Origin of the sequence: Providencia sp. PROV205, from assembly GCF_028479505.1 — a bacterium.
GTDB classification, from domain to species: Bacteria; Pseudomonadota; Gammaproteobacteria; order Enterobacterales; family Enterobacteriaceae; genus Providencia; species Providencia huaxiensis.
Window position 1 is genome coordinate 1 of the sequence record NZ_JAMPNU010000017.1, and the last position, 54,715, is coordinate 54,715.

The window sequence follows — 54,715 nt, forward strand, 5'->3', positions numbered from 1 at the left end:
AGTTAGAACCTAGGAGCATACACAAGTATGTGACTAGGGCTAACGCATGAAGCCAACACCGCGACAGTGCAAAATATGACGCGTATCCGTTATTTTTGGATAAGATAGCGAATAGTCGGCCCATCTTGCTGAATATCCAACACCGTATAACCGTAGTTTTTGGCATCTAGAGGAATATTATTAATCGATTGCGGGCAATCACTTACCACCTCTAAAATTTCGCCTTTTTTCAACGATGGCATTGCTTCTAGTGTCGCGACTGCAGGATATGGGCACGGTTCTCCAACCATATCTAAACGATAATCAGGGATAATGTCTTTCTTACTCATACTACCTCCACGGATACATTAGATGCTTTTTGAGAACGTTTACGGAAAAAGTGTTTTTCCCAGACCAACATCAACACGAATGCTACCGCTAGTAATCCATAAGTGACCAGTAACCCACCTTCTGGCCCAAAGGTTTCCAGTAGATTGACTTTGTCGAAATCAGTCGCTAGCCAAGGGCCTAAATCATCCCAATAATAAGCCAGCACCGTAGCGCCAATAATATTACCAAAACCGACCCACCAATAATGGACTTGGCCCTCTACCGCGCGGTACATCCAGCCCGTTTCACAACCACCGGCGAGCACAATACCAAAGCCAAACAGTAATCCACCAATGACCGCATTCGGCCCAGCCCATAAAATTTTTGGCGTTGCACCTAGCTGGACATAGCTAAAAATACCAATCGCACTGACTGCCATACCTATAATAATAGCTTTCGCCATATGTGTGCGTCCGGTGATCCACAAGTCACGAAATGCAGAGGTAAAACAAATTTGTGCTCTTTCAATTAATAGCCCGAAGCCAATACCACATAAAATGGCGAAGCCCATCACAGGGGAATCTAATAAAGTATAAAAGCCCCAAGCCAGCGCTAATGTGAAAATCACCATTCCCAGTTTAAAGCGTCTTTTTGCCGCATCATGATTTTGTGTTAATGGTGATGCAGTGCTAACTTTTTTCAATTTCACTGGAATGCGGAACATTGGCATTAGTGTGAATTTCGCACCAAAATATGACCCTGCCGCAGTAGCAACAGCAAAATACCACGCGTGTAATGAGAACTGAGGGATCCCAGTAAAGAATGCGGCTAAATTACACCCCATTGCTAAACGAGCACCAAATCCAGCGATAATACCGCCCAAAATAGCTTGAAAAATCCGGATCCTATGCTGAGGCATTCGTAATTTAATATTATTGGCCCATAATGCCGCGGCAAAACAGCCAGCAAACATGCCAATAATCATCACACCATCAATGCGATCTAGTGGTGTACCTTCGAAACCAATAACTTTGAAATAGCCCCATGTCTCTGGTTCAGCGCCAAATAATTGCATGATGTGCCCGCCCCAACGCGTAAACTCACCCGTAACTGCCCAAAACGTGCCAGTCAAACCAAAGTAATAGGTTGATAAGATACCTGCGGCAATAACTGCAGGTAATGGTTTCCAAAAACCGATGAGATAGCGAGATTTAAAATCAGACCAAGTCATTGTTACTTCCAATTCATTCACGCCAGACCTTGGCAGAGAAGCTCGCCGTTGTATAATTATCGTTATAAGTATTTATATCGATCCCCACAGCGAAGAGGCACATCATACTCCGATAAATTTTTTCGTGAAGTTATTTCATCATAAAACGAGAGACAGATTGACCTTGTGCTACTCAAGATCCAAAGAGGTAGATTAGAATAAAAAAAAAGCGTTATCTCAATGATAACGCTGGAAGTGTAGTCTTATTTTATCTATAAAAAAGTATAATATGAAATTGCCGTATTACGGCGACGCTTGCTATGCGTAGTCTGTAGTCAGCCCATTTGACTCCAGTAATAACACTTATATCACGGTATAAATACACTCACTGAGTTACCTGTTAAGTAATTATATCTATTTTTAATTCAAAGACCTAAATATTCACTAACTTTGTATTATTTCCAAATTAGTATTGGCCTTATTGATTCCCTAGCTAAGTAAATTATAAAAATAGATAACTCAATATAATAAAGTATTTAAAAGTGTTTCTAAATGTTATTGATTGCATTATAGCGAAACACCTTTGTTGCGCAAGTGTTTTTTTATTTTCACTTAACAATGCAGGGTTAAATACAAAGCCCATTAAAATCAACAACATAAGATTAAACCACAAAAAGACAGCAAAATATTTAACCTATCATTAAGTTATTACAAACAATTTACATTGTTCCTAAAAAATAATTCATTTTAATCTTGAAAATAAATTTAATATTAATTGAATATACTAAGTAATTTTACAAATATATTTTCTGAATATAATAAAACCACTTTAACATTAATAATGTTTACATATTATTTAATTATAATTATTAGTGGTATTTACTTAATTTAATTTTATTATTCTAAAAAATCAAAGCAAAAATAACCAGCTCTATGATAAACAATCACTTTTTGATTAATATTCCCACACAAAATAACCACAAAATAAATAATGGAATACACTAAATCGATTAAAAATGATATTTTTTATAAATCCTTATTAGAAACATGGTTTATTTTTCATTAAGTTTCCCATCTCATTGCATCGTTATTGATAAAATAATCAGTATTTATATGCTATTTAACTCGTATTTTAGAACGAAAAAACCAGAGAAATAAATTAATCTAACTAATATATACATAAATAAAAAGGTAATATCCATAGAAGAAACCATGGTGAAAAATGAAGAACACACAGCTATTGATTATAAAAATTAATATGATTCATCATTATTTATAGGAAATACAAACAAAAGTATCCAAAATAGTGTGAAAAAATGAATACAATAGCCAACTCATCTTATCAAATAACGAATAAAGAGCGTCAAATAAGAATAAAATTCTTTAAAAAAAATTTAATTAGGTAAATAAATGCGATGGAATATCCAAAAAGAGTGCCGAAAGAGAGTTTAAAAAACGACAGATATAACTTTGGGTACCATTAGATAATAAAAAACGCGTTTTACCCTTAATGATAAAACGCGTTTATAGGATTTAATTAGCTTATTTTGAGGATGTTGCTTCCATTCCGACTAAACCAATCTTCAAGTACCCTGATTGACGCAATGCATTCATTACATCCATCATCGTTTCATAATCAACACTCTTGTCCGCTTGGAAAAAGATTGTTGTTTCCTTATTAGAACTTGTTGCTTGGTCAAGTGTAGAAGCAAGCTGTTCTTTTGTCACAGCTTGGTCACCAATAAAAAGCTGGCTGTCCGATTTCACCGTTAAAAATACAGGTTTTTCTGGACGTGGTTGCGGCTTCGCTGTCGAGGCGGGTAAGTCGACTTTAATATCAACTGTTGCCAATGGTGCTGCAACCATAAAGATAATCAATAAAACCAACATAACATCAATAAAAGGTGTTACGTTAATTTCATGCATTTCACCGCTATCGTCTTGTTCGTCACCTAAACGCATTGCCATAATAATTACCTTGCTTTGCTATTTGCCAGATCAAGATCACGCCCCAGCAACAACGCAGACTGAGCAGCGACATCCCCTACTTGACCACGATAGTTGTTAATCATACGAGCAAAAATATTATAAATCACAACCGCAGGGATAGCGGCAATAAGACCAATTGCTGTCGCCAATAACGCTTCTGCAATACCTGGCGCAACAACCGCAAGGTTAGTCGTTTGTGAGTGAGCAATCCCGATAAAGCTGTTCATGATCCCCCAGACAGTTCCAAATAAACCGACGAATGGAGAAATCGCACCAATAGTAGCTAAATAACCATTTCCACGCCCCATATAACGACTAATAGCAGCAACTGCCCTTTCTAGACGGAATGATGTGCGCTCTTTTGTGCCTGATAAATCAGAGCTATTTGCTGATAACGCTCGCTCAGTAACGGCTTCGTTTAATAACATACGAGTAATGCTATTTGCTTTGAAACCTTCTGCGATACTGACAGCTTCATCAAGTGACTTCACCTCAGCAATTGCTTTCGCTTCTGCTTTTAAGCGGCGGCGAGCCACTAAAATCTCTAAACCTTTTGAGAAAAATATTGCCCAAGTAATAACAGAAGCAATAACAAGCCCTATCATGACTGTTTTAACAATGTTATCTGCGCCTTGGTACATTCCCCAAACAGATAAGTCTTGGTCAAAGCCACCCGTTGGTGCTTCTGTTGCAATTTCAATATTTTCATTAACAACAGTTGTGTTCACGGCTTCGCCTTGTGCAGGTTCAGCGGGTACTGATGAAACTTCAGCACTTGGTGTTGTTGTTGGTGCAGCCGGATTTGCTGCTGGTTGTGTTGATGGTGTATTTTGAGACGCAGCTGGTGTTGTTGCAGGTGTGGTTTCAGCGACTGCCGTACCCATCAAGCCGAACGCCAATAGAATAGAAGCTGTTAGTTTACGCATCAGTTGGCCTTTACTCTCTTTTTAGTGTTGTATAAAAAAATTCATATCGATGATTGTGCCATTCATCGACTAACCTTTAAAAGCGAAATTTGACTCGCGCTGTCCGTCTCTTTTCAAAAAGACGGTGCTGATGATATCAAACACAGCGCGAATTGATAGTAATTATCATTAGTATTCGCGATTTTTTTATATTTTTTTGCGTTTAGACAAACATGACCTTCTCTACTATGCGGTTATTTTCCTTAATAATTCGCGGTTCAATTAAATGTTCATTCCCAATCTTACAAATAAAATTTACCTACAGTTTGAAAGTTGAAGAATACTCAAGTTACATTTCTATCAGGATCATTTAACGTCTTAGTATAAATCACCTCTAAGTTTAACCAGTTCATATTCTGTGTAGGGAAAAATCATGGCAGACATAAAACCTGAAACACAATTAGTCCATATTGGGCGGAACCCGAAATACACACAAAAAGGGGTAAACCCTGTTATTCAGCGAGCCTCTTCGATTATTTTTGATTCGCTTGAAGAAAAACGTCATGCAACTCGCCATCGCGCAAATAACGTACTATTTTATGGGCGTCGCGGGACACAAACACATTTCGCTTTTCAAGAAGCAATGACTGAATTAGAAGCGGGTGCAGGGTGTGTCCTTTACCCATCAGGTGCTGCCGCAATTACCAATGCCATTTTGTCCTTTATTTCTGCTGGCGAACATATCCTTGTGACAGGGTCAGCTTATGATCCAACCCAAAATTTTTGCGACAATATCCTTACTAAGCTAAATATCCAAACCACGTATTTTGACCCACTCATCGGAATGAATATTGCTGATTTAATTCAGCCCAATACGCGTATTGTATTTTTAGAGTCTCCCGGGTCTATCACCATGGAAGTCCATGATTTACCTGCAATGGTGAAAGCTATACGCGCTAAATCACCTGAAATTGTGATTATGATTGATAACACTTGGGCAGCAGGTGTTTTACTTAAACCTTTATTATTTGATGTGGATGTGTCAATCCAATCAGCAACTAAATATATCAATGGCCATTCCGACGGAATGCTTGGCCTTGCGGTGGCAAACCAACGCTGTATTGAAACATTACGTGAAAATTCATATCTCTTAGGCCAAACGGCTGACCCAGACACTGTTTATATGGCTAATCGAGGGCTGCACACATTGCCGACTCGATTAAAACAGCATCAAATTAATAGCTTACAAGTTGCGAATTGGCTACAGCAGCGCCCTGAAGTTGAACAGGTTTTTCACCCGGCACTTGAAAATTCTCCAGGTCATGAATTCTTTATTCGTGATTTTACCGGGTCTAATGGCCTTTTCTCTTTCCAGCTAAAATCACGCTTAACCACGGAACAATTTACCGCTTTCCTTGATAATTTTAGCCATTTTAAAATGGGTTATTCATGGGGAGGTTTTGAGTCGCTGATTTTAGGGTACCAAAAAGAAGATTTACTCAATATGCGGCAATATGATTTTTCACCAAAAGAAGGTACCTTCTTCCGAGTGCATATAGGCTTAGAGCACACCGATGATTTAATTCACGACTTACAATTAGCTTTTGAAAGAATTTAAATTAAAAATCAATATATTAATTGCAGGAGCAGCGTTAAATGTTTCCTGCAATTTTTCCACTAAATGATTAATTCTTCAAACAAATCAAACTTGAGCTCTTTTTTTCCTGTAATATAGATGATAAAGAAATTCGCTTTTATGCAGATACAGGAATAATTATGGAAGTCCTACGCGAAATCGTACTGGCGCTTTGGCACCACGATTTCCTTAAACTCTCCAACCCTGAAGTACTTTGGGTTATTTATACCGTACTTTTTGTCGTCATTGTCTTAGAAAATGGCGTTTTGCCCGCTGCTTTCCTACCTGGTGATACCTTGCTGATCCTTTCAGGTGCATTGATTGCTAAGGGAGTCTTACACTTTATTCCGACTATATTGTTACTAACAGTCGCTGCAAGCTTAGGGTGTTGGATAGGTTTTCTACAAGGCCGATGGCTAAGTGAAACTCAGGTTGTGAAGCGCTGGCTTGCCCAAATTCCAGAGGAATATCACACCAAAGCAAACAATATGTTTAACAAGCAAGGCTTATACGCCTTACTTATAGGACGCTTCCTCGCATTTGTAAGAACAATATTGCCTTTACTCGCTGGGTTATCTGAGTTGAGTCATCGCCGTTTCCAGTTTTTTAACTGGCTAAGTGGTTTGCTATGGGTTGGTTTGATTGTCACCTTAGGCTATGCCCTAAACCAAATTCCTTTTGTGAAAGAACACGAGCAAATCGTGATTAGTGCGCTGATGATTATCCCAGTTATCCTACTGATTAGTGGCCTAATTGGTTCAATTGTAATGTATTGGAAACACCGCAAGGCGCTCTCGAGTAGCAAAGAGAAATCATAATATAACCGAGTAATGGCCGCTAGTTAGCGGCCATTTGGCTAAAATTCCATCTTATCCATTATATCACCAGATAATTACCCTCTCGTCAGGAGATGGCTTTATAGAATAGCAATAAAAAAGCCCCAGTAGATTGAATACTGAGGCTTATGTAGATGACTTTAAATAATTACTTAATTAATGCATGCATTTCTTGTACAGAGATCACCGTATCGGTTGGGTCTGCGCTGAGCGACATCGTAGTGGCAAACCCGCCATTCAACGTCGTGTCATAATGAACTTTATAACGCAATGCACTGCGGCGAATTAATTTTGAGTCCTCAATGGCTTGGCGGCCAGCAGTAGTATTCACAATGTAGTCATATTCACCATTCTTAATTCTATCTTGAATGTGTGGACGACCTTCATGAACCTTATTGACGAGGCGCGGGTTAATACCAGCCTCTCCTAGCACAATCGCAGTACCGTGAGTCGCATCTAGCTCAAAGCCATGTTTTAACAACTTAGCGGCTAAATCGACAACTTTTGTTTTATCACCTTCACGAACAGACAACAGCGCGCGACCAGATTTTTTCATGGTCGAGCTGCTACCTAACATCGCTTTAGCGAATGCTTCTGCAAATGTCCGGCCGACACCCATGACTTCGCCTGTTGAACGCATTTCAGGCCCAAGAATTGGGTCAACACCAGGGAATTTATTGAATGGCAGTACCACCTCTTTCACAGAGTAATATGGTGGAATAACTTCTTCCGTCACCCCTTGCTGTGTCAAGGTTTGCCCCACCATCACACGCGCGGCAACCTTCGCTAATGGCACACCTGTTGCTTTAGACACGAAAGGTACTGTCCTTGCGGCACGTGGATTGACTTCGATTAAATAAACTTCGTTATTTTTGACGGCAAACTGCACGTTCATCAAGCCACGCACACGTAACTCGAAGGCAAGGTTGCGAACTTGTTCGCGCATCACATCTTGGATTTCTTGGCTAAGTGTATATGCAGGGAGTGAACATGCAGAGTCACCAGAGTGTACGCCAGCTTGCTCAATGTGCTCCATGATACCGCCAATCAGCACCATCTCACCGTCACAAATCGCATCTACGTCAACTTCAATGGCATCGTCTAAAAAGCGGTCAAGTAGCACTGGCGCATCGTTAGAGACACTTACCGCGGTTTGGAAATAGCGACGTAAATCGATTTCGTCATATACAATTTCCATCGCACGACCACCTAACACATAGGATGGGCGAACCACCAGTGGGTAACCGATCCCTGCCGCTTTTTCAACAGCTTGCTCAATCGCTGTGACAGTTGCGTTCTCTGGTTGCTTCAAGTTCAAGCGATTAACGGCTTGCTGGAAACGTTCACGATCTTCTGCGCGGTCAATAGCATCTGGGCTCGTACCAATAACAGGAACACCTGCTGCTTCCAATGCTCTAGCTAATTTTAATGGTGTTTGGCCACCATATTGCACAATCACACCTTTTGGCTGCTCGATACGCACAATTTCCAGCACATCTTCAAGGGTGACAGGTTCAAAATAGAGACGGTCTGAGGTGTCATAGTCAGTTGAAACGGTTTCAGGATTACAGTTGACCATGATGGTTTCATAGCCGTCTTCGCGTAACGCTAAAGATGCATGCACGCAGCAATAGTCAAATTCAATCCCTTGCCCAATCCGGTTTGGCCCACCACCTAATACCATCACCTTCGGTTTAGCATTATTTGGGTTTGACTCACACTCATCTTCATAAGTGGAATACATATAAGCCGTATCTGTTGCAAATTCTGCCGCACAGGTATCAACACGTTTATATACAGGATGTAAATCATAACCTTGACGTAATTTACGCAGTTCTGCTTCAGAAACCCCTACTAGACTAGCTAAACGGGCATCTGCAAAACCTTTCCGTTTGAGTACACGTAAGAAGTCTTTAGTCAGGCCATTGATACCTAATTCAGCCACTTCTTCTTCTAAACGTACCAGTTCTTCGATTTGCACTAAGAACCAGCGGTCAATATTGGTTAAATTGAAAACACCATCAACAGAAAGACCCGCACGGAATGCATCCGCAACGAACCAAATACGCTCTCCACCTGCATCTTTTAGTTCACGACGGATACGAGTCAGTGCTTCAGGGTCTTCTTGAGCCACTTTCGGGTCGAAGCCTGTTGCCCCCACTTCTAACCCACGTAACGCTTTTTGCATTGATTCTTGGAATGTACGGCCAATAGCCATCACTTCGCCAACCGATTTCATTTGCGTTGTGAGCCGGTCATTCGTGCCCGCAAATTTTTCAAAGTTAAAGCGCGGAATTTTTGTCACAACGTAGTCAATGGAAGGTTCGAATGATGCAGGGGTACGGCCACCAGTGATGTCATTCATTAACTCATCAAGGGTATAACCGACAGCTAATTTCGCTGCAATTTTAGCGATTGGGAAGCCTGTCGCTTTAGAGGCAAGTGCCGATGAACGTGAAACCCGCGGGTTCATTTCAATAACAATTAAGCGCCCATCTTTAGGGTTAACCGCGAATTGAACGTTAGAGCCACCTGTTTCAACGCCGATTTCACGCAATACGGCCATCGATGCGTCACGCATGATTTGGTATTCTTTATCGGTCAATGTTTGAGCTGGCGCGACGGTGATAGAGTCACCCGTGTGGATCCCCATCGCATCGAAGTTTTCAATGGAACAGACGATAATACAGTTGTCTTTTTTATCGCGGACAACTTCCATTTCATATTCTTTCCAACCAATCAGCGACTCATCAATCAATAATTCGTTAGTCGGGGATAAATCTAAACCGCGAGTACAGATTTCTTCAAACTCTTCGCGGTTATAGGCGATACCGCCACCGGTCCCCCCCATCGTAAATGATGGGCGAATAATACAGGGAAAACCGACCGCATCTGCAACGGCATAAGCTTCTTCCATATTATGTGCGATACCTGAGCGTGCTGTGCCCAAGCCGATTTTTTTCATTGCTTTATCAAAACGTTGGCGATCTTCTGCTTTATCAATTGCATCAGCGGTCGCCCCAATCATGGTCACGCCAAACTCAGCCAAAACACCTTTACGTTCTAATTCAAGCGCACAGTTTAATGCCGTTTGGCCGCCCATAGTCGGTAGAACGGCATCAGGGCGCTCTTTTTCAATGATTTTACGCACAACTTCCCAGTGAATCGGCTCGATGTAAGTTGCATCTGCCATTTCTGGGTCAGTCATAATAGTCGCAGGGTTCGAGTTAACTAAGATTACGCGATAGCCTTCTTCACGCAATGCTTTACACGCTTGAGCACCTGAGTAGTCAAATTCACATGCCTGGCCAATCACAATTGGGCCGGCACCTAAAATCAGAATGCTTTTTATATCAGTACGTTTTGCCATTTCTCTTGCTCCCGATTATTGTGCGTTTTGACGAGGGGTGTTTTGACGGTATTCATTAATTAACTCAATAAAATGGTCGAATAAATTTGCCGCATCATGTGGCCCTGAACTTGCTTCTGGGTGGCCTTGAAAACTAAATGCAGGTTTATCCGTACGGTGAATACCTTGCAATGTTCCATCAAACAGTGACTTGTGAGTCACGCGCAGTGTATCGGGAAGTGTCGATTCATCAACCGCAAAACCATGGTTTTGCGCCGTGATCATCACCACATCTTTGTCTAAATCTTTAACAGGATGGTTAGCACCATGATGGCCAAACTTCATTTTCATGGTATTGGCTCCGCTAGCCAGAGCAAGTAATTGGTGACCTAAACAAATACCAAATACGGGGATTTCTGTGGTTAAAAAGGTTTCAATTGCTTTGATTGCATAATCACAAGGGGCCGGGTCACCAGGGCCATTCGATAAGAAAATACCATCGGGGTTCATCGCCAATACGGTTTCTGCGGATGTTGTTGCTGGCACCACCGTTAAACGACAGCCGCGGTCAACTAACATACGTAAGATATTACGCTTCGCACCGAAGTCATAAGCGACAACATGTAAAGGGAGTTCTTCCGCGGTTTTCGCGCCTTGCTGGCCATTTTCCAGCGTCCATGAACCTTGGGACCAGTTATAAATCTCTTTAGTGCAGACTTCTTTTGCCAAATCCAACCCATTCAAACCTGAAAAACTACGCGCTTTTTCCAATGCGAGTGCAACATCAGGGTTATCACCCGCAATGATACAACCGTTTTGTGCGCCTTTTTCTCTCAGTAAACGTGTCAATTTACGTGTATCGATATCCGCAATCGCCACGACGTTATGGCGTTTTAGATATTCGGATAACCCTTCTTGCCCGCGGAAGTTACTGTAAACCAATGGTAAGTCACGAATGATTAAGCCTTGCGCATGAACATTTGGAGATTCTTCGTCATCAGCATTAGTGCCGACATTACCAATATGGGGATAAGTGAGAGTAACAATTTGGCGGGAATAGGAAGGGTCTGTAATTATTTCTTGATATCCGGTCATCGACGTGTTGAAAACGACTTCTCCAACAGCAGCGCCTTCTGCACCGATAGCACGCCCGTGGAATTGGGTTCCGTCTTCCAGAACCAATATAGCTGACTTAATCAAAACACCCTCCGGAGAATAATAAATCACGTTTTATGCATATTAATTCAGATTTTGCGATCTAAATCAATGCCAAAATGAGTTTTTAAGCAAATTTTTGGCAAATTGCGCGCATTCTAATGATGAGATGGAGTCTTGTCTAGAAAAAAATGCATTTTTTTCACTTTTATCTTACTTTTTTACTTAACTACCTCATTTTTAGTTGGATGATCAGTATAAACCATAGTAAAAATGAATAAGTAAACGGTTGCAAAGCAAGATAACTAGTTTATTGATAATAACCCAGCTAGAAGAGGGAGAAAAGGATAATTAACGACCAAAAAAGAAGAGAAAAACACATAAAACATGAACTAATATCGATTTAAAGTAAAATAATTTAAATCGATATTAAAAATACAAAAAACAAATCACAAATAACTAATTTATAATTGAAAATAAAAATAAAAAAACTATAAATCATCCAGATTTAATACATCTTTCATATCATATAACCCACTATTTCTATCGCAAACCCAACCAGATGCCCTGATGGCGCCATTTGCAAAGGTCATACGGCTAGAGGCCTTATGGGTAATTTCTACTCGCTCACCAATATCTGCAAACATTGCGGTATGTTCACCGACAATATCCCCAGCACGAATAGTTGCAAAACCAATGGTTCCAGGTTCTCTCTCCCCTGTATAACCTTCACGGGTATATACCGCACACTCTTTTAAGTCTTTCCCAAGTGCAGTAGCAATAGACTCCCCCATAGCTAGAGCCGTACCTGATGGCGCATCCACTTTATGGCGGTGATGTGCTTCAACAATTTCAATATCAGTGTAATTTCCCATCACTTTTGCTGCTTTTTCCAGTAATTTCAGCACCACATTGACACCAACACTGAAATTTGCCGCAAAGACAATAGGAATGGATTTCGCCGCTTCGGCGATGGCTTGCTTACCTTGCTCATCAAAACCTGTCGTTCCAATTACCATCGCTTTTTGGTTGGCTTTACAAAATGCAAGGTAGTGTAAAGTCCCTTCTGGGCGAGTGAAATCAATGACAACATCAAAATCATTAACAACCTGATTTAGCGAATCAACAATGGAAATACCTAACTTACCGATACCAGCGAGCTCACCTGCATCTGTCCCGATAAGCGATGAGCCCTCACGCTCAATCGCTGCACCTAATTGAATGCCATCCTGTTGCTGCGCGGCTTGAATTAGCTGGCGTCCCATACGCCCACCTGCACCAACGACTGCAACACGTACCACTGAATTCGCCATGGTTTATCCTTTTTTAATTAATGCAAATAGATAAATTTGAACTGTTGCTTAGGATAAAAAGACTATTTTTACCCACAGTTTAGAAATGATTGTGATACAGATTAACTATCCTGACCATATTCTGCTAGCAAAAATGTATCGTTATTAACAAAAGCGTAGAGAGAGAAAGGATTATCAGTAAAAGTTTTAATTCAGAGGATATTCGAAAGGAACTATTTGAATGGAAAGGTTAAAACAGCCGCGAGATCGGGATCATAAAGCGGCTGTTTCCGTAATTAAAATCAAATGATTAATTAATCTCTTTGACTTCAACCCTTAATTCTTTAGGAACTTCGAAGACGATATTTTCTTCACGGCCTTGCAATTCAACAACAGAATCAGCTCCCAATTCTTTAAGTCTATCAATAACTTGTCGAACTAAAATGTCTGGCGCAGATGCCCCTGCTGTCAAGCCGATAATATTTTTATCCGCTAACCATTCCGTTTTAATATCTTCCGCACCATCAATTAAATAGGCAGGTTTTTGCATACGCGAAGCTAACTCCGCAAGACGGTTTGAGTTCGATGAGTTTTTAGAACCGACGACTAAAACAATGTCAGCACGTTCTGCAAGCTCTCTCGCCGCTTCTTGGCGGTTAGTCGTTGCATAACAAATATCGTCTTTACGAGGCCCAACGATACTTGGAAAGCGAGATGTCAGCGCATCAATGACATCAGAAGTATCATCAACAGAAAGCGTCGTTTGTGTCATGAAAGAGAGATTATTTTCATCTTTCACTTTCAGTTTCCAAACATCTTCTGGGCTTTCAACAAGATACATCCCACCTTCAGGGTTGCTATATTGCCCCATCGTACCTTCGACTTCTGGGTGCCCAGCGTGGCCAATTAAAATGGCTTCTTTGCCTTTGCGGCTCGCTCGTGCAACTTCCATATGAACTTTCGTCACTAAAGGACAAGTCGCATCAAATAACATTGTTAGATCGCGAGAGCGCGCTTCTTGACGAATAGCTTGGGAAACTCCGTGTGCAGAAAAAATCAAGATTGACCCATCAGGGACTTCGGAGATTTCCTCAATAAAGATAGCACCGCGTTGACGTAAATCATCAACAACATAACGGTTATGAACCACTTCGTGACGAACGTAAATTGGAGCGCCATAGATTTCTAATGCCCTTTCTACGATGCTAATTGCGCGGTCTACGCCTGCACAAAACCCACGAGGGTTAGCCATTAATATTTGCATTGTGATTCTCCAATTGCGGATCTACTTCAAGCACTTCGATATCAAAACTAATTTGCTGCTCAGCGAGCGGGTGATTAAAATCAATTGTAATCGACTCGCCTTCAATTGATTTTACTACACCTGGCATTTCACTGCCATTCATCGCTGTGAATAGCATTATCGTACCAATTTCAGGGATGCCCGTTTCTATAAAATCACGCAATGAAAAATATTGAACTAAGTCAGGATTATGTTTCCCAAAAACCGTGTCTCCGGGCAGTGAAAAACTTTTCTTTTCACCTTCACTAAGGCCAATCAATTGGGCTTCCAGTTCTGGCGATAAGGAGTCGTTCCCTAAAACAAATAACGCAGGCTTCCCTTGTGCGTGCGAAGAATCAGCCGTAGAGCCATCTTCCAATTTCAATGTGAAATGCAGTAAAACAGAGCTCTGCGTCTGTATTTGAGTAGACATAAAACAAACCTATTTATCATAAAATTCAGCCCAGAAAATCTGGGCTGTGAGTTATTACATTCTAACCTAGTGCGCGACTATGTTATTTGGCTTTTTCTTGCTTTGATTTATCGGGTAAGAAACCTTCAAAAATGACAAGAGCCGCACCAATACATATCGCCATATCTGCTAGGTTGAATGTTGGCCAATGCCAATTACCAACGTAAAAATCAAGATAATCAATAACAAAGCCATGAACTAAACGATCGCTTAAATTACCGATAGCACCACCAATAATCAATGCATAAGCAATATTTGATAGGCGTTTTTGTGCGCTTTGACGATACATCATGACCATTAGGATAATGGATATCCCAATTGCAATACCTGCAAAGAACCAACGTTGCCAGCCACCTTCATCAGCCAAGAAACTAAATGCCGCTCCAAAATTTTGTGCGTACATTATGTTGAAAAATGGCATTATCGGATGTGGCTCGTACAAATTTAGGTCACTAAGCACTAACTGCTTAATGCCTAAATCCGCAACGATGATCACAATGGTCAACCATAACCAACGCAAACCGGTAGAACAAACTGGCGTCTTCATTAAGCAAACTTACGCGTTTCGCCGTTACCGGCTACGTTAGTGACACAGCGACCACAAATTTCTGGTTGCTCGCTCGAAGAGCCAATATCACTTGCGTAGTGCCAGCAGCGAGGACATTTTTCACCCGCAGCTTTACTGAACGCAATTTTCAGGCCTTTTAATTCGCTTTCTTGCGCATCTGCAGGAGCTGTTGCGATATCAGCTACATGGGCTTGTGATGTCAGTAAAACAAAGCGTAGTTCATCACCAAGGCTTTGCAGTTTTTCGGCCAGAGCTTTATCGGCATACAATGTCACAGCAGCTTCTAATGAGCCCCCGATGAGTTTATCAGTACGCGCTTGTTCTAAGACCTTATTCACTTCACCACGAACAGCCAGTAGCTCAGTCCAGAAACTGTTGTTCATTTCATTTGATTCATCTAAACCAAATAAACCGTCATACCACTCTTCTGTAAGAACGAATTGAGCACGTTTTCCTGGTAATTCATTCCAAATTTCATCAGAAGTGAATGACAGAACTGGAGCCATCCAACGCACTAACGCTTCAACAATATGGAATAATGCAGTTTGGCAGCTACGACGCGCTAAGCTATCACTTTTCGCGGTATACTGACGGTCTTTGATGATATCCAGATAGAATGACCCCATTTCAATGGAGCAGAAATGCATTAGTCTCTGGATCACAGACAAGAAGTCGTATTCATCATAAGCTTTAGCAATCTCTTGCTGAGCTTCTAAAGCACGGCTCACCGCCCAGCGGTCTAAAACCACCATATCTTCTGGTTTCACCATGTCGGTTTCAGGATTGAAGCCACTCAGGTTAGCCAGTAAGAAACGCGCGGTATTACGAATACGGCGGTATGAGTCCGCAGCACGTTTTAAAATTTCATCTGAAACTGCGATTTCACCGGTGTAATCCGTTGATGCAACCCATAAACGTAAGATGTCAGCACCCAGTTTATTCATGACATCTTGAGGGCTCACTGTGTTGCCTAAAGATTTAGACATTTTGCGGCCTTGGCCATCAACAGTGAAGCCATGTGTCAATACTTGGCGATAAGGTGCTTTACCTTTCATTGCTGTTGATAACATCAATGATGACATAAACCAGCCGCGGTGTTGGTCCGACCCTTCGAGGTACATATCCGCTGAATTACCATGGAATTCAGGGCGTGCATCCACAACCGCAAAGTGCGTTGAGCCAGAGTCAAACCATACATCTAAGGTGTCAGGTACTTTACGATATGTTTCGGCTTCATCACCCAACAGCTCAGCAGGGTCAAGATCCCACCATGCTTGGATGCCATCCACTTCAACACGCTTAGCCACTTCTTCCATTAATTCTAATGTACGAGGGTGCAGTTCTTCAGTGTCTTTATGAACAAATAACGACATTGGGGTACCCCAAGTACGTTGACGAGAAATACACCAGTCTGGACGGTTTTCAACCATTGACTCAATTCGTGCGCGCCCCCAACCCGGGATCCATTGAACAATATCAATTTCTTTCAGAGATTGTTCACGTAAGCCGTTTTTATCCATACCGATAAACCACTGTGGCGTAGCACGGAAGATAACCGGAGTCTTATGGCGCCAGCAGCATGGGTAGCTGTGTTGAATCGCTTGTTTGTATAGTAACGCGCCTTTTTCGTTCAATAATTCAACGATAAGGTCATTCGCTTTGAAAATAAATACGCCATCTAATGTTGGATAAGTATTTGGTAAGAAGCAGCCATCAGGGCCCACAGGGTTCGCTGTTTCTAAACCATATTTTTGGCCAACAACATAGTCTTCAGGACCATGGCCCGGTGCAGTATGAACAGCCCCCGTACCGGCGTCTAATGTCACGTGGTCACCCAAAATTGCAGGCACATCAAAGCCCATAAATGGATGCTGGAAACGTAAAAGCTCAAGTGCAGAACCTTCACATTCACCTAAAACGGCCCATGCCTCAACCCCTACCGTTTTCATCACCACTTCGACAAGGTCGGCAGCTAAAATGAGTAACTCACCATTTACTTCGATTAAATCATATTTAAACTCAGGGTTTAAAGAAATCGCACGGTTAGCAGGCAAAGTCCAAGGCGTTGTTGTCCAGATGACTAACGAAGGTGTTTTTTCGCTAACAATGCCAAATTTTTCACACACAGCTTTACCATCTACGGCTGGGAAGCGAACATAGATAGATGGTGAAGTTTTATCATAATATTCAACTTCAGCTTCTGCTAATGAAGAACCACAGGCAGTACACCAGTGAACAGGTTTTGCCCCTTTCACTAAATGGCCGTTTGCAATAGTTTTCGCCAATGCTCGAATGATGTGAGCTTCGGTTTTAAAATCCATTGTTAGATAAGGTTTATCCCACTCACCTAATACACCTAGACGCATGAAATCAGCTTTTTGGCCTTCAATTTGCTCTTTAGCGTATTGACGGCATTGTGCACGAAATTCAGCAGCGGAAACTTTTTCCCCTGGCTTACCGACGATTTGTTCAACTTTGTGTTCAATCGGTAATCCATGGCAGTCCCAACCTGGGATGTATGGGGAGTCATAGCCCGCCAACCCTTTGGACTTAATAATAATGTCTTTGAGAATTTTGTTAACTGAGTGACCAATATGAATACTGCCGTTAGCATATGGAGGGCCATCGTGCAGAATAAAGGTTTTTTTGCCCGATTTTGCTTTACGGATTGCCTGATACAAACCTTCTTTGTACCAGCGCTCTAACATCTGTGGTTCGCGTTTAGCGAGATCGCCACGCATTGGGAACCCTGTTTCTGGTAGATTCAGGGTATTTTTATAGTCACTCATCGATTCTCAGTTCCAATTTTCCGCTAAATTATCTGATTCCTATTGCAGTAAGATACTCTCTCGCTGCAATTACATCATTAGCAATTTGCTCCTTAAGCGCTTCCAACGAAGCAAACCGCTGCTCATCACGTAATTTCTTACGTAACACTACATCGATATGACGCCCATATAAATCCATATTTGCATCAATCAGATGAACTTCTAACTGTGTTCCTTTTCCAGATACAGTCGGACGTGTGCCAATATTTGCCACACCCGGTAAAGGCTTATTACCTAAACCGTAAACTTCTACAGCATACACACCAGTAACGGGTGTGACTAAACGTTTTAACGGTAGGTTTGCTGTCGGAAAACCTATTGTTCTGCCAAGTTGATTACCATGAACCACTCGCCCGCTAATACGATAAGAGTGCCCTAATAGGCTTTCAGCTAATTCAAGATTATTTTCTTGAATTGCCTTACGTATCGCTGTACTGCTGATACGTAGCCCTGAATCACAGAAGCTTTCTGTATCTGCAACTTCAAAACCAAATTCATCACCCGCTTGTTGTAAAAAAGCAAAGTCCCCCATGCGATTTTTCCCAAAGCGGAAATCATCACCTATAGCGAGATACTTTACACCAAGCTTATTGACGAGTAAGTCAGAAACAAACTCAGCAGGTGTTAATGATGCAAAGTGCTGGTTAAATTCAACACATAAGAGGTAATCGATACCACTATCTGCGAGATATTTAACTTTGTCTCGCAGGCGTGTCAAACGCGCAGGCGCCTTGTCACCAATAAAAAATTCAAGGGGCTGTGGCTCAAATATCATCACAACAGTTGGTAGCCCTAACTGAGCCCCCTTAAGTTTCAAATTTTGAAGTAAAACCTGATGCCCACGATGGACACCATCAAAATTACCGATAGTCAGCACGCAACCATGATGGCACGCCCGGATATTCTGTATACCGCGAATTAGCTCCATAACAGGCTCAATACCGAGGAAATTGCAGGATTATACCTTGTACGACGCATAAGGTTAACCTTAGTTCGCAAAAGGTTTCATTAAACCCTATTTTTTTGATCTCTACACGACTTATTCCCCACTATTTTATGCAATTAGTGGGTTATTACGCTCCCCAACAGAGCTATTGCATTCGAACATCAAAAACTTTGGGGTAACCAATGGATTATCAATACAACAAATTTGTTCCAAGGTCTCTAAAAATATTATATTTTTATGTTTTATACTTCAATGGTTATAACCGAACGGTTAAAAAGAACAAAAAACAACCACATCATGATTAATTTTCATACTCGATATTGATTGATAAGCTAAAAATTATTTTTCGTCTTAGTTCTTTTTAAATTTCTGCCATCAATTACGCATTTTTTCACGCGAAGATCTGTATTCTTCTCATATTTGCTGATAGAATCTTGCACCATTCACAGCGCATGAACATCGAAGTACACGATGTTTATTTGCACAAATCCATTGACAAATGAAGGGCGAAAGGGCATATTCCTCGACCTTTGAATTGTCCTCAATAGAATACATTTGGGAGTTGGACCTTGGCTAATATCAAATCAGCTAAGAAACGTGCCGTTCAGTCAGAGAAACGTCGCCAGCATAACGCTAGCCGTCGCTCTATGGTACGTACTTTTATCAAGAAAGTTTACCTTGCTATCGCTGCAGGCGATAAAGAAGCTGCTCAGAAAGCATTCAATGACATGCAACCTATTGTTGATCGCCATGCTACTAAAGGCCTGATCCACAAAAATAAAGCAGCACGTCATAAAGCTAACTTAGTTGCTCAAATCAAAGCAATGTAATTTTGCTTCTTGATTAGCTTAAAAAAACCGGCTTATGCCGGTTTTTTTATTTATTATTGTTTTTTATCTAGGCTATCAAGCGGAACTGAAAATAAATCTGAAAAATCTTTATTACACACTCGCTGTACTGCTGGGTGCTGGATCATTCTCTCTGCAAAAATAACGTAATATTCTTCTTTAACGCTCTCTAAACGCCCTAACTCCACAATATCTTCTCCACCTAAAAGATCAGGTGTATATTGCGAAGGAGCAACAAAAATTGCGTTATAATGCATGCCGAATGCTTTCATAAGTGCGGCATCATCGAATTCACCTAATACTTCAACCTGCAAGTTTTTATTGCGGATCCAAGCGAGTATATGCCTACCTAACAAATATCGCCGACCAGGGATCAATAAGCGACGTTCCTCTAAACATTCAGGAAATGGCTTTTTAGGGATAGGCTGACGGCAAAAGAAACTCATATTACACTCGCCCAATTTCACCGAAAACAAGCCTTCCTGCTGCGATGAGTCAACTGGGCAGTCAGATAAAATCATATCTAATTTATGTTGGCTGAGCTGCTCTAATAGCAATTCATGGGTTGATTCAAAACAACGTAAATGAATCTGTTCATGCTCAACAACCGTAGTTTCTAATATTTTACTTACTAGCTGTTTTGATAGCGTATCCGCAACCCCGACATCAAACAGTAAGTTAGATTCGCGGCTGTAATTGACAATATCAAGCATTTCTTGGCTAAGCATAAACATTTTGTCTGCATAGCGGAAAATTAATTGTCCAAGCTCAGATGGCACTAAACCTCGCCCCTGCCTTTTAAACAATTTGCCACCTAAACGCTCTTCTAGCGCTTTTATTTGCCCTGTAATTGTCTGAGGAGTCAGGTAAAGCGCTTCTGCTGCTCCGACAACAGAGCCCTCTTTACATACATGCCAGAAGTAGTAAAGATGGTTAAAATTAAGATGTGAAACCCGCATATCGATTCCTTTTGTACCGTCGCTAGTCTAGTTATGGTAACTACTATTGACCATACACATTTACCTGTACCCTATATTTTCAGGGCCTTTAAAATGAATACCGTAGTGTATTAATAAACACACTACGGTATATCATAGATTATTAGTTCGGAAATTCTTACTAATAATTTGCAAAACTACACAATAAGCTTGTATTAGATTGGTTCTTTTTGTTTCGGTAACACTACTCTTAACATAAAATACCCTAAAAACGCGGCTAACGTCGAACCAATCAAAATACCTAGGCGTGAATAGGTACTATACACCTCATCAAGCCCATCAAATGCGAGGCCAGTGATAAAAATAGACATAGTAAAACCGATCCCACACAGTACAGAAACTGCAAATACTTGTTTTAAGTTAATCGACTCCGGTAATTTTGCAAACCCAAGTTTTACCGAAACCCAACTAAACAGAAAAATCCCAATAGGCTTACCTAAGATCAAGCCAGCGGCTACCCCTAATGGCAGTGGGCTTAATAAACCGTCAAAAGTCACACCTTGAAGTTGCACACCTGAATTAGCAAATGCAAAAATAGGTAGAATTAAGTAAACAACCCATGGATGTAAGACGTGCTCCAATTCTTCTGAAGGCTTAGTCTGGTTAGTACCACGTAAAGGGATCAAGAAGCCGACAATTACCCCAGCTAATGTGGCATGAACACCAGATTTCAAAATACACACCCACAATATTAACCCAATAACTAAGTAAGCGGCTGTATTCTCTACTCTACGCCAATTCATCATACAAAGGATCGCAATACACAGTGCTGATAACCCCAATGCAACCACGGAAACTGAGCTGGTATAGAAAAATGCAATAATTACGATAACGCCTAGATCATCAATGATAGCCAATGCCAATAAGAACACTTTTAGCTCTGTGGGTACTCGCTTACCTAGTAACGCCATCACACCTAACGCGAAAGCAATGTCTGTAGCGGCAGGTATTGCCCAACCTTGCTGGGTAACTGCATCTCCACCATTAAATAATAAATAGATTAATGCAGGAGCAATCATTCCACCTAGTGCCGCAATTGCTGGAAATATCGCTTTGTCACGTCCTGCGAGGGATCCTTCCAATAATTCACGTTTTACTTCAAGGCCAACCACCAAAAAGAAAATCGCCATTAAGAAGTCATTAACCCATAATATCAAAGGCTTATCTAAACCAAATTCTGATATTTTAATTGATATAGGGATATCTAAAAATTGCTGATAAGCCCCCTGCAATGGCGAATTTGCCATCACTAAAGCGACTATGGCAGCAATAATCAGAAGTAAGCCCCCTGCTGCTTCTAACCTTAAAAATTTACGAATAATTGCTGTCATATATTTAACCTCAATGTTTTTTTGAATGTTAATACTATGCTAATTATTAATTCGTAAAAAATCGTTTATTTATCGCTTAACACTCGAAATTACCGATCAATTTAGGTTAGAGATCACGGCAAATGAGAAAAAAACGTTAATTTTACTATAGACAATTTTTATAAAAACAAATAATAAATTTTGTGATAAACGGACTTTATAAATTCAATTTTTTTGGTATCAAAAATCTACACTTTTTATCTTCGCAGGCAAAAAACATATATTTCTTTCTTCGATACCTTTCGTAAAAATTTTAAATATGGAAGACTATCCACAAGATATCTGCCAAGCGCTTCGCAAAAAAATGTGTTTGGATTGCTAATAAAATACTAATGATTACAATTTAACAATGACAACTTACGTATTACTTTCTGTGCTGTTTGCAGCTTTCTGCCATGCAAGCTGGAACGCCATAGTTAAATTTGGCAATGACCGTTTTTTCGGCCTAGTCATGATTTCTGTTTTTTCTGGCGTCTTAGCGGTACCCGCAATATTTTGGTTTGGCCTACCGTCACCAGAAGCTATTCATTGGTTAGCCCTATCCGTACTTTTTCATATTGGATACACCTATTTTTTAAGTCAGGCTTATACACACGGTGACTTAAGCCAGATTTATCCAATATCACGCGGGTCCGCCCCATTAATAACGGCACTACTAGGTGTGTTGCTATTTAATGAATTAATTCCATTGATGGGTCTTATTGGTGTTTTATTTATTATTAGTGGTGTCGTGCTCATTGCCTTTGCTGGGAAAAAGTTCACATTAAATATCAATGGGAAAGCTCTAGCTTTTGCCATATCAACTGCCTTCTTTACTGCCTGTTATACCTTATCTGATGGTTATGGAGCCAGAGCAAGTGAAGATCCCGTGACATATACACTTTGGCTATTTTTATTGAACGGAATGGTGTTAGCTATACCCGGTTTTATCAAATACCGAGGTACCTTCATTGTTGGAATTCAACAATACTGGCGTTCAGGGTTACTAGGTGGGCTAATGCAGCTCATTAGCTATGGCATTGCTATATGGGCGATGAGCCAAGCGCCAATTGTCATGGTCGCAGCGATTAGAGAAACGAGTGTACTTTTCGCCATGTTCCTATCCATTGCCTTTCTCAAAGAAAAATTCAACGTAATGCGAGTCGTTGCCTGTGTCGTTATTGTTTTTGGTATTTTATTAGCAAAATTAAGTCATTAATAAAATTATTATTTGAATATTCAATCAGTAAGCAGCAAACTTAATTTTATCAGAAATAGTATTAATATTTTTTACTCATAATTTTTATATTTTCTCACCAGATATGAGGCCAAAATGTCGTTTTTAAAATCTTTACTGGCTGTTTCCATTATTAGTGCTTCTTTTTCTAGCTTTGCAGCTACATCTGCTGACATCATTATTGTCGATGGAACCATCTTAACAATGGATGCCCAGAAACAAATTATTGACCATGGTACTGTTGTCATCAAAGGCAATAAAATCATTGCCGTTGGTGGCCCTGAACTAGCTCAAAGTTATCAAGCACCTAATATCCTGAAGGTTGATGGCGACATTGTCATGCCTGGGTTAATTAACACTCACACACATGCATCTATGACCGTGTTCCGTTCTTTGGCCGATGATGTACCAGACCGTTTACACCGTTATATCTTCCCATTAGAAAACAAAATGGTCTCCCGTGAAATGGTACGAGTTGGAGCAAACCTTGCTAATATTGAAATGATTAAAGGTGGTGTCACAACTTACGTTGATATGTATTATTTTGAAGATGAAGTGGCTAAAACCGTTGATAAAATTGGATTGAGGGCTGTCCTTGGGGAATCTGTCATTCAATTTCCTGTCGCTGATGCAAAAAATGCAGATGAAGGTATCAATTATGCAGTGAATTTTATCAACCAATACAAAGATCACCCTCGTATCACACCCGCTTTTGCGCCTCATGCACCTTATACCAATACCACAGAGCATTTACAGAAAATCGCAAAATTGTCTCAAGAACTTAATGTGCCAGTGATGATCCACCTGGCTGAAACTGATCGTGAGCAAGAAGAAATAGCCAAACGTACGGGAGGGAAAAGCCCTGTACAATATATGGCTGATATTGGAGCACTGAATAATAAAGTTATTGCAGCTCACGCCATTATGGTTGATGAAAAAGATATGGATCTCCTCAAACAGTATGATGTTGGTGTCGCACATAATATCAGTGCAAACACGAAATCTGCTAAAGGGGTCGCCCCGGTCACAACCATGCTTGAAAAAGGTATTCGTGTTGGTTTAGGAACGGATGGCCCGATGTCGAGTAATACATTAACGACGTTAAATGAGCTAAACTTAGTGGGTAAAATTCACAAACTAGCCAATAAAGATAGAGCCGCAATGCCACCGATCACGGTTGTCGATATGGCAACCATGGGTTCTGCACGCGTGTTACACATGGAAGACAAATTAGGCTCTCTCGAAGCAGGGAAATTAGCTGACATCATTGTTATTGATACTAAATCACCAAACATGGTTCCTATGTATAGCCCCTATGCCGCATTAGTCTATGGTGCAAATGGAGCTAATGTTCGCCATACTATTGTTGATGGCAAGGTATTGATGCAAGACCGCCAGCTGCTGACCGCAGATGAAGGCACCATTATTAAAGAAGCTCAAGATTTTGCTAACAAAGTCCGCGAAACCGTAGTTGCGAGTGGTGAAGTCGTAAAATAAGATAAAAAAATGGCTGACTTGGCAATATGCTCAGTCAGCCATTCTAACATTACCAATTATTAACTAATTATTTATTAGTTAAATCATCAAAGAATTTTTTCACGCCATCTAAAAAGCTTTTAGAGCGCGGGCTATTCTTCTCACCACTCTTTCCACCTAGTGACTCACCAAATTCTTTGAGTAACTCTTTTTGTTTTTCATTCAGTTTTACAGGGGTTTCAACAACAATATGGCACATTAAGTCACCTTGCAAACCACCACGTACCGATTTCACACCTTTTCCTTTCATGCGGAAAATTTTACCGGTTTGAGTTTCTGCTGGGATTTTCAGTTTCACACGGCCATCAAGGGTTGGCACTTCAATTTCGCCCCCCAATGCTGCATCAGCAAAGTTAATCGGAACCTCACAATGCAGGTTATTACCATCACGCTCAAAAATATTATGAGGTAATACATGAACCTGAACGAATAAATCGCCTGCTGGTGCTCCGTTTTCTCCGGCCTCACCTTCTCCTGATAAACGAACACGGTCACCTGTATCTACCCCTGCAGGAATTTTGACTGACAGGGTTTTATATCTTTCAACACGGCCATGACCATGACATTTGTTGCATGGATCTTTGATAACTTTACCGCGACCATGACACGTTGGACAAGGTTGTTGTACAGAGAAAAAGCCTTGGCGCATATGGACTTGGCCCATACCGTGACAGGTAGAGCACGTATCTGCACTCGTCCCAGGCTTCGCACCATTACCATGACAGACGTCACAGGTTTCCAAGGTCGGAATACGGATTTCTTTGGTCACTCCACGGACAGCCTCTTCGAGAGTCAGTTCCATGTTGTACTGTAGGTCAGAACCACGGCTTGGGCGCTGCTGTCTACGGCCACCGCCAAAAATATCACCGAAGACGTCACCAAAGATATCACTGAAGTCAGCACCACCACCGAAGCCACCGCCCCCCATTCCGCCTTGCTCAAACGCAGCATGACCATATTGGTCATAAGCAGCACGTTTTTGCTCGTCAGAAAGTACTTCGTAAGCTTCTTTAATTTCTTTAAATTTATCTTCTGACTCTTTATCTCCCTGATTACGGTCAGGGTGGTGCTTCATCGCTAAACGCTTATAAGCACGCTTAATATCTTTCTCAGAAGCATTTCTCTCGAGGCCTAATACCTCATAAAAATCTCTTTTGGCCATTTAATTTACCCTTAACATGCGGAACGGGCGTAGAGTTCCCTCGACGCCCGTATCCGGTATCAGTAACCATTAACTATCATTTGCTACAGCTACTGCGCCCGCTAAGGGCATTATTTTTTATCTTTGTCGTTAACTTCTTCGAATTCAGCGTCAACAACGTCATCATCTTTCTTCGCTTCTGCGCCAGCTGCACCGCCCGCTTGAGCTTGTTGCTGTGCGATTTCCAACAGTTTTGCAGATGCAGTGACTAAGGCTTGGATTTTCGCTTCGATATCCGCTTTATCTTCACCTTTTGCTGCCACTTCTAATTCAGAAGTTGCTTTTTCGATATTCGCTTTATCTTCAGCTGGTAATTTATCACCGGCTTCTTCGATTTGTTTACGAGTACCGTGAACTAATTGGTCAGCTTGGTTACGAACCTGAACTAGCTCTTCAAATTTACGGTCAGCTTCAGCGTTTGCTTCTGCGTCACGTACCATTTTTTCGATTTCCTCATCATTCAGGCCTGAAGAAGCCTTAATGGTGATGTTTTGCTCACGTCCACTATTTTTATCTTTAGCAGACACATGCAAGATACCATCAGCATCGATATCAAAAGTCACTTCGATTTGTGGCATACCACGTGGAGCAGCTTGAATACCGTCTAAGTTAAACTGACCCAGTGATTTGTTATCACTTGCACGTTTACGCTCACCTTGCAGAACATGGATAGTTACCGCTGCTTGGTTATCTTCCGCTGTTGAGAACACTTGGCTATGTTTAGTTGGGATAGTGGTGTTCTTCGAGATTAACGAAGTCATCACGCCACCCATGGTTTCGATACCTAAAGACAGAGGAGTTACGTCAAGTAACAGAACGTCTTTAACATCACCGGCTAAAACACCACCTTGAACTGCTGCACCCATTGCAACTGCTTCATCTGGGTTCACGTCTTTACGTGGCTCTTTACCAAAGAAATCAGCAACAACTTTTTGAACCATTGGCATACGTGTTTGGCCACCAACTAAGATAACGTCGTTGATTTCGCTCACGCTTAAGCCTGCGTCTTGCAGAGCAACTTTAACTGGCTCCATAGAACGCTTAACTAAATCTTCTACCAGTGACTCTAATTTCGCACGAGTCACTTTGATATTCATGTGTTTAGGACCTGTTGCATCTGCTGTAATATACGGCAGGTTAACATCTGTTTGTTGTGCAGAAGACAGCTCAATTTTCGCTTTTTCTGCAGCTTCTTTCAGACGTTGCATTGCTAACGGGTCGTTACGCAGGTCAACACCTTGTTCTTTCTTAAATTCTTCAACTAAATAGTTAATTAAACGTGTATCAAAGTCTTCACCACCTAAGTGTGTGTCACCATTGGTAGCCAGAACTTCATAGGTTTTTTCACCATCAACTTCATCGATTTCGATGATTGATAAGTCAAAGGTACCACCACCTAAGTCATATACCGCGATAGTACGGTTACCAATTTCTCGGTCTAAACCATATGCTAATGCCGCAGCTGTTGGTTCGTTAATAATACGTTTTACTTCTAGACCCGCGATACGGCCAGCATCTTTAGTTGCTTGACGCTGAGCATCGTTAAAGTAAGCAGGAACAGTAATAACCGCTTCTGTTACTGGCTCACCTAAATAGTCTTCTGCTGTTTTCTTCATTTTTTTCAGAACTTCAGCTGAAACTTGTGGTGGAGCCATTTTTTGGCCTTTCACATCTAACCAAGCATCGCCGTTATCAGCCGCAATGATTTTATATGGCATGATAGAAACGTCGCGCTGAACTTCTTCGTCTTGGAAACGACGACCAATCAAACGTTTGATTGCAAATAAAGTATTTTCTGGGTTAGTCACAGCCTGACGTTTTGCTGGCTGACCAACTAAAATTTCACCATCTTGAGTGTACGCAATGATGGAAGGAGTCGTTCTATCACCTTCGCTGTTCTCCAGAACACGAGCTGTAGTACCATCCATAATTGCAACGCATGAGTTAGTTGTACCCAAGTCGATACCAATGATTTTACCCATCTAAAACGCCTCCAAAGGAATTCTTTTCACTATGATTTCGATATCAATCTATATGAGGCTCAATATTTCATTTTCAAGGGAGTTTTCACTCAGAGCCTAAATTATTTTTCAATACGCAATAATTTGGATTGATATCAGTTGATGCTTTTAAGATGGGGTCACAAATTCATTCATCAAGGGGGAGAATCAAAAAAATTTGCATTTATTGCAAAAAAACCTGTCTTGTGATCATTGTTTAAACAATTAAAACTGCGTATGATGCGCCGCCGCTGTCACTTTGGCAAAACTTTTTGTTTCTTATCTATTTGAATTATTTATATTTTACCAGAGGTTATATGCAGTCTAGCTCTCTTGCAAATCCAGGCCCACTTGGTTTACTAGGCTTTGGTATGACAACCATCCTGCTGAATATTCATAACGCAGGTTTTTTCCCTCTTTCATCCGTTATTTTAAGTATGGGCATTTTTTATGGTGGTATTGCTCAATTTATTGCGGGTCTGATTGAATACAAAAAAGGCAATACATTCGGTGCAACTGCATTTACCTCTTACGGTATGTTTTGGATTGCATTAGTGGGTTTATTATTTTTACCATCAATGGGATTAGCCGAAGCAACTTCACCTGAATTTTTAGGTGTTTTCCTCGCTATTTGGGGAATTTTTACCTTTTTCATGTTTTTAGGAACGTTCAAAGCTAATTTTGTTTTGCAATTTGTCTTCGGTAGCTTAACTATATTATTCGCTTTATTAGCAATCGGTAATATTACAGGAAATGCAGCATTACTAAAATTTGCAGGTTTTGAAGGAATTATCTGTGGTGCTAGCGCATTTTATTTAGCAGTTGCGGAAATATTAAATGAGCAATATGGCAAAACAGTATTACCGATTGGCCAGCGTGGTTAAATTTAACTAACGTATGTGATTTTATGCATTAAATATTATTAATCAGGTGAGTTAAGTCTCACCTGATTACATTAAAAGACTACTCAGAGCGAATAGCCGATTTAGGTCTGAACGCTTTCACAATTGTAGGGTCTGTTTCTACATAAGGGCCATCAAGTAATTGAATGCAATAAGGAACACTGGCAAAAATACCAGAAACTACCACATTCCCTTCTTTGTCTTTTAAACCTTCCAGAGTTTCCGCAATCGCTTTAGGCTGTCCAGGTAAATTTAAAATCAGAGCTTGGTTGCGTATTACCCCCACTTGACGTGATAGTATCGCAGTAGGGACGAATTTCAGGCTAATTTGGCGCATTTGCTCACCAAAACCCGGCATCTCGCGGTCAGCAATCGCAAGGGTTGCATCAGGCGTGACATCGCGACGAGCGGGCCCTGTGCCACCAGTAGTGAGGACTAAATGGCAAGCAAATTCATCCACCAGCTCACATAATGTTTGCTCTATCATGATTTGCTCATCAGGGATCAGGCGAGTTTCGATACGAAAAGGGGTTGTCAGCGTTTTTGCTAACCACTCTTCTAGTGCTGGAATACCTTTGTCTTCATAAATACCACTCGAAGCACGATCAGAAACAGAAACCAGACCTATGCGCAATTCATTCATACAAACCTCAAAAAATTGATCAATTCAGAAACTGTCTACTAATGGATAAACAGGAGCATTATCATAGCATGATGCGCTTTTGCATACAGCGACCTCAATTTTATATCTTGAAATTGAGAACTAACTCAATGAAAAATAGGCATAAAAAAACCCAACCAACTGGCTGGGTTTTAAGAAAAAACGAAATAAATTACAGTAAATCTGCAATCATTTTTTCCAGTTTTTCTTGGTCTACTGCAAACTTACGGATACCGTCAGACAGTTTATCAACCGCCATTGGATCTTGGTTGTGCTGCCAGTAGAACTCAGCTTCAGTTAACTTAGCGCCTGGCTCTTGAGTTTTACCTGTATCAGTCAGTTTACGGACTAATTCACCTTGTGACTCAGACAGTTCTTTCAATAAGCCTGGGGAGATAGTTAAGCGGTCACAACCTGCTAACTCAATGATTTCACCCACGTTACGGAAGCTTGCGCCCATAACCACAGTTTTATAACCGTGAGCTTTGTAGTAATTGTAGATTTCAGTAACAGAAACTACACCTGGATCTTCATGTGGTGCGAATTCTTTTTTATCTGTATTCGCTTTGTACCAGTCAAGGATACGGCCCACAAATGGAGAAATCAGGTATACACCTGCTTCCGCACAAGCGCGTGCTTGAGCAAAAGAGAATAATAAGGTCAGGTTACAGTTAATGCCTTCTTTTTCCAGTTTCTCTGCAGCACGGATACCCTGCCAAGTCGAAGCTAGTTTAATCAGAATACGGTCATTACTGATGCCTGCATCGTTATACATTTTAATTAAGTGACGCGCTTTAGTAATACAAGCTTCTTCATCATAAGAAAGGCGCGCATCAACTTCAGTAGAAATACGACCCGGAACTAATTTCAGAATTTCCAGACCGATATTAACAGCCAGTTTGTCACAAGCATCAACAATTTGTTGCTCACGATTACTGCTTTGCTTACGTGCCCATTCTACCGCTTCATCAATTAATTTACGGTACTCAGGAATTTGTGCAGCATTTAAGATCAGCGATGGATTTGTGGTCGCGTCTTGTGGTTTATAAAGCTTCATCGCTTCGATGTCGCCAGTATCAGCAACAACGGTTGTCAGACTACGTAGTGAGGTTAGTTTATCGGTCATTTCTTTAATCTCGTTGTTATAAAGGAATTGTGGCTATCGCCGCACCGTCTACAGATAATATCATGCATCCATATTGCTGCAAGCAAGTAAATCTAGTCAAAAGCAACTATTTGATTGGCAATCGGTTTCGCTAGCCAATTAGAAACTGAATCCTTTTAGCAAGTTATACTGTGCCCTTATTGTAATAAAGAATAATATTGGTTTGGCTTATCGTATCAATTACCCAATTAGGAAGAATTTTTGCTAAAGTAAGCAGTATCATTCTTTATAAAGGGTCAAGTCATGCTTATTACAATTTCACCTGCAAAAACATTAGACTACGAAAGCCCACTTGCGACGCAGCAATTTACTCAGCCTGAATTACTCACTGAGTCTCAAAAATTAATTAATGTCTGTCGTAAGTTAACCCCTTCGGATATCGCCAGTTTAATGAAAATTAGTGACAAACTTGCAGGGCTCAACGCTGCTCGTTTTGAAGAATGGCATGCGGACTTTACCCCAGAAAATGCACGCCAAGCGATCCTCGCTTTCAAGGGGGATGTTTATACTGGAATGCAAGCTGAAACCTTTTCGCAAGACGATTTTGCGTTTGCCCAATCCCATTTACGCATATTATCAGGTCTTTACGGTATTTTAAGACCGCTAGATTTAATGCAGCCTTATCGCTTAGAAATGGGAATTCGTTTAAAAAATACCCGCGGAAAAGATTTGTATGAGTTTTGGGGAGACATTATCACCAAACAGTTAAATCACACCTTAGCAGAACAGAAAGACCAAATATTGATCAACCTAGCTTCTGATGAGTACTTCAAATCCGTGAATACGAAGAAATTGGATGGTCAAATCATCAAACCTGTTTTCCTTGATGAAAAGAATGGTAAATATAAAGTTATCAGTTTTTATGCAAAAAAAGCGCGGGGTTTAATGAGCCGCTTTATTATCCAAAATAAATTGACGACAACAGACCAACTGACTGATTTTAATTTGGAAGGCTATCAATTTGATGAAAGCCAATCTAAAGGTAACGAGCTGGTATTTACTCGTTCAGAACAAGCTTAATTCTTAATACATAAAACGTGGGGACTGGCACACAGCCGATACCCACGTATTTCAAAATACTTCATTCTTTTTTCCAGCTCTATCACAGTTTATTTATAAACTTTCTAGCCAATAACAAATTAGCATTGATTCCTCAGCCTGCTTTTTAGCTTTATGACAGTATAAGTTGAGGTTTTACCCACTATTTTGGAGGTGAAGTATGCCTTATGTTGCATCATCAAAGCGCTATAACGAAATGGAATATCGTTTATGTGGCCGTAGCGGGTTACGATTACCACTCATTTCATTAGGGTTATGGCACAACTTTGGTAATAACAAACCCGTTGATAACTGCCAAGCCATGCTTCGTCATGCTTTTGACCTTGGGATCACCCATTTCGATCTGGCTAATAATTATGGGCCACCTCCTGGATCTGCCGAGAGTACATTTGGCCAAATCATGCAACAAGATTTTCTGCCTTATCGTGATGAAATGATCATTTCATCAAAAGCGGGTTTCACTATGTGGGATGGCCCTTATGGTGACTGGGGAAGTAAAAAATATTTGGTTGCAAGCCTTAACCAAAGCTTGAAGCGAATGGGCTTGGATTATGTGGATATCTTTTATCATCATCGACCTGACCCCAATACCCCATTAGAAGAAACCATGGGAGCGCTAGATCTCATTGTTCGCCAAGGAAAGGCCCTGTATGTAGGAATTTCTAATTACCCAACCAATTTAGCCAAAGAAGCAATTGGTATTCTCAATGAATTGGGGACCCCTTGCCTGATCCACCAACCTAAATACTCCATGCTAGAACGCACTCCCGAAGAAGATTTACTCGATTTACTGGAAGAAGAAGGGGTAGGCTCTATTGCGTATTCTCCGCTAGCCGGTGGAATTTTAACTGATCGCTACCTTAATGGCATTCCTGCTGATTCACGCGCGGCAGGCAACCCTTCTTTACCCCCTGAAAGGCTCACCTCAACCATTTTATCAAAAGTTAAACAATTGAATGAATTGGCGGTAAAAAGAGGGCAGAAGTTAAACCAAATGGCCTTAGCCTGGTTACTTAGACATGATAGGATCACTTCCGTTCTCATCGGTGCAAGCCGTATTAGCCAAATTGATGATGCAATGGGGATCCTAAAAAATCGTAATTTTACGCAAGAAGAACTCAAAGCCATCGAATTAATATTAGAAAGCGAATAAAACCAATAAGTTGCAGATAACCCTGCAACTTAATAAATTTTATCTTAATTAACGATATTCCCCATTTGCTTTAAACTGCACCACAGAATAAGGCTGAGTACGGCCATCCGGCTGCTCCATCCCTAGGCTACCAATTGGCATACCCGGAACAGAAATTCCTACCACATCCGCCGGTAAGGTATCAATCGCATCAAGACTGCTGACAGGAACATGACCAACAATCACCTTACCTTTGTATTTAGCGATATGGCAACTGCGTAAGTTGTATGGCACATTCAGCTCATCATTCAGTTTGTTCAAGTCATCATAACTGATTTCATTGACCACAACGTCATACCCTGCTTTTTTAACCCCTTCTCCCCATAATTGGCAGCAGCCACAATTTGCATCTTTATACAATTGCACGCTCTGGTTTTGAGAAAATGCAGAAAATGAGAGTAAAAACATTCCACCTAAAATTATCTTTTTCATTGCTATTTACCTTATCAATAATAATGACGAGTACTTAAAAAGTGTCTATTTTTTATGGCGTAACTGGCAGATTAATTTATAAGCTGCAGGAATAATAAATAGGGACAATAATGGCGCGGTGATCATGCCGCCAATCATCGGTGCTGCTATACGGCTCATGACTTCCGAACCGACTCCTGTCCCAAGTAATATTGGCAATAAACCCGCTAAAATTACGGCAACTGTCATGGCTTTAGGACGGACACGTAAAACAGCACCTTCATATAATGCATGGTCTAAATCTTGGTTTGATAACTTGCTTATTCCTTGCTGTTTTTCTTTATCTTCGATTGCATGGCGTAAATAAATCAACATAACTACGCCAAATTCAGCGGCTACACCTGCCAATGCAATAAACCCTGTCCCTGTTGCAACCGATAAATTAAAGTTCATCCAATAAAGGAACCAAATAGCGCCCACTAAAGCAAAAGGTAAGCTTAATAAAATCAGTAATGCTTCACTAAATCGTCTGAATGCTAAATAAAGCAGGACAAAAATAATCAGTATGGTAGCAGGAACCATTAACATTAATTTTTGGTTGGCTCTTTCGAGCAATTCAAATTGTCCCGTAAAGGAATAACTCAAGCCCGGCTTCATTTGGATGTTATCTTTTATTGCGGCATCAATATCTTTAATAACAGAGACCATATCGCGATCACGCGCATCAATATAAATCCAGCTAGTCGGTCTTGCGTTCTCTGTTTTCAACATTGGAGCGCCCATATTCACGGATACATCCGCAACATCACTAAGCACAATTTGCTGTTTGCTCGGCGTTAAAATTGGTAATAACTTCATCGCAGATACGCTATTTCGGTAATCTTGAGGATATCTTATGCTAATTGGGTAACGCTCAATCCCTTCAACCGTTTCCCCGATCATTTCCCCACCAGTCGCCATTGAAATATAAACTTGTACATCACTGATACTCATGCCAAAACGCGCCGCTTTTTCTCTGTCAATTTTGACATCAATATAACGCCCACCAACCAATCGCTCAGCCAAAACAGAAACAACCCCGGGAACCGATTTTGTCACTTTTTCAATTTCTTGGGCTAATGCATCGATCTCATCAAGATCTCTTCCTGACACTTTGATGCCTATAGGGCTTTTGACTCCCGTAGATAACATGTCAATACGATTGCGAATAGGCGGAACCCATAAGTTTGCAACCCCGGGCAAACGCACGGTTTCATCAAGCTCATCAATAATTTTTTCAAGTGTCATCCCTTCTCGCCACTCTGCTTGCGGCTTCAAACGTATCGTTGTTTCAATCATCTCCATAGGGGCTGAGTCCGTTGCCGTTTCAGCTTTACCGACTTTACCAAATACCGTATCGACCTCAGGAATAGTTTTGATTAGCTTATCTGTATTTTGTAGTAAAAATGCTGCTTGGGCAGGCGAAACTCCCGGCAGTGTTGAAGGCATATAAAGTAAGTCACCTTCATTAATCGCAGGAAGAAATTCCCCCCCTAAATGTTTTAATGGCCATATCACGGTAAATAAAGATAAGAAACCAATTAATAAGGTGGTCTTCGGCCATGCTAATACCTTAATTAGAATAGGACTGTAGAGAGCAATCAACCAACGATTCAGTGGATTTTTATTTTCATTTGGAATATTACCGCGGATCCAATACCCCATTAGGATTGGAATCACAATTAACGCTAACGCTGCAGCCCCCGCCATGGCATAGGTTTTTGTAAATGCGAGTGGGCCAAATAAACGGCCTTCTTGTCCTTCCAACGTAAAGATAGGAATAAAAGACAATGTGATAATTAATAAACTGATAAATAATGCCGGCCCAACTTCAACAGCAGAGTCAGTAATAACTTTCCAACGCTGGGTATTATCAATGGCTTTACCTTCATTTTCATGTTGCCATTTTTCTAATTTTTTATGCGCATTTTCGATCATCACAATGGCGGCATCTACCATTGCCCCGATAGCAATTGCAATCCCCCCCAATGACATAATATTTGCATTTATTCCTTGATAACGCATGACAATAAAGGCAATAAATAATCCGAGAGGCAAGGAAATAATTGCGACTAATGCAGAACGGAAATGCCATAGGAAGATAGCGCACACCAATGCGACAACAATAAATTCTTCTAGCAACTTATAGCTTAAATTATCAATCGCGTTATCAATAAGAATACTTCTATCATAAGTTGTAATAATTTCGATGCCTTCCGGTAAACTGGCACTTAAATCTTCAAGTTTCTGTTTTACATCATGGATCACATTACGTGCATTTTCACCTGAGCGAAGCAAGATAATACCACCAACTACCTCGCCTTCCCCATTTAGCTCAGCAACCCCACGACGCATTTCGGGGCCTTCCTGTATTCGAGCAACATCTTGTAGGTAAATTGGCACGCCATTTTCGGGAGTTTTTAGGTAGATTTTATTGAAATCATCAATAGATTGAAGATAGCCACTCGCTCTAACCATATATTCAGCTTCAGCAATTTCAATCGATGAGCCACCCGCTTCTTGGTTAGCCATTTCAACTGCCTGTTTTATTTCAGGTAATGTCACGGAAAATTGGCTGAGCTTGAGTGGGTCAACTAAGATTTGATAAGATTTAACCACACCTCCGACGGTTGCAACTTCGGAAACATTTGGCAAAGCCTTCAATTCATATTTCAAAAACCAATCTTGTAATGAGCGCAGTTCAGCTAGATTATGCTTTCCTGTTTTGTCCACTAAAGCATATTCAAAAACCCAGCCAACCCCTGTCGCATCAGGGCCAATAGAGGCTACCGCACCTTTTGGCAATTGGTTTTGGACTTGATTTAAATATTCTAAAACGCGTGAACGAGCCCAGTATAAATCTGTATTATCTTCAAAAATAACATAAACATATGAGTCACCAAATGCAGAAAAACCCCGTACCGTTTTTGCTCCCGGCACAGATAACATCGTCGTCGTTATTGGGTATGTGACTTGGTTTTCGACCAGTTGGGGCGCTTGCCCTGGATAAGTGGTTTTGATGATCACTTGTACATCAGATAAGTCAGGTAATGCATCAACAGGTGTACTGCGGATACTCCAAATACCCGCAATAACTAAAAACATGACTCCCATTAGGACTAAAAAGCGATTAGCGACTGAGCGTCTTATAATCCATTCCAACATACTCTACTCCTGAGATTTATGTGATGAATGATTAGATGACGCTGAAGGCTCAGGAAGTGCTTCCATCTTGGCTAATGCTCCCGCAATATTCGCTTCGGAATCAATCAGGAAAATCCCCTGAGTCACAATATGCTCACCCACTTGTAGCCCTTCAGATATTGCCGTCATTTGTTGAGATTCACTGAGCACTCGTACTCTTTTCGGAATAAATTCACCATTCTCACCAACAGCAATAACATGTTGTTCTTTCCCTGAATCCACAATGGCTTGTGAAGGGATCAATAAACTTTCATTACCTTCTGCAACTAAATTCAAATATGCAGTCATACCCGGTTTTAATAAATGGCTAGGGTCCGCAATTTCTGTACGAATATTAATTGTACGACTTGCTTGGTCTGCGCTAGGTAATATCAGCCAGTTTTTTACAGTAAATAACTGTGAAGGATAAGCGGGAATAGAAACTGTAAATTCTGTTTGTTTATTCAGTAATTCAGCAACTGACTGAGGAACAGAGGCATTAATCCATAATGGATCTGTTCCTTGTATTTGTGCAATAACAACTTCTTTAGATACGTTCATCCCTAAACGTAGATTAAGTGCAGTAATTACCCCTGAAATAGGTGCTTGGATCGTAAAACGTGATTGGACTTTTCCTGTTTTAATAAACTGAGAAAGTGCTCCCTCTGGCATGCCATTTAAACGTAAACGCTCAATGACGCTATTAAGATCTTGCTGGCTCGCATTCATCTGCTTGAGTGCAAGGTATTCACTTTGCGCTTCAACCCATGCAGGGATCGTTAGATCAGCAATAGGAACCCCTTTTTGGATCCTCTCACCAACGGTGAATGGGTAAACTTTTTCAACGAAACCATTTTCTCGCGCTTGCACGATAGCGAATTGATGATCATTAAATGCAATTTCGCCTGGAAATGTTAAGTCATAGCTTAATTTCCCCCACTTTACATCCACCGTTTTAAGTCCTAAATTTTGTGTCTGTGTTGGGTTAATTGTTATCCCTTTGCTATTCGCTGAAGCCAAGTTTTCATCCGCATATTTAGGAACAAGATCCATGTCCATAAACGGGGATTTCCCTGGTTGATCAAACTTGGTATTGGGATACATCGGGTCATACCAATACAATACGGTGCGTTCTTGTTTTTCAACTGGTTGGCTATTATTTTCTACAACGAAAAAATATCGGTAAAATAAAATTGAAATAACGCTCGATAAAATAATTACCAATAGCAATTTGGTCAGGTTAACTAATGACATAACATCTCTCTACCTATTTAGTTTATCTTTTCGACGGATTTCAACATTGAAAGATTGCCTTGTTGTACAAATGAAAATTTTAATTCATCATTTTCTTGTAAGCCGTTGATCATATTTTCATCTTCATAGGTAAAACGCATCGTCATTGGTGGCCAGCCAATACTTTGAATTTCTTTATGATTTATTGTTAACTTTTTATTATCTTTATCAATCGAGATTAGCGTTCCTTCGGTATTGATTGTCGGCTCTGCGACTTTTTCTGGATAAATAGAGTGGTTATGTTCAGCAGCATTTGCATAACTAGTTGCTGTTAACATCGCCATTGAAATTGCAAAAAATACTGTATTTAATTTTTTCATTGTTACCCTCATGATTTTATTAATCCGCCACCTAATGCAGAGAATAAATTTATTTCATTCTTCTGCTGTTCAATTTTCAACATCAATAAATTTTGTTGTTCGGTAAATAAGCTACGCTGTGCTTCAAGAACATCGAAATAGCTCAAACTGCCATATCGATAACTCGCTTGTTTCTGTGTTAAGACGTTTTGCAGCGTGTTGACATATTGCACTTGGGAGATGAGTTGTTTTTCTAAACTCGATTTGATCACTAAAGCATCTTTCACTTCTCGAAATGCTACTTGAATACTTTTTTCGTAATTAGCTATTGCTTTATTTTTTCTGATATTTGCTAATTCTAAATTTCGGCTATTTGTGCCACCAGTAAAAATAGGTAGCGTAATTTTAGGAATAAAATTCCAAATACCATTTGAAGAATCAAATAACCCTGTTAAAGAATCATTACTGTTTTCAATTCCTGTATTAAAGGAAATAGAAGGAAAGAAAGCGGCTCTTGCTACACCTATACTGGCATTCTCAGAAATAATATTTTGCTCCGCAGCCATAATATCTGGGCGTTTTAATAATATTTCAGAGGGAATATCTGAAGGAGTTGTAATTAAAGGATAGTTTGGCTCGTAGCGTCCTAGATCTAAATTTATTTTTGTTACATAGTCATTTGTCAAAAAATTCAGTAAATTTTCATTTTTTGCAATTTCACTTTCAATTTTTTCGATATTAATAGAAATAGACTGTACTTGCCCTTTAGCTTGTTCTAGGTCTGATAGCGCGGCTTTTCCTGCCGCCACTTTTTGCATTACAATCGATTGACTATTGAGGTAGCTTTGCTTCGTCTCTTGCGCAATTAATAATAATTTCTGGTTATACACCACATCTAAATACGCCTCTGCTACCGTTTTGATTGTGATAATTTGTGTCGCACGCTTCATCTCTTGAGAAGCAATAAACTTTGCTTTATCGGCATCAGATAAGTTTTTAATACGCCCAAAAAAATCCAGTTCATAACTGATATCAACGCCTGCACTGTATTTCTTATTAAAGGATGACCCAGACGCTAATGATTGGCCATAATCGCCGCTCATCGATGAACTAATTTGAGGATATTTTTCTGCTCCTGCTAGCCCAAAACGCACACGAGCTTCTTCTACATCTAAGGCCGCAAGATATAAATCACTGTTTTTCTCAAGCGCAATTTCTATCACGCTTTTCATTTGTGGGTCTTGAATAAATTGAGACCAACTTGGTATTGCTAATTCTGTTTTATCCCGCGCTGTTTTATCCCGCGTTACTACATCAGAAAGATTGCCACTGAATTGATGAGGCAAATTAAAATTAGGGCGTTGATATTCAGGGGCAAGCGAAACACAACCAGTCAAAATTAGGGCATAAGCTATTATTAATATTTTAGGGGAATACATGGTATAGCCATGCCTCTAGTGATTAAAATTGTCACTATAGTAAAAAAGGCCTCCTGTTAGATTCATGACATGAAAATGACAAATTTGTCATTTTACATTTCGTTGCCATAGTGCTTAGAATGATTACATTGTTTTCCTGACTGCAGGGCCTGAGATGAAACTACTTATTGTTGAAGATGAACATAAAACGAGAGAATACTTATCTAAAGGCTTAAGTGAGTCCGGGTTTATTGTTGATGCAATCGAAAATGGCATTACAGGCCTGCATATGGCGACAACTGAAGACTATGATTTAATTATTCTTGATGTGATGTTGCCAGATATTAATGGCTGGGAGATTGCTAAAAACTTACGCAATACAGGAAAAAATACGCCAATCCTCATGCTTACTGCTTTAGGTAATGTTGAACATCGAGTCAAAGGGTTAGAGATAGGTGCTGACGATTATCTTGTTAAGCCATTTGATTTTTCTGAGCTACTTGCTCGAGTAAGAACTTTATTACGCAGAGGCAATAACAGCATCCAAAAAACACAATTTACCATTGCTAATTTGCATGTTGACCTGATCAAACGACGCGTTACACGTGAAAATGATAAAATTATACTCACCAGTAAAGAATTTTCATTATTGGAATTTTTTATTCTTCACCAAGGCGAAGTTCTTTCTCGTTCTCTTATCGCCTCAAAAGTTTGGGATATGAATTTTGATAGTGATACCAATGTCATTGATGTTGCAGTTAAAAGGCTGAGGGCTAAAATAGATCAAGGCTATGAACCTAAATTGATTCATACCATTAGAGGGATGGGCTATTTACTCGAGATCCCTGAAAATGATTAAGCTGTTTCGATCTCCTGTCTCTATTTCAATTCGTCTTATTGTTTTGATCAGTATTACTCTCTCCCTCGCCTTACTATTATTTAGCTCGATCATGATCAACTCAGTTATGTTACATTTTAAGCAGCAAGATGAATACACACTTAACCAGTTGAATTTAACGATCCGAAGCTTATTAAATGGCAATTCAGATCCACAAAGTGAGCAATACGCACGAATTAAAACCATTATTAATGAGCATCAAGATGCTACCATTTATCTCATTGATAATAAAGGAAATACATTAGTATCTCCCAATGCAACAGATAAACTTATTACGCACTTAAAAAATTATGATCCTGATAAAAATAACCAAGACGTAGAGCTCAAAGATTATCGTCTATCAGAAAGTCTTATTCAGGTGGGCCCTCCTTCAGAGCCTAAACAATATCGATTAGTTACTGCGCTATCATTAAATTTTCATCATGATTATCTGAGCTCATTAATAAACAGTTTGATTATCAGTGCAATTATACTGTGCTTATTTACTATTCTTGTCGTTTATTTCCTTGTGATAAAGGGATTAAAACCCCTTAAAGATGTAAGCGATGAAATAAAAAATGTCACATCCGAAAACTTAAGCGTCCGTTTAGATCCTGATTCTGTACCTAATGAATTGAAGCAATTAACAAAATCATTTAATCAGATGTTAGTAAAAATTGAAGATGTTTTCGTAAGGCAAACAAATTTTTCGGCAGATATTGCTCATGAAATGCGTACACCAATCACTAATTTAATGACTGAAACTCAAATATCTTTGAGTAAAAACCGCAGTAAAGAAGAGCTAGCTGAAGTGTTATATTCTAATTTGGAAGAATATAACCGACTATCACGAATGATCTCTGATATGCTTTTTCTTGCTCAAGCAGATGATAATAGGCTTATCCCAGAGAAAAAAATCATTAATATTAAAACTGAAATAGAGCTCATATTTGATTATTTTGAATATCTCGCTGAAGAGAATGAAATAAAACTTAAGCTAATTGGGGACACTAGTCCTATTATGGCCGATAAAGACATGTTAAGAAGAGCGATTACTAATTTATTATCAAATGCTATCCGCTACACCCCAAGGGGTGACTCTGTCAGCATTAACATTTCAAATGTAAAAGAGGGTATTGAATTAATCATCAGCAATCCCGGTATAAAAATACCCGAAGAACACTTAGAAAAACTCTTTGATAGATTTTATCGAGTAGATAAATCAAGGCAAAGAAAAAATGAAGGAAGTGGAATTGGGTTGGCAATCGTCAAATCAATTATATTAGCGCATAAAGGCAGGATCTCTGTAAAATCAGATGATTTTTCAACACGCTTTACTGTATTTTTACCTATGAAACCAAATTGAATGTCTACCATAAATGGCAATTTTGTCATTTTGTTGTCAGTATTCAGACAGAAATAAAGCCTTATTATAGTTATAAGATAAACTATTTAACTTAATAAGGGTTCACAATGAAAAAATTTATTTTTGCTTTAACACTTGTAGCTGTAACAGGACATGTATCTGCCGCTCAAACTGAAAAAGAAATACATTATAATGCTGCAAATGCATTAAATTTCACTGAAAACAATACTTCTTATTCTAATTTAAAATCGATTAATAGCCATTTAAGTAAAGCGGGTATTTCGACCAATAATGATATCAATTCAACTCAGTCATTCCTTGAGTTAGATGAACACGCCCAAGCTGCTGCTGCATTGAGTTTTACGCAAAACAATACATCACCAATAATGCAAAGTATGATCAGTCGCCACCAAAGCCTATCACCTAACTATAAACAACCGGCAGTAAAAGTTGCGAAATCATTTTCCGAAATGAATGAAAATGAAAAAGCAGTCACTATGTTAAGCTTTCATAAAAACAGCTCATCAGAATCGATTCAAAGTAAAATAATAGAAAATTTAAAAAATAATTAATTGAAATTTTAAAACCATATTATCAAATAACTAATTAATATGGTTTTAAATCAATCAAAATAAGCCTAACCCCCTCGCCTTCAATTTTATTAAACCCATTTCATTTTTTATTAAAAATAAATGAAGCTATTTATTGAACATCAAAAAAAATAGTTTATTATTTCTAGGTAGTTCATTTTAATATTAACTTTAAAAGGCGATTATATGTTTAAAAAATCAATCATACTTGCATCTTTATTATTTCCAGCACTCTCTTTGGCTACCCCTATTCTTCCCTTCCCGCCAGAGCCACCTATCCTAAGTATAGACTTAAAAATAGCCTATAACGGAGATGATGATGATGTTTGGCTGAACATAGAATAAAAGCAATAAGATACCAAATAAAATTTAAAGAATATTTCCCTCATAATGTATAGCCCTATATCCATTTAATATACTCTCTTCGGAAATACTGGTCTATATGCGGTTAAATCAAAAGTAAAGTGGGACCAAATTTAAAAATCCCCACTTTACCCTTTTTTCAAAAAATACCCCACACACAACTATAAAATTAATTATAAAATAAAATATTACATCATCAATTGCTAATCAATTACTTTAATTACTAAGGGTTTATTAGTTATATAACTAATTAAATATTTGTTATTAATATAAAACAAAAAAAAGCCATAATACTTTATATTTATCGTAAAACAAATTTAATTACACACATAGATAAATAACTAATTGCTTATTCAAAACCATGAATTACAATTTCATTGCAGTTCATTTTAATTTAAACTTTTAAACGAGGATCTTATATGTATAAAGCATCTATTGTCATAGTATCTTTATTATTCCCAATTCTATCATCTGCAACTTCTTTCCAAGAAAAACATTCTGACAATATTTCTACTTATTCTACTGTTTACGAACAAAGCCATGGAGGAAATGGTGGGAATGGCGGTCATGGTGGTAATGGTGGCAATGGTGGTAATGGCGGCAACGGCGGTAATGGCGGTAATGGCGGCAACGGTAGATAATTTAACTAGTCACTAAATATTTCCCTCCTCACTCGATGAGGGGGGAACGGAGGAATTTATAATGTATAAAAATTACATCTCACTTGGTGTCTTATTAATGAGTTCTATTTCATTTTCAGCATACTCTCACTCCTTATTTAATACTGCATCTAATTGTTTATTAAAAAATGAACTTAATATTAATGAAATTAATAATAAGGTATGTTCGAAACTCCATGGCCAATATTACTATTCTAAATTTTTTAGCTTTGTAAGCTATGGACAAAATGGGAATTCGGGCCAAGCTGGAAATGATAGTCAAGGTGGTCATGGTGGCCATGGGGGTCACGGTGGCCATGGGGGTGATGGTCAAAATGGTGGAAATGGCGGAACGGGATCAAATAACGGTAATGGTAGCAATGGCGGTAACGCAGAAGAAGGCAGTAATGGCAATGGAGGAAATGGCGGCAATGGCAGTATAACTGGAGGTGATGGTGGAAATGGCGGTGATGGCGATGGTGGTGGTAGTGGTGGGAATGGCGGTAATGGAACGGTAAATGGCAATGGGGGAAATGGAGGGCATGGTGGAACTAATGGCGGTAACGGGGGTAATGGGGGCAACGGCTCTGGTAGTGGTAATGGCGGCAATGGGGGTAATGGTAGCCAAGGAGGAAAAGGAGGACGCGGTGGACCTGATGGCGGTAGAGACGGGCACGATGGCATTAGCTCAATGTGACAAACCAATCCGTTAGAAGTGTATAAGTGATGTGGCAATATGAAACCCTATAATTATCTTAATAAAATATGGTATTACCAATAAAAACGGAAGCTTTCGCTTCCGTTTTTTGTACTCTAGCAATATTTATTGCTTAGGTGCTAACTTCATTAAAAATGTGCGTAATTGTGTAAAATCAGAGGGTAAAAAGTGTGAGAGTAGTGGTAGTTCCGCACGCTCTGCTAACTCTTTAGGTAAAGGTATTGCCTTATTAAGAATTTCTTCAACACTCTCTTTAAATTTAGCCGGGTGTGCCGTACCTAAAAACAGCCCGAACTCGCCTTCTTGCAATTGGTCACGAAGCACACGATAAGCAACTGCAGCATGTGGCTCAGATAAATACCCTTTTTTATCTAATTCACGTACTGTTTCTTTAGTCACTTCGTCACTCACAGCCCCATGCCCTAATTCATCAAGAGACCAACCTTTACGACGGAATAGCTCTTCTATACGAGGCCAGTTGTTTGGCTGACTAACATCCATCGCGTTCGATAGGGTTGCTACCGTTTGTTTTGGCTTCCATTGCCCATCAACGAGGTAACGTGGCACAGTATCATTGACGTTAGTAGCTGCAATGAAGCGCTTAACAGGTAAGCCCATTGATTTAGCTAATAAACCCGCTGTAAGATCGCCAAAATTACCACTCGGAACCGAGATCACTAATTGATCCCGTTTTTCTGCTGGGATCTGTGCGACAGCTTCAAAGTAATAACAAATTTGCGCTAATAAACGGCTGATATTGATCGAGTTAGCCGAATTTAAATACAGCGCTTTTTTTAGTTCTTCATCATCAAACGATTGTTTTACTAATGCTTGGCATGCATCGAAGTCATCTTTAATCGCAACCGTATGAATATTTTCACCCAGCGTGCAGAAGAGTTTTTCTTGCAGCGGGCTAATTTTTCCTTCTGGGTAGAGAATGACAACTTGGACGTTCTTAAGACGATAGAATGCGTGTGCAACAGCTGCTCCTGTATCCCCAGAAGTGGCAGTCAAAATGGTCACTGGCTGCTCACCAGCGACTTGCCCCAGTGCCTGAGCCATAAAGCGACCACCGAAGTCTTTAAATGCGAGTGTTGGCCCATGATATAGCTCCAGTGTCGCGATATCATCTTCAACCTTAGAAACTGGCGCAGGAAAAGCAAACGCGGCTTCGACCCTTGCAGCGAGCTCCTCATGAGGGATCTCATCACCAATAAAAGCACTTAAAATACGGCTGCTACGAGTGACAAAATCTAATTTTAATAATTCGTCGATTTCAGTCGCAGTGAATTCAGGTAAGTCTTGAGGAAAAAATAAACCTTGTTGCTTGCCTAAACCTTGCTTAACCGCTTGCGCAAAACTTACTTGTTCGTTGTTATCTTTTAAATTATACAGTTTCATTATTTACCCTATTGTCCTTGCCCCGGCCAGATCCAAACGGCAGATATGCACAAAGCCTTCATCATTCTGAATATAATGTTGTTGCAAGTAGCTCGCCATTTTTTCAGCAATATGCTTCTCATCGCAAATAGCGAACAGTGTTGGCCCAGAGCCAGAAATGCCACAAGCTAATGCACCGATTTCTTTTGCATTCTGGCGTGCTGCCGCAAAACCGGGTAATAGTTGTGTACGATAAGGTTCAGCCACAACATCTTGGATCATCGTTGCTGCAAGTAACGATTGGTTTGTATGACAAGCATGAATGAACCCTGATAGGTATCGACCATGATTTACAATATCATGGCGGGGATAGCTATTAGGAAGGATCGCACGCGCTTCCGCTGTCGATACTTTAATGCCAGGATAGGCCATGACCCAATACCAGTTTTCGAATGCAGGCACAGGCTGAGAAATAATGCCATTTTGTTCGATAATCAGCTGTAAACCACCTAAAAAGCACGGTGCGACGTTATCATAGTGCACACTTCCTGAAATACGCCCCTCTAACTCCCCCATCATGCCAAGCAATTGGGTATCATCGAAGGGGTTCTCTGCAAATTCGTTTAGCGCCATCAGTGCTGCAACAACAGAACACGCACTAGAACCGAGCCCTGAACCAATTGGCATATTTTTTTCGAGCGTCATAGCGACATTTAATGGTCGACCAAAGCGCTCACAAAACAATTGCCAGCACTGGTAAACAATATTGTGCTCATTTTTTTTCGGAAGTTTAGCAACGAATTTGCCTTTATTCGTCAACGAAAAAGTGTCCGCCGCTTCAACTGTTACACAATCACCTAACAATGAGCCATCCGCTGGAGAAACTGCAGCGCCAAGAACATCAAACCCGACGCTCACATTACCAATTGAAGCCGGTGCATAAACTTTAATCACTTATTAAACTCCCAGTTTCCATGAAAGGGTACGCAGCACATCCGCAAATACACCAGCTGCAGTAACATCATTACCTGCACCATAACCTCTTAATACTAAAGGAATTGGCTGGTAGTAACGTGTATAGAAGGCCAGTGCATTTTCACCATTTTTAACCTTGAAGAGAGGGTCATTACCATCCACAGCAACGATTTTCACCCGACAGCGCCCTTCTTCAATTAACCCAACATAGCGTAACACTTTTTCTTCCGCTTCTGCGGCTTTTATACGCTGTGCAAATTGTGCATCCAGTTGTGGTAAACGAGCCATAAACTCAGGAACAGAACCACTGCTATCAAAATCAGCAGGTAAAACAGGTTCAATTTCAATATCTTGTAGTTCTAAATTGTAACCCGCTTCACGGGCTAAAATTAATAATTTACGCGCCACATCCATACCTGATAAATCATCACGAGGGTCTGGCTCTGTGAAACCTTTTTCTTTAGCCAGTGTTGTGGCTTCCGATAAAGACATGCCCTCGTCTAATTTCCCAAAGATGAATGATAAAGAACCCGATAAAATTCCGCTAAAGTGAACTAGTTCATCCCCTGCATTCAGTAAGTTTTGTAGGTTCTCGATAACGGGTAAACCTGCACCTACGTTGGTGTCATAGAGGAATTTACGTTTCGATGTTTCACTTGCCGCACGTAACTGATGGTAGTAATCCATCGACAAAGTGTTGGCTTTTTTATTCGGTGTGACCACATTAAAGCCATCTTTCAAGAAATTGACATACTGCTCTGCAATTTCCTGATTTGATGTGCAATCGATAATGACAGGGTTCAAGAAATGGTATTCACGCTCTAAACGAATTAAACGGCTTAAGCTAAATGGCTCTTTCGCTTCCGCCAGTTCCGCTTTCCAGTTACCTAAATCGATCCCTTGCATATCCGTGAGCATTGCACGTGAATTCGCAATACCACAGACACGTAAGTCAATATGCTTTTGTTTTAGCCATTGTTGCTGGCGATGAATTTGTTCAATTAACGCATTACCAACCCCACCAACACCGATGACAAAGGCTTCAATAACTTGTTCTGCATTAAATAGCATTTGGTGGCATAAGCGTACCGCAGTTGTGGCTGCGTCATTGGCAATAACGGCAGAAATAGAACGCTCAGAAGACCCCTGCGCAATAGCGACAATGTTAATGTTGCCACGAGTTAACGCAGAGAAGAAACGAGCCGAAATGCCTTTCAAAGTACGCATGCCATCGCCCACCACAGAAATGATCGCTAACTGCTCCATCACATCCAGTGGCTCAAGTACGCCATCTTTCAACTCTAAGTAAAACTCTTCTTCCAATGCTGCACGGGCTCTGACTAACTCATTTTGTGGGACACAAAAACTAATACTGTATTCTGATGAAGATTGCGTGATCAGAACAACCGAGATCCCTCGACGAGACATGACGGAGAAAATACGTGCAGCCATACCGACCATCCCCTTCATACCGGGGCCAGATACGTTGATCATCGCCATATTATTCAGGTTGGTGATCCCTTTCACTGGCGTGCTGTCGTCAGTTTGGCCATCACCAATTAAAGTGCCTGGTGCGCTTAAATTAGTGGTGTTTTTTATCAGGCAAGGGATTTGGAATTGAGCAATTGGGGCGATGGTACGAGGATGGAGAACTTTGGCACCAAAATAGGATAACTCCATGGCCTCTTGGTATGACATACCTTTCAATAAACGAGCGTCAGGCACTAAACGCGGGTCACATGTATAGACGCCATCAACATCAGTCCAAATTTCACAACAGTCGGCACGTAAGCAAGCCGCTAGCACTGCGGCTGAATAATCAGACCCATTACGGCCTAATACCACTAATTCACCCTTCTCATTACCTGCGGTGAAGCCTGCCATTAGGACAAAATGATCTTTCGGTATATTTAAATCAGAAATGCGTTTTGTTGACTCATTTATATCAACTGTAGATTCAAGGTAGTGGCCTTTCGCGAGTAAGCTCTCAACAGGGTTAATGACGGTCACATTATGACCGCGTGCTTTTAGCACAGACTCCATAATTGCGATAGAGAGTTTCTCACCACGGCAGATAATTGATGCGTTAATGCTGTCTGGACACTGTCCGAGAAGAGTAATACCATGCAGTACTTGTTTGATTTGCGCGAATTCGTGCTCTGTCAGTTTTTTTAACCGGTCATATTCAAAACCAGGTTGTTTTTCTTTTAATCCTTTTAAAAGGTTAGCAAAAATCATTTCAGCATCATTAACATGCGTGATGACATCTTGTCCTGCAACCGTTTTTTCAATCATAGCAACCAAATGGTTAGTGATTTTTGCTGGCGCGGATAACACCAAAGCCACTTGTCCATCTGCTAATTTGCCTTCAGCGATGTCAGCAACATTCAGTACTCGTTCGTCATTTGCAACCGAAGTACCGCCAAATTTAAGCACACGCATGGTATTTCTCTCCTGAATTAACACCAAAAAAAAGCCCGCATCGGTTAAGTATGCGGGCTTTTTCATTTTTATTTTTTGGATGCGTCAGCCCGCCCCGTTTCCTGTGGTTACGGTGGTGGTGGTAATAATAATAGTCAGGCTGATATTACGCATAGATTCTGTCTGTCTCTTAGATTCTTTAAGTTTCTCCCTATACGGTTAAAGCAATTGGTATATTTTGTCAAATTTATTTGTAAAACATCCCTTTTAAAACCCTTTTTTTACTTGATAAATTATCTACCAGCATGAAAAACACCTCCCCAAAAAGATATCCATCACACCAATATTGGTTTTAAAAACTAAAATAATTAAAATTTCAAGATGAATAATTTTTTAACCAACAAAAAACGAAATTGCCTATAAAACAGACAACACAGATGACCTTTAGCCATTTCTTGTGAAGAGGACCAAGGTGAAAAAATGCGTAAAAATGACCCACTCACCCCACATATTTAGCTCATATATTTCTTACCACTTACCATTCATAGTCATCAGCCTACAACCACTAATGCAATAAATTGCAAAGTAAGTACTTACACTTAAAACCCATACTTCTTCATCTGGTTAAATTACAAACAAATGCTAGGTGATTGTTAAAAACCACCCGCGACAAAATAAAATAAGTATCTTTCCTAATTAAATAACATAAAAGCTCACAAACTGAATATTTGCATCCCGTTATCGCTAACAAGATAAATTTTTCACCTTTTTTTGTATTAAAATAACATTTCGAAATCGGAGGTAAGTCACAAATTAAACATTATTTATAATGGTATATTTAACTCATTGAAGACTATATTCATTAATACCAATCCGAAGCATCCCCTATGCATCAACTGCTCCCTTTTTTTAGACGCTATCTGATTCCTAAACACCGCATTAATTTATATAATTATCTACCTAACAATTTTTGTTAACGTGCTACAATTGATTTTGATATGTATCAACAAAAGTTAGTTTTTTAGGTGGTAAATGCAGTATTAGCTGTTATATTGCTGTTAACAGTACAATATTGGGAAAGTGCTTATATTTTGACTTGTTGTTAAAGTCTTTTGCCTGAAATGGCAACATAATGTCACTGTTGAATTTCAAAACAAATTTATACTCATAAACGTGTTTTTCCAGAGAACAATATTAATAACCACCTAACTGGAAACGGATTGTGAGTTCAGTATTCTTATTTTAATACTTTAGGTAGCAACTATGCAGACCCCACACATTTTGATTGTTGAAGATGAAATTGTCACACGCAATACGCTGAAAAGCATCTTTGAAGCGGAAGGCTATGTGGTTCATGAGGCAACTGATGGCGAAGAGATGAATAATGTTCTCTCTGAACATGACATCAATTTAGTCATCATGGATATTAACTTACCAGGTAAAAACGGTTTATTACTTGCTCGTGAACTTCGTGAGCAAGAAAGCATTGCGTTAATGTTCCTAACAGGACGCGATAACGAAGTGGATAAAATCCTTGGCCTTGAAATTGGTGCTGACGACTATATCACTAAACCATTTAACCCACGCGAACTGACTATTCGTGCGCGCAACTTACTGTCCCGTACAATGAATTTAGCGGGCGGTACTGAAGAGCGTCGTTTAGTAGAAAGCTATAAATTTAATGGTTGGGAATTAGACATCAATAGCCGTTCATTAGTCAGCCCTGCGGGTGAGCACTACAAATTACCCCGTAGTGAATTCCGTGCGATGCTGCATTTCTGTGAAAACCCAGGAAAAATTCAGACTCGTGCAGACCTGCTGAAGAAAATGACTGGCCGTGAATTAAAACCACACGACAGAACTGTTGACGTCACGATCCGTCGTATTCGTAAACATTTTGAATCGACACCTGACACACCAGAAATCATTGCAACCATCCACGGTGAAGGCTATCGCTTCTGCGGTGATTTAGACGAATAATTAGCAAGCTAATTATTTACTGATTATCAAAATCCGTTGTCTTTTAGGCAACGGATTTTTTATTGGCGAGCCATTTTTATTGCGAGTACATCGACTCAACCGTTTTTTGTTATCACCAAGGCATAATCGGCACTGCACTTAGCGCATTCTTTGGTGAACCGTCGATCATCTTGTCTGAATAAGTCAAATAAATTAATGCATTACGTTTTGGATCGTAAAAACGTACAACTTGTAATTTTTTGAAGACTAAAGACGTTCGTTTTTGAAAGACAACTTGCCCTTTCGTCGGTTTGCGTTTGACACGGTCGCTTAACTCAATCGGTCCAACTTGCTGGCATGAAATTGCAGCATCAGAGGTGTCTTCCGCTAACCCTAAACCCCCTTTGATCCCCCCTGTTTTTGAACGACTTAAATAGCAAGTGACATTCTCAACATCAGGGTCATCAAATGCTTCAACGACAATTTTATGGTCAGGGCCGAAAATTTTAAAAACAGTATCGACTGAACCGATTTCTTCAGCAAATGTCATGCTCGGCAACGCTAATAATAATGCTGTAAGTGCGATATTTTTTAATCTGGAACAACGCATACTGAATTTCCTATTCAACTAAAAATCGGTAAAACCTCGTAGTAAAACAAGACTTATTATTCACTTTCTTAACTAATTATCAAATACAACTCATTTACTATAAACGAAAAAGATAACTTGATATAGAATAGCCATTCATTGATAGATTATATCTGTTCTATAAGTCGCATTGGCTGGGGATATACATGGATCAAACTAATATTATTCGCGACTTGCTTCGCTGGATAGATGACAACCTAGATAAACCACTCTCGCTAGATAATGTTGCCGCAAAAGCGGGCTACTCAAAGTGGCATTTACAACGAATGTTCAAAGAGGTGACTGACCAAGCGATTGGTGCTTATATTCGAGCCAGAAGGCTTTCTCGAGCTGCTGTGGCATTGCGGCTAACAAGCCGACCAATTCTTGATATTGCGTTGCAGTATCGCTTTGATTCGCAACAAACTTTTACTCGAGCCTTTAAAAAGCAATTTAACCTAACCCCTGCTTTTTACCGCCGGAGTGAAGAGTGGTGTGCGGCAGGTATTTGCCCACCGATTATTTTAGATAATCACACCAATATTGAACATGAATTCCTACAAATGCCAGAGCAAGAACTGGTTGGCTTGGAACAAAGTTGTTCTTATGCGTTAGAAGAGTGGTCGACCGCTTGTTCGCAAATGCGCCAAACATTTTGGCACTACTATTTGGATAATACGACGACGATTGCGTCTGAAGTTTTTGGCTTGCACCATGCCATTCATAATCCAGAAAAAGAAGATGAACAAACGGTGTTCTATACCACGGCGGTAAAACCTGAAGATGCGAGTTTTAACACAGACCAATATTCAAGCTTAACGTTACCAAGTGGCCATTATGTTAAATTTTCATTCAATGGGACGCCAACTCGAGATGCATTACAAGAGTTTTTATACCAAATTTATGGTGTATATCTGCCTAAGCTGAATTTAACACGCCGACCAGGTTATGACATCGAACATTATCGATTAAAAAACATCGATTTACGTCATGTCACCCCTGAAGATGATGACCCCAAAACACATATCGATACCTTTGATTATTATGTTCCTATCAAAACAGGTTCGGCCGCGACCCCTTAAAGCAGAGGAGTTTCAGTTTGTTGAAACTCCTTTTTCTAAATCGTTAGCCTTGCTGTTCGTCAAGAGCCGGTTGCGATAAATGTGTGACCTCACCTGCCGTTTCAACTATCCAACCATTCGCCAACCATGGACTGTTTTGGTAATCAACACGAGATAACGAACAGTTACGTAAACGAAGGCGACGTTCTGAATAAGCCGGAACCCCCATAATACGACTAATTAACGTACTTAACGCAATCCCATGGCTAACAATCAACGGGCGGCTACCTTCAGGCAAATCTAAACAACTATTTAGTGCTGCAAACATGCGTGTATACAGCTCCTCCATTGATTCACCCTCTGGAATTCGTCCTCCACGTGTGCCATCAATTAAGCTTTTACGCCACTGTTCTTCCTCTGGCGTTAACGACTCTATTGCTCTTTGCTCAAGAACGCCCATATTTAGTTCACGTAGACGCGGTTCTGTGGTAATTTCACACCCGCACACACTTGCAATTATTTGTGCAGTTTCCAGTGTGCGTCCCATATCACTAGTGATAATATGGGTAATGCCTTCTGACTTTATCCTCTCAGCCACCTGCCTTGCTTGCAGTCGTCCAGTGGCGGTCAGAGGGCTATCGGATTGTCCCTGGATGCGACGAGCTAAATTCCATTCAGTTTCGCCATGGCGAACAAGATAAACCTGTAACATAGATGTGTTCCGTTATTACTTTTCGAAGTATGTGTTCAAAGGAAAATAATTAATGTACCAAGTTATAGCTGCAACGACTAATCCTGCCAAAATTAAAGCGATCCATCTTGCTTTCGATGCTGTTTTTGGGGCTGGCAGTTATCAAATTGAAGATATTAATGTCGATAGCAGTGTTCCACAGCAACCTATCGGTAATAATGAAACCCGTACTGGGGCTAGACAACGCGTGATGGCCTCTAGGCAAGTTCGCCCTGAAGCGGATTTTTGGGTTGGTATTGAAGCGGGTATCGAAGACGATATGACATTTGCTTGGATAGTAATTGAACATAAGCAAATACGTGGTGAATCCCGCTCTGCCAGTATTATGATCCCAGAAAAAATTCTGGCGGGTATTCGTGAAGGCCGTGAACTCGGCGATGAAATGGCCTTTTTAACAGGCATCGATAATATCAAACAACAAGGTGGTGCCATTGGTTTTTTCACTGACGGGGTATTAACTCGCACCAGTGTTTACCAACAAGCCTTGATATTGGCCTTGGTTCCCATTAAGCATGAAATTTATAAAGAGCTAAACCAAGTAGAAGATTAATTATACTTAAAATAATTAAAATTGCATGTGCGATTAAACACCACTCTTTTCACACTAAAGTATGGGAAACCATACTTTTTTTGTGACTATTAATTTGAAATACGATAAATACCAATACGATAAATAGTTCGGATTATAAGTAGCTGGCAAGTGGTGCTAAGCCCTAGGGGCATACACTAGTATGTGACTAGGGCGAATGAGCGAAGCCTGAACACCCCTACAATTTGAAATACGATAAATACCAATACGCTAAATAGTTTGGATTGTGGCTAGGCGGCAAGTGAGGTTATCCCGATGAGCATACACAAGTATGTGATTCGGGTAACCAAATGCAGCCAACAACGCCACAGAGCAAAATATGACGCGTATTTTAGAGAAGTTGTTGCTCCAACCACTCCTTCACAGGAATAGGCGCTGACTTTAAGCTATTCGAACCCCGAGTAATAGTTGCTATCCCCACTCCTAGCTCATTTTTCAGTTCTCTTTGGCTCATTTCACCGCGCATCAACTCTTGCACAATTTTAACGCGAGTCGCTAACGCTGTGCGCTCATCTGGCGTGAGTAATAACTGAAGAACTGGCAGATGAATATCTTGTTCAAATGCCAATTGTAATAAATTCACAAAGCGCAGCCAGTCAGCGTTTTCATCAGCAGTCAGTGCCGGGTCATGTTGTTGATTTGCTGTCATCGTTTATCCACCCATACTATTTAACTAGTACAAATAATAACACACTATTATTAGAAATCATCAACCAAACACCATTTTCATTTAGTTACTGCGTTAATATGCTAAATAGTTTGAGTTGTGACTAGGCGACCAGCTAGGATAGCTCGGGGAGCATACACAAA

Annotated in this window: 47 protein-coding genes and 1 other annotated feature; of the genes, 17 read left to right on the forward strand and 30 right to left on the reverse strand. The window is 40.2% G+C overall.

What is annotated here, in order from left to right:
* Positions 1 to 89: 89 nt before the first annotated feature.
* The 4 genes from yedF to exbB form a co-directional block, all read right to left on the reverse strand.
* A complete protein-coding gene (yedF, locus tag PR800_RS10645) occupies positions 90 to 329 on the reverse strand; it encodes a sulfurtransferase-like selenium metabolism protein YedF (RefSeq protein WP_004914660.1) in 240 nt (79 codons plus the stop codon).
* A complete protein-coding gene (yedE, locus tag PR800_RS10650) occupies positions 326 to 1,540 on the reverse strand; it encodes a selenium metabolism membrane protein YedE/FdhT (protein WP_102138995.1) in 1,215 nt (404 codons plus the stop codon). Before yedE ends, yedF begins: the two co-directional genes overlap by 4 nt.
* A 1,521-nt stretch (positions 1,541 to 3,061) precedes the next feature.
* Positions 3,062 to 3,487 carry a TonB system transport protein ExbD gene (gene exbD, locus PR800_RS10655; protein WP_102138994.1) on the reverse strand — a complete coding sequence of 142 codons (426 nt, stop codon included), beginning with the start codon at positions 3,485 to 3,487 and terminating at the stop codon, positions 3,062 to 3,064.
* A 5-nt stretch (positions 3,488 to 3,492) separates the two neighbouring features.
* Complete coding sequence (gene exbB, locus PR800_RS10660) at positions 3,493 to 4,434, reverse strand: tonB-system energizer ExbB (protein WP_102138993.1); 942 nt, start codon at positions 4,432 to 4,434, stop codon at positions 3,493 to 3,495.
* Positions 4,435 to 4,846: 412 nt separating this feature from the next.
* Between exbB and metC the strand changes: the two genes are divergently transcribed.
* Together metC and PR800_RS10670 are read left to right on the forward strand one after the other, a co-directional pair.
* The gene (gene metC / locus PR800_RS10665; RefSeq protein ID WP_166266661.1) at positions 4,847 to 6,031 is read left to right on the forward strand and encodes a cystathionine beta-lyase; all 1,185 of its coding nucleotides are present in this window, start codon (positions 4,847 to 4,849) and stop codon (positions 6,029 to 6,031) included.
* Between the two features lie 158 nt (positions 6,032 to 6,189).
* Positions 6,190 to 6,867: a DedA family protein gene (locus PR800_RS10670; protein WP_102138991.1), complete on the forward strand. Its 678-nt coding sequence runs from the start codon at positions 6,190 to 6,192 to the stop codon at positions 6,865 to 6,867.
* A gap of 166 nt (positions 6,868 to 7,033) precedes the next feature.
* Here PR800_RS10670 and carB read toward each other — a convergent pair whose 3' ends face one another.
* From carB to ribF, 8 genes are all read right to left on the reverse strand, one after another.
* On the reverse strand, positions 7,034 to 10,255 hold the full coding sequence (gene carB / locus PR800_RS10675; protein WP_166266659.1) for a carbamoyl-phosphate synthase large subunit: 3,222 nt from the start codon (positions 10,253 to 10,255) through the stop codon (positions 7,034 to 7,036).
* 15 nt (positions 10,256 to 10,270) lie between these two features.
* On the reverse strand, positions 10,271 to 11,434 hold the full coding sequence (carA, locus tag PR800_RS10680) for a glutamine-hydrolyzing carbamoyl-phosphate synthase small subunit (RefSeq protein ID WP_166266657.1): 1,164 nt from the start codon (positions 11,432 to 11,434) through the stop codon (positions 10,271 to 10,273).
* A 446-nt stretch (positions 11,435 to 11,880) separates the two neighbouring features.
* The gene (gene dapB, locus PR800_RS10685; RefSeq protein ID WP_102138987.1) at positions 11,881 to 12,702 is read right to left on the reverse strand and encodes a 4-hydroxy-tetrahydrodipicolinate reductase; all 822 of its coding nucleotides are present in this window, start codon (positions 12,700 to 12,702) and stop codon (positions 11,881 to 11,883) included.
* 289 nt (positions 12,703 to 12,991) lie between these two features.
* Positions 12,992 to 13,945: a 4-hydroxy-3-methylbut-2-enyl diphosphate reductase gene (ispH, locus tag PR800_RS10690; RefSeq protein WP_102138986.1), complete on the reverse strand. Its 954-nt coding sequence runs from the start codon at positions 13,943 to 13,945 to the stop codon at positions 12,992 to 12,994.
* The gene (fkpB, locus tag PR800_RS10695; RefSeq protein WP_166266644.1) at positions 13,926 to 14,396 is read right to left on the reverse strand and encodes an FKBP-type peptidyl-prolyl cis-trans isomerase; all 471 of its coding nucleotides are present in this window, start codon (positions 14,394 to 14,396) and stop codon (positions 13,926 to 13,928) included. Before fkpB ends, ispH begins: the two co-directional genes overlap by 20 nt.
* Before the next feature lie 82 nt (positions 14,397 to 14,478).
* On the reverse strand, positions 14,479 to 14,982 hold the full coding sequence (gene lspA / locus PR800_RS10700) for a signal peptidase II (RefSeq protein WP_102138984.1): 504 nt from the start codon (positions 14,980 to 14,982) through the stop codon (positions 14,479 to 14,481).
* On the reverse strand, positions 14,982 to 17,792 hold the full coding sequence (ileS, locus tag PR800_RS10705) for an isoleucine--tRNA ligase (RefSeq protein ID WP_102138983.1): 2,811 nt from the start codon (positions 17,790 to 17,792) through the stop codon (positions 14,982 to 14,984). The genes lspA and ileS overlap by 1 nt, the downstream gene beginning before the upstream one ends.
* Positions 17,793 to 17,820: 28 nt before the next feature.
* On the reverse strand, positions 17,821 to 18,759 hold the full coding sequence (ribF, locus tag PR800_RS10710; RefSeq protein ID WP_231068862.1) for a bifunctional riboflavin kinase/FAD synthetase: 939 nt from the start codon (positions 18,757 to 18,759) through the stop codon (positions 17,821 to 17,823).
* Positions 18,760 to 19,346: 587 nt separating this feature from the next.
* On the opposite strand from ribF, the gene rpsT reads away from it, so the two are divergent.
* Complete coding sequence (gene rpsT / locus PR800_RS10715) at positions 19,347 to 19,607, forward strand: 30S ribosomal protein S20 (protein WP_004914688.1); 261 nt, start codon at positions 19,347 to 19,349, stop codon at positions 19,605 to 19,607.
* Positions 19,608 to 19,660: 53 nt separating this feature from the next.
* Here the strand turns inward: rpsT and nhaR are convergent, their stop codons facing one another.
* Together nhaR and nhaA are read right to left on the reverse strand one after the other, a co-directional pair.
* On the reverse strand, positions 19,661 to 20,584 hold the full coding sequence (nhaR, locus tag PR800_RS10720) for a transcriptional activator NhaR (RefSeq protein ID WP_102138981.1): 924 nt from the start codon (positions 20,582 to 20,584) through the stop codon (positions 19,661 to 19,663).
* Between the two features lie 194 nt (positions 20,585 to 20,778).
* Positions 20,779 to 21,954: a Na+/H+ antiporter NhaA gene (gene nhaA, locus PR800_RS10725; protein ID WP_272530781.1), complete on the reverse strand. Its 1,176-nt coding sequence runs from the start codon at positions 21,952 to 21,954 to the stop codon at positions 20,779 to 20,781.
* A gap of 388 nt (positions 21,955 to 22,342) precedes the next feature.
* Here nhaA and PR800_RS10730 point away from each other — a divergent pair, with 388 nt between their 5' ends.
* Together PR800_RS10730 and PR800_RS10735 are read left to right on the forward strand one after the other, a co-directional pair.
* Complete coding sequence (locus tag PR800_RS10730; RefSeq protein ID WP_102138979.1) at positions 22,343 to 23,191, forward strand: EamA family transporter; 849 nt, start codon at positions 22,343 to 22,345, stop codon at positions 23,189 to 23,191.
* Positions 23,192 to 23,305: 114 nt separating this feature from the next.
* Complete coding sequence (locus PR800_RS10735; RefSeq protein ID WP_102138978.1) at positions 23,306 to 24,706, forward strand: amidohydrolase; 1,401 nt, start codon at positions 23,306 to 23,308, stop codon at positions 24,704 to 24,706.
* A 67-nt stretch (positions 24,707 to 24,773) separates the two neighbouring features.
* Here the strand turns inward: PR800_RS10735 and dnaJ are convergent, their stop codons facing one another.
* Entirely contained in the window at positions 24,774 to 25,907 is a 1,134-nt protein-coding gene (gene dnaJ / locus PR800_RS10740) for a molecular chaperone DnaJ (protein ID WP_102138977.1), read from the reverse strand.
* Positions 25,908 to 26,017: 110 nt separating this feature from the next.
* Positions 26,018 to 27,928 carry a molecular chaperone DnaK gene (gene dnaK / locus PR800_RS10745; protein WP_210844346.1) on the reverse strand — a complete coding sequence of 637 codons (1,911 nt, stop codon included), beginning with the start codon at positions 27,926 to 27,928 and terminating at the stop codon, positions 26,018 to 26,020.
* 335 nt (positions 27,929 to 28,263) lie between these two features.
* On the opposite strand from dnaK, the gene satP reads away from it, so the two are divergent.
* Positions 28,264 to 28,830 (forward strand): acetate uptake transporter, encoded by a 567-nt coding sequence (gene satP, locus PR800_RS10750; RefSeq protein WP_166266640.1) that lies wholly within the window; start codon positions 28,264 to 28,266, stop codon positions 28,828 to 28,830.
* A 79-nt stretch (positions 28,831 to 28,909) separates the two neighbouring features.
* Here the strand turns inward: satP and mog are convergent, their stop codons facing one another.
* Together mog and tal are read right to left on the reverse strand one after the other, a co-directional pair.
* Positions 28,910 to 29,491, reverse strand: coding sequence for a molybdopterin adenylyltransferase (gene mog / locus PR800_RS10755; protein ID WP_102138975.1), 582 nt, complete (start codon positions 29,489 to 29,491; stop codon positions 28,910 to 28,912).
* A gap of 190 nt (positions 29,492 to 29,681) precedes the next feature.
* Positions 29,682 to 30,635, reverse strand: coding sequence for a transaldolase (tal, locus tag PR800_RS10760; RefSeq protein WP_102138974.1), 954 nt, complete (start codon positions 30,633 to 30,635; stop codon positions 29,682 to 29,684).
* 282 nt (positions 30,636 to 30,917) lie between these two features.
* On the opposite strand from tal, the gene yaaA reads away from it, so the two are divergent.
* Together yaaA and PR800_RS10770 are read left to right on the forward strand one after the other, a co-directional pair.
* Complete coding sequence (gene yaaA / locus PR800_RS10765) at positions 30,918 to 31,694, forward strand: peroxide stress protein YaaA (protein ID WP_272530782.1); 777 nt, start codon at positions 30,918 to 30,920, stop codon at positions 31,692 to 31,694.
* A 199-nt stretch (positions 31,695 to 31,893) separates the two neighbouring features.
* Entirely contained in the window at positions 31,894 to 32,886 is a 993-nt protein-coding gene (locus tag PR800_RS10770) for an aldo/keto reductase (protein ID WP_166266634.1), read from the forward strand.
* Between the two features lie 48 nt (positions 32,887 to 32,934).
* Here the strand turns inward: PR800_RS10770 and PR800_RS10775 are convergent, their stop codons facing one another.
* The 5 genes from PR800_RS10775 to PR800_RS10795 are packed head-to-tail and all read right to left on the reverse strand — an operon-like array spanning position 32,935 to position 39,589.
* Entirely contained in the window at positions 32,935 to 33,357 is a 423-nt protein-coding gene (locus PR800_RS10775; RefSeq protein ID WP_102138971.1) for a DUF411 domain-containing protein, read from the reverse strand.
* A gap of 45 nt (positions 33,358 to 33,402) precedes the next feature.
* Positions 33,403 to 36,540 carry an efflux RND transporter permease subunit gene (locus PR800_RS10780; RefSeq protein WP_102138970.1) on the reverse strand — a complete coding sequence of 1,046 codons (3,138 nt, stop codon included), beginning with the start codon at positions 36,538 to 36,540 and terminating at the stop codon, positions 33,403 to 33,405.
* A 3-nt stretch (positions 36,541 to 36,543) separates the two neighbouring features.
* On the reverse strand, positions 36,544 to 37,812 hold the full coding sequence (locus PR800_RS10785; RefSeq protein WP_166266630.1) for an efflux RND transporter periplasmic adaptor subunit: 1,269 nt from the start codon (positions 37,810 to 37,812) through the stop codon (positions 36,544 to 36,546).
* A gap of 17 nt (positions 37,813 to 37,829) precedes the next feature.
* Positions 37,830 to 38,171 carry a copper-binding protein gene (locus tag PR800_RS10790; RefSeq protein WP_229597530.1) on the reverse strand — a complete coding sequence of 114 codons (342 nt, stop codon included), beginning with the start codon at positions 38,169 to 38,171 and terminating at the stop codon, positions 37,830 to 37,832.
* Between the two features lie 8 nt (positions 38,172 to 38,179).
* A complete protein-coding gene (locus PR800_RS10795; protein ID WP_272530784.1) occupies positions 38,180 to 39,589 on the reverse strand; it encodes an efflux transporter outer membrane subunit in 1,410 nt (469 codons plus the stop codon).
* Between the two features lie 154 nt (positions 39,590 to 39,743).
* On the opposite strand from PR800_RS10795, the gene PR800_RS10800 reads away from it, so the two are divergent.
* The 6 genes from PR800_RS10800 (at position 39,744) to PR800_RS10825 (ending at position 44,120) form a co-directional block, all read left to right on the forward strand.
* Positions 39,744 to 40,427 (forward strand): heavy metal response regulator transcription factor, encoded by a 684-nt coding sequence (locus PR800_RS10800; RefSeq protein ID WP_102138966.1) that lies wholly within the window; start codon positions 39,744 to 39,746, stop codon positions 40,425 to 40,427.
* The gene (locus PR800_RS10805; protein WP_102138965.1) at positions 40,420 to 41,811 is read left to right on the forward strand and encodes a Cu(+)/Ag(+) sensor histidine kinase; all 1,392 of its coding nucleotides are present in this window, start codon (positions 40,420 to 40,422) and stop codon (positions 41,809 to 41,811) included. Before PR800_RS10800 ends, PR800_RS10805 begins: the two co-directional genes overlap by 8 nt.
* 107 nt (positions 41,812 to 41,918) lie before the next feature.
* Positions 41,919 to 42,383, forward strand: a complete 465-nt coding sequence (locus tag PR800_RS10810) for a hypothetical protein (RefSeq protein WP_102138964.1) — start codon at positions 41,919 to 41,921, stop codon at positions 42,381 to 42,383.
* A gap of 204 nt (positions 42,384 to 42,587) precedes the next feature.
* Positions 42,588 to 42,746, forward strand: a complete 159-nt coding sequence (locus PR800_RS10815) for a hypothetical protein (RefSeq protein WP_231068867.1) — start codon at positions 42,588 to 42,590, stop codon at positions 42,744 to 42,746.
* 437 nt (positions 42,747 to 43,183) lie between these two features.
* Positions 43,184 to 43,405: a hypothetical protein gene (locus PR800_RS10820; RefSeq protein WP_102138962.1), complete on the forward strand. Its 222-nt coding sequence runs from the start codon at positions 43,184 to 43,186 to the stop codon at positions 43,403 to 43,405.
* A gap of 61 nt (positions 43,406 to 43,466) precedes the next feature.
* Complete coding sequence (locus tag PR800_RS10825; RefSeq protein WP_195698195.1) at positions 43,467 to 44,120, forward strand: hypothetical protein; 654 nt, start codon at positions 43,467 to 43,469, stop codon at positions 44,118 to 44,120.
* A gap of 126 nt (positions 44,121 to 44,246) precedes the next feature.
* On the opposite strand, the gene thrC is transcribed toward PR800_RS10825, so the two are convergent.
* From thrC to thrL, 4 genes are all read right to left on the reverse strand, one after another.
* Positions 44,247 to 45,542, reverse strand: a complete 1,296-nt coding sequence (gene thrC / locus PR800_RS10830; protein ID WP_195698194.1) for a threonine synthase — start codon at positions 45,540 to 45,542, stop codon at positions 44,247 to 44,249.
* Positions 45,543 to 45,545: 3 nt separating this feature from the next.
* Positions 45,546 to 46,475 (reverse strand): homoserine kinase, encoded by a 930-nt coding sequence (thrB, locus tag PR800_RS10835; RefSeq protein ID WP_210844335.1) that lies wholly within the window; start codon positions 46,473 to 46,475, stop codon positions 45,546 to 45,548.
* A gap of 3 nt (positions 46,476 to 46,478) precedes the next feature.
* A complete protein-coding gene (gene thrA / locus PR800_RS10840) occupies positions 46,479 to 48,938 on the reverse strand; it encodes a bifunctional aspartate kinase/homoserine dehydrogenase I (RefSeq protein ID WP_166266620.1) in 2,460 nt (819 codons plus the stop codon).
* A 24-nt stretch (positions 48,939 to 48,962) separates the two neighbouring features.
* Positions 48,963 to 49,084 (reverse strand) — a sequence feature (Thr leader region).
* Positions 49,023 to 49,091 carry a thr operon leader peptide gene (thrL, locus tag PR800_RS19670; protein ID WP_071548816.1) on the reverse strand — a complete coding sequence of 23 codons (69 nt, stop codon included), beginning with the start codon at positions 49,089 to 49,091 and terminating at the stop codon, positions 49,023 to 49,025. Its footprint overlaps the feature before it by 62 nt.
* A 1,089-nt stretch (positions 49,092 to 50,180) precedes the next feature.
* Between thrL and arcA the strand changes: the two genes are divergently transcribed.
* Entirely contained in the window at positions 50,181 to 50,897 is a 717-nt protein-coding gene (gene arcA, locus PR800_RS10845; protein ID WP_004905684.1) for a two-component system response regulator ArcA, read from the forward strand.
* 112 nt (positions 50,898 to 51,009) lie between these two features.
* Here arcA and creA read toward each other — a convergent pair whose 3' ends face one another.
* Positions 51,010 to 51,486: a protein CreA gene (creA, locus tag PR800_RS10850; protein WP_102138958.1), complete on the reverse strand. Its 477-nt coding sequence runs from the start codon at positions 51,484 to 51,486 to the stop codon at positions 51,010 to 51,012.
* A 185-nt stretch (positions 51,487 to 51,671) separates the two neighbouring features.
* Here creA and robA point away from each other — a divergent pair, with 185 nt between their 5' ends.
* Positions 51,672 to 52,586 carry an MDR efflux pump AcrAB transcriptional activator RobA gene (robA, locus tag PR800_RS10855; protein ID WP_272530787.1) on the forward strand — a complete coding sequence of 305 codons (915 nt, stop codon included), beginning with the start codon at positions 51,672 to 51,674 and terminating at the stop codon, positions 52,584 to 52,586.
* Positions 52,587 to 52,629: 43 nt separating this feature from the next.
* On the opposite strand, the gene gpmB is transcribed toward robA, so the two are convergent.
* Positions 52,630 to 53,277: a 2,3-diphosphoglycerate-dependent phosphoglycerate mutase GpmB gene (gene gpmB, locus PR800_RS10860; protein WP_102138956.1), complete on the reverse strand. Its 648-nt coding sequence runs from the start codon at positions 53,275 to 53,277 to the stop codon at positions 52,630 to 52,632.
* A 52-nt stretch (positions 53,278 to 53,329) separates the two neighbouring features.
* Here gpmB and yjjX point away from each other — a divergent pair, with 52 nt between their 5' ends.
* Entirely contained in the window at positions 53,330 to 53,866 is a 537-nt protein-coding gene (gene yjjX / locus PR800_RS10865) for an inosine/xanthosine triphosphatase (protein ID WP_004914743.1), read from the forward strand.
* A 370-nt stretch (positions 53,867 to 54,236) separates the two neighbouring features.
* Here the strand turns inward: yjjX and trpR are convergent, their stop codons facing one another.
* On the reverse strand, positions 54,237 to 54,554 hold the full coding sequence (gene trpR / locus PR800_RS10870; protein ID WP_094961916.1) for a trp operon repressor: 318 nt from the start codon (positions 54,552 to 54,554) through the stop codon (positions 54,237 to 54,239).
* Positions 54,555 to 54,715 lie beyond the last annotated feature (161 nt).

Bases quoted from the DNA above. Each gene is read 5' to 3' on its own strand.
- PR800_RS10825 (WP_195698195.1), top strand. From the start codon at position 43,467: ATGTATAAAAATTACATCTCACTTGGTGTCTTATTAATGAGTTCTATT.
- dapB (WP_102138987.1), bottom strand. From the start codon at position 12,702: ATGGCGAATTCAGTGGTACGTGTTGCAGTCGTTGGTGCAGGTGGGCGT.
- satP (WP_166266640.1), top strand. From the start codon at position 28,264: ATGCAGTCTAGCTCTCTTGCAAATCCAGGCCCACTTGGTTTACTAGGC.
- dnaJ (WP_102138977.1), bottom strand. From the start codon at position 25,907: ATGGCCAAAAGAGATTTTTATGAGGTATTAGGCCTCGAGAGAAATGCT.
- ribF (WP_231068862.1), bottom strand. From the start codon at position 18,759: ATGGAGCTAATTCGCGGTATACAGAATATCCGGGCGTGCCATCATGGT.
- PR800_RS10735 (WP_102138978.1), top strand. From the start codon at position 23,306: ATGTCGTTTTTAAAATCTTTACTGGCTGTTTCCATTATTAGTGCTTCT.
- robA (WP_272530787.1), top strand. From the start codon at position 51,672: ATGGATCAAACTAATATTATTCGCGACTTGCTTCGCTGGATAGATGAC.
- ileS (WP_102138983.1), bottom strand. From the start codon at position 17,792: ATGAGTGACTATAAAAATACCCTGAATCTACCAGAAACAGGGTTCCCA.
- exbD (WP_102138994.1), bottom strand. From the start codon at position 3,487: ATGGCAATGCGTTTAGGTGACGAACAAGACGATAGCGGTGAAATGCAT.
- nhaR (WP_102138981.1), bottom strand. From the start codon at position 20,584: ATGCGGGTTTCACATCTTAATTTTAACCATCTTTACTACTTCTGGCAT.
- dnaK (WP_210844346.1), bottom strand. From the start codon at position 27,928: ATGGGTAAAATCATTGGTATCGACTTGGGTACAACTAACTCATGCGTT.
- ispH (WP_102138986.1), bottom strand. From the start codon at position 13,945: ATGCAAATATTAATGGCTAACCCTCGTGGGTTTTGTGCAGGCGTAGAC.
- yedE (WP_102138995.1), bottom strand. From the start codon at position 1,540: ATGACTTGGTCTGATTTTAAATCTCGCTATCTCATCGGTTTTTGGAAA.
- PR800_RS10815 (WP_231068867.1), top strand. From the start codon at position 42,588: ATGTTTAAAAAATCAATCATACTTGCATCTTTATTATTTCCAGCACTC.
- PR800_RS10800 (WP_102138966.1), top strand. From the start codon at position 39,744: ATGAAACTACTTATTGTTGAAGATGAACATAAAACGAGAGAATACTTA.
- creA (WP_102138958.1), bottom strand. From the start codon at position 51,486: ATGCGTTGTTCCAGATTAAAAAATATCGCACTTACAGCATTATTATTA.
- tal (WP_102138974.1), bottom strand. From the start codon at position 30,635: ATGACCGATAAACTAACCTCACTACGTAGTCTGACAACCGTTGTTGCT.
- PR800_RS10670 (WP_102138991.1), top strand. From the start codon at position 6,190: ATGGAAGTCCTACGCGAAATCGTACTGGCGCTTTGGCACCACGATTTC.
- PR800_RS10770 (WP_166266634.1), top strand. From the start codon at position 31,894: ATGCCTTATGTTGCATCATCAAAGCGCTATAACGAAATGGAATATCGT.
- PR800_RS10810 (WP_102138964.1), top strand. From the start codon at position 41,919: ATGAAAAAATTTATTTTTGCTTTAACACTTGTAGCTGTAACAGGACAT.
- gpmB (WP_102138956.1), bottom strand. From the start codon at position 53,277: ATGTTACAGGTTTATCTTGTTCGCCATGGCGAAACTGAATGGAATTTA.
- PR800_RS10790 (WP_229597530.1), bottom strand. From the start codon at position 38,171: ATGAAAAAATTAAATACAGTATTTTTTGCAATTTCAATGGCGATGTTA.
- PR800_RS10785 (WP_166266630.1), bottom strand. From the start codon at position 37,812: ATGTCATTAGTTAACCTGACCAAATTGCTATTGGTAATTATTTTATCG.
- mog (WP_102138975.1), bottom strand. From the start codon at position 29,491: ATGAATGAATTGCGCATAGGTCTGGTTTCTGTTTCTGATCGTGCTTCG.
- thrC (WP_195698194.1), bottom strand. From the start codon at position 45,542: ATGAAACTGTATAATTTAAAAGATAACAACGAACAAGTAAGTTTTGCG.
- arcA (WP_004905684.1), top strand. From the start codon at position 50,181: ATGCAGACCCCACACATTTTGATTGTTGAAGATGAAATTGTCACACGC.
- yaaA (WP_272530782.1), top strand. From the start codon at position 30,918: ATGCTTATTACAATTTCACCTGCAAAAACATTAGACTACGAAAGCCCA.
- yjjX (WP_004914743.1), top strand. From the start codon at position 53,330: ATGTACCAAGTTATAGCTGCAACGACTAATCCTGCCAAAATTAAAGCG.
- thrA (WP_166266620.1), bottom strand. From the start codon at position 48,938: ATGCGTGTGCTTAAATTTGGCGGTACTTCGGTTGCAAATGACGAACGA.
- lspA (WP_102138984.1), bottom strand. From the start codon at position 14,982: ATGAAGACGCCAGTTTGTTCTACCGGTTTGCGTTGGTTATGGTTGACC.
- PR800_RS10795 (WP_272530784.1), bottom strand. From the start codon at position 39,589: ATGTATTCCCCTAAAATATTAATAATAGCTTATGCCCTAATTTTGACT.
- trpR (WP_094961916.1), bottom strand. From the start codon at position 54,554: ATGACAGCAAATCAACAACATGACCCGGCACTGACTGCTGATGAAAAC.
- PR800_RS10730 (WP_102138979.1), top strand. From the start codon at position 22,343: ATGACAACTTACGTATTACTTTCTGTGCTGTTTGCAGCTTTCTGCCAT.
- exbB (WP_102138993.1), bottom strand. From the start codon at position 4,434: ATGCGTAAACTAACAGCTTCTATTCTATTGGCGTTCGGCTTGATGGGT.
- nhaA (WP_272530781.1), bottom strand. From the start codon at position 21,954: ATGACAGCAATTATTCGTAAATTTTTAAGGTTAGAAGCAGCAGGGGGC.
- PR800_RS10820 (WP_102138962.1), top strand. From the start codon at position 43,184: ATGTATAAAGCATCTATTGTCATAGTATCTTTATTATTCCCAATTCTA.
- PR800_RS10805 (WP_102138965.1), top strand. From the start codon at position 40,420: ATGATTAAGCTGTTTCGATCTCCTGTCTCTATTTCAATTCGTCTTATT.
- PR800_RS10780 (WP_102138970.1), bottom strand. From the start codon at position 36,540: ATGTTGGAATGGATTATAAGACGCTCAGTCGCTAATCGCTTTTTAGTC.
- yedF (WP_004914660.1), bottom strand. From the start codon at position 329: ATGAGTAAGAAAGACATTATCCCTGATTATCGTTTAGATATGGTTGGA.
- PR800_RS10775 (WP_102138971.1), bottom strand. From the start codon at position 33,357: ATGAAAAAGATAATTTTAGGTGGAATGTTTTTACTCTCATTTTCTGCA.
- metC (WP_166266661.1), top strand. From the start codon at position 4,847: ATGGCAGACATAAAACCTGAAACACAATTAGTCCATATTGGGCGGAAC.
- fkpB (WP_166266644.1), bottom strand. From the start codon at position 14,396: ATGTCTACTCAAATACAGACGCAGAGCTCTGTTTTACTGCATTTCACA.
- carB (WP_166266659.1), bottom strand. From the start codon at position 10,255: ATGGCAAAACGTACTGATATAAAAAGCATTCTGATTTTAGGTGCCGGC.